General features: G+C 63.1%; 44 protein-coding genes and 4 pseudogenes (1 of these 48 running past the window's edge). 24 read left to right on the forward strand and 24 right to left on the reverse strand.

What is annotated here, in order from left to right:
- Nucleotides 1–283 precede the first annotated feature (283 nt).
- Nucleotides 284–772 (forward strand): NUDIX domain-containing protein, encoded by a 489-nt coding sequence (locus AC5RUO_RS16400; RefSeq protein WP_494011156.1) that lies wholly within the window; start codon nt 284–286, stop codon nt 770–772.
- 557 nt (nt 773–1329) lie between these two features.
- Nucleotides 1330–3983, forward strand: a pseudogene (locus AC5RUO_RS16405) (trehalase-like domain-containing protein).
- Nucleotides 3984–4551: 568 nt separating this feature from the next.
- Here the strand turns inward: AC5RUO_RS16405 and AC5RUO_RS16410 are convergent.
- From AC5RUO_RS16410 to AC5RUO_RS16425, 4 genes are all read right to left on the reverse strand, one after another.
- Complete coding sequence (locus AC5RUO_RS16410) at nt 4552–4701, reverse strand: hypothetical protein (protein ID WP_494011154.1); 150 nt, start codon at nt 4699–4701, stop codon at nt 4552–4554.
- A gap of 25 nt (nt 4702–4726) precedes the next feature.
- A complete protein-coding gene (locus tag AC5RUO_RS16415; protein ID WP_494011153.1) occupies nt 4727–5239 on the reverse strand; it encodes a hypothetical protein in 513 nt (170 codons plus the stop codon).
- Nucleotides 5240–5247: 8 nt separating this feature from the next.
- Nucleotides 5248–6756, reverse strand: a complete 1509-nt coding sequence (locus tag AC5RUO_RS16420) for a 4-hydroxyphenylacetate 3-hydroxylase N-terminal domain-containing protein (RefSeq protein WP_494011152.1) — start codon at nt 6754–6756, stop codon at nt 5248–5250.
- A 417-nt stretch (nt 6757–7173) separates the two neighbouring features.
- The gene (locus AC5RUO_RS16425) at nt 7174–8766 is read right to left on the reverse strand and encodes an FAD-binding oxidoreductase (protein ID WP_494011151.1); all 1593 of its coding nucleotides are present in this window, start codon (nt 8764–8766) and stop codon (nt 7174–7176) included.
- Between the two features lie 147 nt (nt 8767–8913).
- Here AC5RUO_RS16425 and AC5RUO_RS16430 point away from each other — a divergent pair, with 147 nt between their 5' ends.
- Entirely contained in the window at nt 8914–9849 is a 936-nt protein-coding gene (locus AC5RUO_RS16430; RefSeq protein ID WP_494053208.1) for a LysR family transcriptional regulator, read from the forward strand.
- A gap of 23 nt (nt 9850–9872) precedes the next feature.
- On the opposite strand, the gene AC5RUO_RS16435 is transcribed toward AC5RUO_RS16430, so the two are convergent.
- The 3 genes from AC5RUO_RS16435 to AC5RUO_RS16445 all read right to left on the reverse strand — a co-directional run bounded on the left by AC5RUO_RS16435 (nt 9873) and on the right by AC5RUO_RS16445 (nt 13777).
- Complete coding sequence (locus AC5RUO_RS16435) at nt 9873–11180, reverse strand: NtaA/DmoA family FMN-dependent monooxygenase (RefSeq protein ID WP_494011148.1); 1308 nt, start codon at nt 11178–11180, stop codon at nt 9873–9875.
- A 185-nt stretch (nt 11181–11365) separates the two neighbouring features.
- Nucleotides 11366–12727: an MFS transporter gene (locus AC5RUO_RS16440; RefSeq protein WP_494011147.1), complete on the reverse strand. Its 1362-nt coding sequence runs from the start codon at nt 12725–12727 to the stop codon at nt 11366–11368.
- A gap of 180 nt (nt 12728–12907) precedes the next feature.
- On the reverse strand, nt 12908–13777 hold the full coding sequence (locus AC5RUO_RS16445; protein ID WP_494011146.1) for a VOC family protein: 870 nt from the start codon (nt 13775–13777) through the stop codon (nt 12908–12910).
- Between the two features lie 397 nt (nt 13778–14174).
- On the opposite strand from AC5RUO_RS16445, the pseudogene AC5RUO_RS16450 reads away from it, so the two are divergent.
- Both AC5RUO_RS16450 and AC5RUO_RS16455 read left to right on the forward strand, forming a co-directional pair.
- A pseudogene (locus AC5RUO_RS16450) lies at nt 14175–14423 on the forward strand (aldehyde dehydrogenase family protein); the annotation flags it as partial.
- Nucleotides 14424–14624: 201 nt separating this feature from the next.
- Complete coding sequence (locus tag AC5RUO_RS16455; protein ID WP_494104070.1) at nt 14625–15605, forward strand: NAD(P)H-quinone oxidoreductase; 981 nt, start codon at nt 14625–14627, stop codon at nt 15603–15605.
- A 535-nt stretch (nt 15606–16140) separates the two neighbouring features.
- Here AC5RUO_RS16455 and AC5RUO_RS16460 read toward each other — a convergent pair.
- Nucleotides 16141–17544 carry a carboxylesterase family protein gene (locus AC5RUO_RS16460; protein WP_494104071.1) on the reverse strand — a complete coding sequence of 468 codons (1404 nt, stop codon included), beginning with the start codon at nt 17542–17544 and terminating at the stop codon, nt 16141–16143.
- The gene (locus tag AC5RUO_RS16465; protein WP_494011143.1) at nt 17541–19523 is read right to left on the reverse strand and encodes a flavin-containing monooxygenase; all 1983 of its coding nucleotides are present in this window, start codon (nt 19521–19523) and stop codon (nt 17541–17543) included. The genes AC5RUO_RS16460 and AC5RUO_RS16465 overlap by 4 nt, the downstream gene beginning before the upstream one ends.
- A gap of 584 nt (nt 19524–20107) precedes the next feature.
- Between AC5RUO_RS16465 and AC5RUO_RS16470 the strand changes: the two genes are divergently transcribed.
- The 8 genes from AC5RUO_RS16470 to AC5RUO_RS16505 all read left to right on the forward strand — a co-directional run bounded on the left by AC5RUO_RS16470 (nt 20108) and on the right by AC5RUO_RS16505 (nt 30321).
- On the forward strand, nt 20108–21355 hold the full coding sequence (locus AC5RUO_RS16470; protein ID WP_494104072.1) for a flavin reductase: 1248 nt from the start codon (nt 20108–20110) through the stop codon (nt 21353–21355).
- 128 nt (nt 21356–21483) lie between these two features.
- Nucleotides 21484–22944, forward strand: coding sequence for a 4-hydroxyphenylacetate 3-hydroxylase N-terminal domain-containing protein (locus AC5RUO_RS16475; protein ID WP_494011141.1), 1461 nt, complete (start codon nt 21484–21486; stop codon nt 22942–22944).
- A gap of 9 nt (nt 22945–22953) precedes the next feature.
- Nucleotides 22954–24351 (forward strand): MmgE/PrpD family protein, encoded by a 1398-nt coding sequence (locus AC5RUO_RS16480; protein WP_494011140.1) that lies wholly within the window; start codon nt 22954–22956, stop codon nt 24349–24351.
- 167 nt (nt 24352–24518) lie between these two features.
- Complete coding sequence (locus tag AC5RUO_RS16485; protein WP_494104073.1) at nt 24519–25811, forward strand: NtaA/DmoA family FMN-dependent monooxygenase; 1293 nt, start codon at nt 24519–24521, stop codon at nt 25809–25811.
- Between the two features lie 1021 nt (nt 25812–26832).
- Nucleotides 26833–27816 carry an ABC transporter substrate-binding protein gene (locus tag AC5RUO_RS16490; RefSeq protein WP_494011138.1) on the forward strand — a complete coding sequence of 328 codons (984 nt, stop codon included), beginning with the start codon at nt 26833–26835 and terminating at the stop codon, nt 27814–27816.
- Between the two features lie 15 nt (nt 27817–27831).
- Entirely contained in the window at nt 27832–28638 is an 807-nt protein-coding gene (locus tag AC5RUO_RS16495) for an ABC transporter permease (RefSeq protein WP_494104074.1), read from the forward strand.
- 72 nt (nt 28639–28710) lie between these two features.
- Nucleotides 28711–29472 (forward strand): ABC transporter permease, encoded by a 762-nt coding sequence (locus AC5RUO_RS16500; RefSeq protein WP_494011136.1) that lies wholly within the window; start codon nt 28711–28713, stop codon nt 29470–29472.
- A gap of 36 nt (nt 29473–29508) precedes the next feature.
- Nucleotides 29509–30321, forward strand: a complete 813-nt coding sequence (locus AC5RUO_RS16505) for an ABC transporter ATP-binding protein (RefSeq protein ID WP_494053214.1) — start codon at nt 29509–29511, stop codon at nt 30319–30321.
- 504 nt (nt 30322–30825) lie between these two features.
- On the opposite strand, the gene AC5RUO_RS16510 is transcribed toward AC5RUO_RS16505, so the two are convergent.
- A complete protein-coding gene (locus AC5RUO_RS16510) occupies nt 30826–31593 on the reverse strand; it encodes a GntR family transcriptional regulator (protein WP_494011134.1) in 768 nt (255 codons plus the stop codon).
- A gap of 207 nt (nt 31594–31800) precedes the next feature.
- Here AC5RUO_RS16510 and AC5RUO_RS16515 point away from each other — a divergent pair, with 207 nt between their 5' ends.
- On the forward strand, nt 31801–32082 hold the full coding sequence (locus AC5RUO_RS16515; protein ID WP_494104075.1) for a hypothetical protein: 282 nt from the start codon (nt 31801–31803) through the stop codon (nt 32080–32082).
- Nucleotides 32083–32310: 228 nt separating this feature from the next.
- Here AC5RUO_RS16515 and AC5RUO_RS16520 read toward each other — a convergent pair whose 3' ends face one another.
- On the reverse strand, nt 32311–33852 hold the full coding sequence (locus AC5RUO_RS16520; protein ID WP_494104076.1) for an FAD-binding oxidoreductase: 1542 nt from the start codon (nt 33850–33852) through the stop codon (nt 32311–32313).
- 259 nt (nt 33853–34111) lie between these two features.
- On the opposite strand from AC5RUO_RS16520, the pseudogene AC5RUO_RS16525 reads away from it, so the two are divergent.
- From AC5RUO_RS16525 to AC5RUO_RS16565, 9 genes and pseudogenes are all read left to right on the forward strand, one after another.
- Nucleotides 34112–35140 (forward strand): annotated as a pseudogene (locus AC5RUO_RS16525) (FAD-dependent monooxygenase); the annotation flags it as partial.
- A gap of 126 nt (nt 35141–35266) precedes the next feature.
- The gene (locus tag AC5RUO_RS16530) at nt 35267–35719 is read left to right on the forward strand and encodes a hypothetical protein (RefSeq protein ID WP_494104114.1); all 453 of its coding nucleotides are present in this window, start codon (nt 35267–35269) and stop codon (nt 35717–35719) included.
- Nucleotides 35720–35756: 37 nt separating this feature from the next.
- Nucleotides 35757–36683, forward strand: coding sequence for a VOC family protein (locus AC5RUO_RS16535; RefSeq protein ID WP_494011131.1), 927 nt, complete (start codon nt 35757–35759; stop codon nt 36681–36683).
- A gap of 27 nt (nt 36684–36710) precedes the next feature.
- The gene (locus tag AC5RUO_RS16540) at nt 36711–37538 is read left to right on the forward strand and encodes a fumarylacetoacetate hydrolase family protein (RefSeq protein ID WP_494011130.1); all 828 of its coding nucleotides are present in this window, start codon (nt 36711–36713) and stop codon (nt 37536–37538) included.
- Between the two features lie 118 nt (nt 37539–37656).
- The gene (locus tag AC5RUO_RS16545; RefSeq protein WP_494011129.1) at nt 37657–38448 is read left to right on the forward strand and encodes an IclR family transcriptional regulator; all 792 of its coding nucleotides are present in this window, start codon (nt 37657–37659) and stop codon (nt 38446–38448) included.
- 724 nt (nt 38449–39172) lie between these two features.
- Nucleotides 39173–39997: an alpha/beta fold hydrolase gene (locus AC5RUO_RS16550; RefSeq protein WP_494053219.1), complete on the forward strand. Its 825-nt coding sequence runs from the start codon at nt 39173–39175 to the stop codon at nt 39995–39997.
- Nucleotides 39998–40106: 109 nt separating this feature from the next.
- Entirely contained in the window at nt 40107–40370 is a 264-nt protein-coding gene (locus AC5RUO_RS16555) for a hypothetical protein (RefSeq protein ID WP_494011127.1), read from the forward strand.
- A 181-nt stretch (nt 40371–40551) separates the two neighbouring features.
- Nucleotides 40552–41049 (forward strand): HAD domain-containing protein, encoded by a 498-nt coding sequence (locus AC5RUO_RS16560; RefSeq protein ID WP_494104077.1) that lies wholly within the window; start codon nt 40552–40554, stop codon nt 41047–41049.
- A gap of 191 nt (nt 41050–41240) precedes the next feature.
- Nucleotides 41241–41828, forward strand: coding sequence for an RBBP9/YdeN family alpha/beta hydrolase (locus AC5RUO_RS16565; protein WP_494011125.1), 588 nt, complete (start codon nt 41241–41243; stop codon nt 41826–41828).
- 242 nt (nt 41829–42070) lie between these two features.
- Here the strand turns inward: AC5RUO_RS16565 and AC5RUO_RS16570 are convergent, their stop codons facing one another.
- The 12 genes and pseudogenes from AC5RUO_RS16570 to AC5RUO_RS16625 form a co-directional block, all read right to left on the reverse strand.
- Entirely contained in the window at nt 42071–42886 is an 816-nt protein-coding gene (locus AC5RUO_RS16570) for an IclR family transcriptional regulator domain-containing protein (protein ID WP_494011124.1), read from the reverse strand.
- 46 nt (nt 42887–42932) lie between these two features.
- Nucleotides 42933–43619, reverse strand: a complete 687-nt coding sequence (locus AC5RUO_RS16575) for a 3-oxoacid CoA-transferase subunit B (RefSeq protein WP_494104078.1) — start codon at nt 43617–43619, stop codon at nt 42933–42935.
- Nucleotide 43620: 1 nt separating this feature from the next.
- Nucleotides 43621–44313 (reverse strand): 3-oxoacid CoA-transferase subunit A, encoded by a 693-nt coding sequence (locus tag AC5RUO_RS16580; protein ID WP_494011122.1) that lies wholly within the window; start codon nt 44311–44313, stop codon nt 43621–43623.
- Between the two features lie 3 nt (nt 44314–44316).
- Nucleotides 44317–45537 carry a thiolase family protein gene (locus AC5RUO_RS16585; protein WP_494104079.1) on the reverse strand — a complete coding sequence of 407 codons (1221 nt, stop codon included), beginning with the start codon at nt 45535–45537 and terminating at the stop codon, nt 44317–44319.
- Nucleotides 45534–45959: a 4-carboxymuconolactone decarboxylase gene (gene pcaC, locus AC5RUO_RS16590; RefSeq protein ID WP_494104080.1), complete on the reverse strand. Its 426-nt coding sequence runs from the start codon at nt 45957–45959 to the stop codon at nt 45534–45536. Before pcaC ends, AC5RUO_RS16585 begins: the two co-directional genes overlap by 4 nt.
- Nucleotides 45956–46786 (reverse strand): alpha/beta fold hydrolase, encoded by an 831-nt coding sequence (locus AC5RUO_RS16595; RefSeq protein ID WP_494011119.1) that lies wholly within the window; start codon nt 46784–46786, stop codon nt 45956–45958. The genes pcaC and AC5RUO_RS16595 overlap by 4 nt, the downstream gene beginning before the upstream one ends.
- Nucleotides 46779–48275, reverse strand: a complete 1497-nt coding sequence (locus AC5RUO_RS16600) for a lyase family protein (protein WP_494104081.1) — start codon at nt 48273–48275, stop codon at nt 46779–46781. The genes AC5RUO_RS16595 and AC5RUO_RS16600 overlap by 8 nt, the downstream gene beginning before the upstream one ends.
- The gene (gene pcaG, locus AC5RUO_RS16605; protein WP_494104082.1) at nt 48272–48829 is read right to left on the reverse strand and encodes a protocatechuate 3,4-dioxygenase subunit alpha; all 558 of its coding nucleotides are present in this window, start codon (nt 48827–48829) and stop codon (nt 48272–48274) included. Before pcaG ends, AC5RUO_RS16600 begins: the two co-directional genes overlap by 4 nt.
- Before the next feature lie 4 nt (nt 48830–48833).
- A complete protein-coding gene (gene pcaH / locus AC5RUO_RS16610) occupies nt 48834–49700 on the reverse strand; it encodes a protocatechuate 3,4-dioxygenase subunit beta (RefSeq protein WP_494104083.1) in 867 nt (288 codons plus the stop codon).
- 343 nt (nt 49701–50043) lie between these two features.
- Nucleotides 50044–51234, reverse strand: a complete 1191-nt coding sequence (locus AC5RUO_RS16615) for a 4-hydroxybenzoate 3-monooxygenase (protein ID WP_494104084.1) — start codon at nt 51232–51234, stop codon at nt 50044–50046.
- Nucleotides 51235–51346: 112 nt separating this feature from the next.
- Nucleotides 51347–52090: an IclR family transcriptional regulator gene (locus tag AC5RUO_RS16620; RefSeq protein ID WP_494053300.1), complete on the reverse strand. Its 744-nt coding sequence runs from the start codon at nt 52088–52090 to the stop codon at nt 51347–51349.
- Nucleotides 52091–52306: 216 nt separating this feature from the next.
- A pseudogene (locus AC5RUO_RS16625) lies at nt 52307–53314 on the reverse strand (transposase).
- A gap of 681 nt (nt 53315–53995) precedes the next feature.
- Here AC5RUO_RS16625 and AC5RUO_RS16630 point away from each other — a divergent pair.
- Nucleotides 53996–57505, forward strand: a complete 3510-nt coding sequence (locus AC5RUO_RS16630; RefSeq protein ID WP_494104085.1) for a discoidin domain-containing protein — start codon at nt 53996–53998, stop codon at nt 57503–57505.
- A gap of 74 nt (nt 57506–57579) precedes the next feature.
- On the opposite strand, the gene AC5RUO_RS16635 is transcribed toward AC5RUO_RS16630, so the two are convergent.
- Nucleotides 57580–57671 carry the 3' end of a DUF2264 domain-containing protein gene (locus AC5RUO_RS16635; protein ID WP_494104086.1) on the reverse strand. Its footprint extends 1816 nt past the window's final position, so the window shows 92 of its 1908 coding nt (coding positions 1817–1908); its start codon lies off the right edge, out of view — the gene reads right to left on this strand; it ends in the stop codon at nt 57580–57582.

Below are 57671 nucleotides of genomic sequence, written 5' to 3' on the forward strand. Positions count from 1 at the left end.
TGTCTTTAGGCATTATTGCTATAGTTATGGATTGTTAGGCTATCGGCAAGGACTTGGTGACCTCCCTGGTGACCGACTGGGCGCGACTCTCCTAGGAACAACCGAGCAAGCTGGACCGCCGCGTCGTGCAGCGCGCCGGTGCGCGTCTCCGGTTTTCTCGAAAATTTCTATCTCCTAGCTGACACGGCGCCGGCAGTAGTCCACAGCTGAGGAGGCGGGATCGATCAAGAATTGTGCACTATAAGTGCCAGCCCCTCGAGAGCACGTAGTAAAGGAGAGGAACATGGGCCCCAGCAATACGGTCCTTGGCACCAAGGTTCCCTCTGGCGCTGCATCTGACATTCCCCTGAATCACATTGTCATCGCCGCCGTCATCCAATGGCGGGGCAGGATTGCCCTGTTTAGAAGAAGCCGCCGCCCTAGCCACGACAGCGGCCTTTGGCACTGCATCACCGGATTTCTGGAACCCGGGGCGACACCGGAACAGCAGGCTCTTGAAGAACTCTTCGAAGAAGCGGGGCTGCGGGCCGAAGACCTCCAGGCGCTCCGTCAAGGACCGGACCTCGTGGTCACCGACCGCTTTGGAACCCCGTGGCTCATTCACACTTTCACCGCCCTAACATCCCGAAGGCGGCTGAAAATCAATTGGGAGCACGACTCCTACCGGTGGACCGATCCTCGCAAGGCGAAGCGCTTTACTAATCGCGTCACCTGGCTAGACAGCGTGCTCGATGCAACCGGTCACGGCGCCCCCGACAGTCCCGGCCCTTAACCGCGGGTTAGCTCCTAAGCTCGAAGCTAGGCCAGCGAGTGAGTCAATGAACGGAACCAGAGTCGGTGGACCCTCCGTGTCAGTTCTTGGCATGCCCGCCGACGCCGGGGCTCGATTCAGCGGCGCCATCCGCCCCTGTACAGGGCCGTTCTGCACATCCACTGTGGCCACAGCGTCCGGTCACCGGTCCGGCTGTTGAACTGGACCCGGAGCTGGTGCTTCTGCTGAGTACCTCCGGATCCACCGGTTGGCTCAACCTTGTACGCCTGTCCGCTGAATCCGATGGAAGGTCATGGTGTTCGCGGCAGCGACTAGTCTTTCTGGCCGTCCTCTTTTCGTCTCGGGAACTCTGCCTTGAAGTTTGCCCGTTTCCTGTGCGGACCCGACCCTGAGCTCCTGAGCCCGAACCCTTGACACCGATGCCTTCAACGAATCACGCTGAGACGATGGTTGGCCGTGAAAGTTTATTACATGATCCCCGTCGGACGCAGGCATAACTCGGTTCTGACCGGCGGCCACTTCAGCTGCCGGGCCGTTGGCTGAGGGCTAGAACCTTCATGACCACGTCTGGTGGCTGGCGGCCGGCCAGTCGGTCCGCGGAATATTCCGGGCTGCTTTCCAACTCCTTGCCGCAGGACTTGCTAAGAGATCTGATCCAGTCTGATCCGGCGGGAAATAAGCTGTCGCCGCAGCTGCTCAATGAGCTGAAGATGCTGGCACGCACTCCGTACCTGCTGGTGGCCTGCAACTATGGCGGGACACTTTCTGCCGACGAGGGGACCTCCAGGTGTCCTTGCAGGTCGGCAATGCCTCGATTGCCCTCCGCGCCCTGGCGTCGCTGCCCAACACGCACGCAGCGGTAATTTCAGGCCGTTCCTTGCGGGATTTGGCGGCGGTGTCTCGGCTGCCGGCCGAAGTCCACCTTGTGGGTTCGCACGGTGCCGAATTTGACATGGATTTTGTCTATGACCAGCCTGCTACCACAACGCCAATCCTGCAAGAAGTCACCGACGCCCTGGCGGAAGTAGTGAGGGCCGAAAAGGATTTCAGGATCGAGAGGATCCATCGGAAACCCGCAGGGGTGTCAGTGCGTCTGATGGGGAAACCATCGGACGTCGCTGCCCGGGTGACCGCAAAAGCGGAACGGATTGCCCGGGACCGCGGGATGTATTTCATTGTGGACGGGTCCGTCCTGGATTTGTCCCTGGTGGAGCCAGCCAAAGGCCGAGCCCTCGAACGCCTGCGATCCCAGCTGGGCATCAGCGCCACGCTCTATGCCGGGGACGGCCCCAGCGACGAGGACGCCCTCACCACACTGCGAGGTCCGGACCTGGGCCTGCGGGTCGGGCCCGGGCCCGGGAACGGACACCGGCTGCCGGATCCGGATGCTTTCGCTATGGTCCTGGCCGTGCTGTTCGAATTGCGCAGGGCCTGGCTTTTCGGCGAGGACGCCGTGGGCCTGGAACGCCATTCGCTACTGGGGAGCGGCTCCTCCACCGCACTGGTAACCCCGGATGCGAAGATCTGTTGGATGACCCATCCGCTGCCGGATTCCGGGTCCGTGTTCGCGCACATTCTTGGCGGCGACGCGGCCGGGCATTTCAGCGTTGAGCCCGTGCAGGCATCGCGGGTGCTCGGGCAACGCTATGTGGACAGCACGATGATCGTCGAGACCCGCTGGGCGGATATAACCGTGACGGACTACCTGGAACCCTCTCCGGAAGGTCTCACCAGCCTGGTGCGGGTGCTTGCCGGCACAGGCGCGGCCAGGATCGTCTTTGCGCCACGACCGGATTACACGAACGCCCCCTTCACGATGGAGGTCCGCGGTACTGACCTGCACGTGCTCGGCACCGCCGATCCAATAATCCTGCACGCCCCTGGAGTCAGTTTCACGGTCAGAACCGATAACCGCCATGCAACCGCCACTGCAGACGTGGACCTACACAACGGGCCGGTCGTCCTGAACCTGCGCTGCGGGGACACCGGAACTTTTGTGCTCGATACCGTCGGCGAGCCAGCGCGCCGGGCCGATGTCGCGGCTAGTTCCCGGGCCTGGGTACGCAAGCTGAAGCTTCCTGCGGTCAAACCCTCGCTGGTTAAGCGTTCCGCGCTGGTGCTCCGAGCCATGGTGCACGAACCGACCGGCGGAGTGTTGGCGGCCCCCACCACCTCCCTGCCCGAGGGAATCGGCGGAATCCGTAATTGGGACTACCGGTACTGCTGGCTGCGTGACGGTTCCATGACCGTTAAAGCACTCGTGGATCTTGGTTCCACCGACGAGGCCGACGGGTTCCTGGGATGGCTAGGCCGAATTTTGGACCAGGCTCCAGGCCCGGAATGGCTACACCCGCTCTACTCCGTAACTGGGAACTCGATGGCCAGCGAGGCAACCATCGAAAGCCTGCCAGGCTATGCCGGGTCGCGCCCGGTACGGATTGGGAATGCTGCAGACCACCAGGTGCAACTGGACGTCTTTGGGCCAATAGCAGAGTTGATCCACAGTCTCAGTGAATACCACGGTCTTTTGACCGATTTCCAATGGCAACTGCTGGAGCAGATGGCCGCGGCGGTCCTGGCTCGCTGGCACGAACCAGACCACGGAATCTGGGAAGCCCGGCGGCCACCGCGCCACCACGTTTACACCAAGGTGATGTGCTGGGTCACCCTGGACCGCGCCGTACGCACCGCCGAGCGTCACGGACGGGTACTTGATCCGCTCTGGCGCACCACCGCTGCCACCATCCGAACCGAAGTCCTCCAACAAGGCTGGAACGAGGAATCCGCGTCGTACACCGTGGCCTACGACAGCCCCGACCTGGACGCGGCCGTCCTGCATATTGGCCTCTCCGGCCTGCTAGATGTAACCGATGAACGGTTCCTGAAAACAGTAGATGCCGTCGAGCGCGTACTGCGAGTAGGACCCACCGTTTTTCGGTACCGCTACGACGATGGGCTGCCCGGGTTGGAAGGCGGCTTCCATATCTGCACGACTTGGCTGATCGAGGCCTATCTCGCGGTAGGCCGCACCGATGACGCCGATGTACTGTTCGGCCAGCTTGTTAATCTCATCGGCCCCACCGGGCTGTTGCCCGAAGAATATGACCCCACAAGCGAAACGCACCTGGGCAACCACCCTCAGGCATACTCCCACCTGGGCCTGATCCGCTGCGCCCAGCTGCTAGACCGGCACCAAAGCAAAGAGAGCTAAACCCCGCTCCGCAAACCCCTGGCACACCGCCACTCAAGGAACAGCGACTAATACGCCCGCCTGCGAGAGGGGAGGGTGGCTGAAATCCATAGACTAGATAGATAACGTCCAGGACCAGTGGTGCCGAATAGATCTGGACATCAGCAGTACTCCGGCAGCGATCGTCGGGCGGACCCGACGGCGGCCCACCTCATTCAGTTTCAAAGTGACCACGTGCTGGCCGGATGCGGCATCACCCAACTAAACGTTCTGGCGCTGCGCACCAGGACCGGACGACTCATGACACCGTCGGAACTGGCCAGTGACCTCATCCTTCCAGTCCTCCGATCCGTTCCGGGCTTCGAGGAGAGCCTCATCACTTTCTTCGCCGGACCGGAACGAGAGGAGCTCAGCGTTGCTTCGCAATTTACTCTTCCACGTGGACGCTAGGTCCCGCAGCCGATCGGATGCTTGAACGTCTTGTGCACCGCTGTGGGCAAGGCGGGCGGGCGAGGCTGGTATGCACCTGGATGAGCGGTGAAGTTGCTCCCGAGGCGACGGCGGGCTTCCGCCGGCGAATTCTCCTCTCTCAGGCCTCGGGCTCTGCTTCATACCAGCCCACCCAGGCGGACGAAATCAATCTGATGGTGGGGGCCGCCAGTTCGGCTTCCCACAGGGCCAGGTCCTGCTTGTAGCTGAGGTGGGACAGCAGTCTCAGCTGATGTGCCAGAAAAATCATGCGGTATTTCCCTTCCAAGCGGAGTTCAGCAGCCGTTCCAGGTCCGCAGCGGTGAAGCTGCGGCGAGGCGTGAGGCGAGGTGGTCCCTCAGAATCAGTGCGGTGAGCAGGTCCCCACCCCCGAGTAGCGCTGCTGCTCGGCGACCGCCAGGGCCACTGGAATAGTGGTCCCGCTGATCTGGGCCGCGGACGGCGTCCGCTCCCCGTACTGCGCACCGATTGGCTCGAGGTCGTAGGACCGCATCATCACCGCGTAAACCACCGCGCGTTGTGCGCTGGCAGGCGGATGCCGTGGACCAGACGCTTGCTTCCTCAGCGCCGCCCCAGCGTCGGGCGAGGTTCAGGGTGGCGTCGTTGCCCTGGGCGTAGTGGCCCGCGGCGATGTTGCCCAGCGAATCGATGATCCGGCTCTTGGCCCCGGCCACGTTGGCGGCGTCGAAGGCCTCGAAGCCGGTGCCAGTGACATGCCCGGCCACGATGCCTGTCGTGTTTTCCAGGCTGCTTCCGGGGCCGGCGGCCTCCTCTGTCTGCGCCGGCATGGCGGAACCTAGACTCTGGCCCCGACGGTGATCCGGTCACCGGCGGACGCGTCAGGTTCGCCTTCGGGCCCAGCGGGGGTATCGTCGATTTCCGCGAACATGGCATGGTAGGCACCGGTCTCCCCCGCTGCCTGGGCCTTGCGGTGGTCCAGGGCGCGGGCGCGGCCGATGCTGCCGAGGTAAAAACGTTCGTAGAGTTCGATCCGGCTGCCCAGTGCCGAGCCGGCGAAGTCCCAGGCGGTGCGCATAATGCGGGCGCGTTCTTGGGCGCTGATGCCGTTGGCACCGGGGAGGTACTTTTCCAGCAGCGGGCCCAGCCGGGGATCGTGGAACGCACCGCCCGTGGGTGTTGCCAGCAGGTTGTGCGAGCCCATGGACTTGATGATGTCGTTGATCCGAATCATCCAGCCCGGCATGATGGCCCGCAGGGAGCTGATGTCGTCGTGGCAGAAGTACGCTCCGCCGCCCCAGTCCGAGGCCCGAAGTTCCGCCGAATGGATGGCCGCCCGGGTGAGCCGCAGGTAGGTGTAGATTTCACCGAGCATCGCGCCGACATCGGGCTTGCCCTCAGTCCCGGTCACCTTGGCAATCTGCGTGCACAGATCGTAGGCGAACTCCAGCTTCACGGCCGCGCGGATGGCCGTCTGCTGCTGCGTGTTGCCGGAAGCGGTGCCTGCGTTGATGGAGTTGTAGACGTCCAGGTTGCCGTCAATAAACACGCGGTCCCAAGGCACCAAGACGTCATCAAAGATGATGACGGCGTCCTGTTCGTCGAAACGTGAGGAGAACGGCTTGTCCTCCAGGGCCGCGTCCACGCCGTAGTGGTCCCGGCAAATGGCGACAACGCCGGGGGTGGCCACGGGGATAGCGAAGGAGATTGCGTATTCCTCGAAGCCTTTTTGGATGGGCACTGCCGGGTAGACGTACAGCTCATCGGCGATGGGGCCGAGGGTGGCGAGCATCTTCGCGCCCTTGACGATGAGGCCCTGCTCAGTCCGTTTCATCACGCGCAGGGTGAGTTCCTCGTTCATGCCCTGCAGTTCGCCGACGCTCTTATCGATCGCGGCGTGCACAATGGTGTGGGTCAGTGCGAGGTCCTTTTCGATGACTTCGCGCTGGTATGCCGCCAGCCGCTGGTGGTACACCGGGTCCCCGGAGCGGTCAAAGATGTCCTTGCGGGCCACGTGCCCGGCCAGGACCACGTTGACGTAGTCCGGCGTGCGGCCGAGCATGCCATTGGAGTACCGGGCCAGGCGGTCGAAGGCGCGGTGGCGGCGCACTATGTCTTCCGCGTTTCTAGGCAGCGAGTGGCTGACGTTCATGGCCTCGCCGGTCTCCGGGTGGGTGCTCAGGCAGTCCGCCGCGTACTTGTGCTGGTAGTCGAAGTAGCCGGCCATGCCTTCAACCGATCCTCTAAAGGCCGGGTGCTCAAGGACGGAGATGCGCTCCGACCCCAGCCATACCTCTCGGCCGTCGTCCAGGCCCCGCTTGTACTCTGCTCCGGTGCGTGCTGTCACTTCGAACTCCTTCTCAGCTGGCGCAAGTAATTGGACGAGATAGCCCAACACTCCCCATGCAAAATGCATTCTGATGGAATATTATATAAAAAGCTGGAATTTGACAATGCCTCATTAATGTCCTTGAGCGGAATCTTCCAGGCGATCAAATCGTCGAGGTACAGGCGGCCGTGCAAGAACAACTCGACGTAGGGGGATTTCCCGGCGGATGCTGTTCGAATCCATGTACAAGCCCTGGACACGCCGCTGCAAGGCAAAAGGAGCACGCGTCCACCTCCAGGAGCGCACCCTGGGGCTACTACTGGCGGTCCTGTAGCGAAAAGGGCCGGACGCTGGTTTGCTTCACCAGCGTCCGGCCCCTTCTCCGTGATGGCTTCCGTCGCCGCAACCTGTCGGAAGCTGCTTTGGACAGGCGTTCTAAAGCGGGACAGCCGATTCGGCGACGCCGTCCGAGGCTTCCGCCCCGACCTCGCGGTACCGCCGGGGCCAGACCCCCTGCTTTCCGGGCGCCAGGATGCCGTTGGGATCCAGCACGTCCTTCAGTGTCTCCTGGAGCCGACGGATGGCGTTGTTGTTGTAGTCGAAGCCGTCAGCGATGACATCCATGTAGTCCACATGGCTGCGGTAGGGCGCGTACCCGTGGCTACGGGCTGCTGCCAGCAACGCTGAGTAGAGAGCCCGTGCGCGCGCCAACTGCTCCTGGTTATCGTTTTCGAAGAAGATCATGGTCACGTGCACCATATGGCGCGGGTAGAGGTGGTAACCGATGTACAGGTCAAAGCCGAACCGGCGGTACAGCTCCTTGGCTTCTCGATAGAACGCCCACACTTCCTCCCCTCGGGCGGGAATGATGGGGGCAGCGTCGATATGCCCGCCGTTTTCCGCCGCCCATGCCACCGTGGACAAGGGCTTCAGGGTGGGCACTCCGGCCATTTGAGTGCGGTCCATGTCAGCAATGTCGTCATAGGCGACCTGTACGCCTTCGGCACCTTCATAGAGCCTGGCTTTGACGGTAAACCCTTCAAGCCCGGCGAAGCGTTCCCGAATGATCTCAAGCCTGCGTTGGGCGAGTCCCTTGTCGCCGTAGATCGCGAACTTGGCGTTCCACTGGCCAATGCCCATTTCCTGGCGCATTTCCTCCAGACGGTCATCCGGAATGGACCCCTCCCCCTGGTACCAGCGTGACCGCGGACCGTTCATGGTGGCCGCCCGAACCACGTTGCCGCACAGGGCGTTGTTCTGAATGACGTCCTCGCGCCGGAGCTGGGTCAGGATGTCCACCAGCTTGGGCATGTCCTCCTCGCGCTCCACCACAACGTCGCCGTTGATGTACACGTCCGGCCAGGGCATCAGCCAAAGGCCGATCTTGGTGACTATGCCGAGATTTGATTGGGTGAAGATACCGTCCAGTGTGGGTCCGAATCCGCCTTTGAAGATGGGGCCGAGTTCCGTTCCGTCCATGGCCCACATTCCTGTACGCACCAGCTCACCGTCCGGCAGTATCACCTCCATACCGCAAATGGATTGCACATGGTCGCCCATCGGGGTCATGCCGTAGCCGCGGTCGAGGGCGTTGCCAAGGATCGATCCCCAGCCGAGGGCGGGAACGGACATCCAAAGCTTCAGCCCGTTTTCCTGAATGTGTTCGAAGAGGTCAAAGAAGCTGACACCGGGCTCGATGACGGCGTAGTTAAGATGGTCATTCACTTCGATGATTTTGTTGAGGCGGCTCAGGTCCAGCGCTACCATGCCGCGGCTGCGCGGTTCCGGTCCCCCGTAACCCAGGTTCTTGCCCTTGGAGAAGGACCACAGCGGAACGCCGGTGTCGTTGGCGAGCCGGACCACGGCTTGGACCTCCTCCACGCTCCCAGGACGCACGCCAGGCCACTTAGCCCGCCCGGGATTGAGGGGATACGGGTCGATGTAGCCGTCTTTGGGCGTGGCACGGACAACGTTGCCGGGGCCGACAATTGCTTCTGCCTGGTCGAGGAAGGTGGCTTGGGCGTCCATTTACGTTACGTCACTTTCGGGAAGGGGTGCTGCCGCTGCTGCGACGGCGGGGACGCCGTCGTCGGCGCCGTTTCTTTTATGATGGCAAGCTGAACTGCTCAAGTAAATCGTCTATTTTCGCTCTTGGTCGTCAGTAATATTGACAATGTGAACATCGCCCTGAACCCCTCAATTACGCTGCGCCAGGTCTTGCACTTTGTCGTGGCGGCCGAAACCGGAACGATGAGCGAGGCAGCACGGCGGCTACACATGGCGCCGTCGGCCATCTCCATGTCCATCGCGGAACTGGAGCGAATTGTCGGGGCCCAGCTGTGCATCAAGCGCAAGTCCAAGGGGCTCACCCTGACATCGACGGGCATCGTGGTGTTCAGGCAGGCGCGCCAACTGCTTGAACTTGCGGATGAGATCGCGTCGCTGTCCAAACGCGCCAGGACTGACATCCGCGGTCCACTGACCGTCGGGTGCTTTATGCCGCTGGGGCCCACCATCATTCCCCCGATGCTGGCCGATTTTGCGGAACAGTGCCCGCACGTGGAGGTCGATTTCATTGAGGGGTACCACGAGGATCTGCAGGAGCGCCTGCTCAACGGTTCCATCGACGCCGCCTTCGTATTCGACATGGACATCTCCCCTGCGCTCAAGACGGCCCCGTTGCTGTCCGTAGAGCCGTACATCCTGCTTCCGGCGGACCATCCCCAGCGCGAAGCGGAGGTGGTTGCACTCAGGGACGTAGCCGACAGTCCGCTCATCTTTTTCGACGCTCCTCCCATCTCCACGCGCATCCTCGAGATGTACCGCGCTGCCGGCCTGACGCCGGACATCCGGCACCGCTCCCGCAGCTACGCCACAGTCCGATCGCTGGTAGCGAGTGGCCGTGGCGTTGCCGTGCTCTTCCAGCAACCCATGCTGGACGCGCCATACGAGGAGCTAAAGGTTGTGCTCAAGCGGGTTGCCGAGCCGCGGATCCATACCCGCGCCCAAGCCACTGTGTCGCTGGCCTGGACGCGGAGCATGCGGTTGAACGCACGCGCACAGGCCTGGGTGGATGTGGCCGTCGAACGCTTCAGATCTGCCGACTCTTAAGCGGCCGGCCCTGCGCCGCCCCTCTACGCTGAGGGGCGTGAAAGCCCAAGGTTCTCACGCAGGGTGTTGCCCTCATACTCGGACCGGAAGTAGCCGCGGTCCTGAAGTTCCGGGACGAGCTTGTCGCAGATAAGTTTGAATCCGCCCGGGTTGAAGGGAGCGTTGAGGTTGAAACCGTCGCACGCTTTCGACTCGAACCAGTCAACCATGCGGTCAGCCACCTGCGAGGGAGTGCCGGCCATCCACTGGTGCCCGGTGGACCGGGCCAGGTCCACGATCAGCTCGCGCAGCGTCATGCCCATGTCCACGCTCTTCTTGCGGTATATCTGGTACCTGCTGCCCAGCCGGGGGTCATCGGAAAACCACTCGGCGGGGATCGACTCATCGAACTCCAACTCGGTCAGGTCCATCTTGAGGTCAGCACCCACCTGCTTGCGGCCGTTACCGAGGTGCACGTAGCTGGCCAGCTCGTTGGCAAGGTCCTGCGCTTCCTTCTCCGTGTCGCCGAGAATGGGCAGGATACCCGGAATGATCTTGACGTCGTCGGGGTTCCGGCCCTTCTCAGCCACCATGTTCTTAAACTTGGTGTAAAACTCGATGGACGGTTCTTTGAACGGCTGGGCGGTGTAAATCCCGTCCGCCACCGAGGAACCCAGGTCCATGCCCGGGCCTGAGGATCCCGCCTGGACCAGCACGGGACGCCCCTGCGGCGACCGCGGCATGTTGATGGGCCCTTCGACTTCAAAAAACTCGCCCTTATGCCGGATGGCCTTGAGCTTGCTCCGGTCCACGTACTCACCAGATTCCCTGTCCACGATGACGGCGTCATCGGACCAGCTGTCCCAGAGACGCTGCACCACGTCCACGAACTCCGTGGCCCGCCGGTAACGCACCGCCGGGTCCGGAACGTCCTCCACGCCATAGTTACTGAAACCGTCAGACGACGTGACGATGTTCCAGCCAGCCCTGCCATTGGACATGTGGTCCAGGCCGCACAGCTGCCGGGCCAGGTTGTACGGCTCGCAGAAGGAAGTGGACATGGTGCCGATCAGGCCGATGTTTTTTGTCCTGGCCGCCAAGGCTGCGAGCACGGTCATGGGTTCGTAGAACCCGTTCATCTTGATGTCGCCCCGCATCACCGTGTTGGCGTGCACGATGTCGCCGAAAAAGACGGCGTCAAGCTTTGCGGCCTCGGCCATCGCGGTTAGGTCTGCCACGAAGTCCAGGTTGCCGAGCTCTTCTGCCCGGCTTCCTTCCTTCCGCCAGCTGTCCTTGTGATAACCCGCCGGCAGCATAAAGGTAGTGAGCACCATGTGATTCTTAGGCTTCATGCGTGGTTCCTTTCGTTAGGCGCCAATCCGAGCGCCTCGCTGTCTCCAGCATGCGGGCAACCGGTACCCTCGTAAAGGCAGAAGTTTCAGCATAATGAGTTCAAAAAAACTGACAATGGAGTCACCTGAGGCGGAAGCACTCGGGGCATCATGTTTCAGCCCTGGAAGCCTTCCCTTGTGCAGGTTTAGACCGCGTCGAGTTTGAGGCGTGAGCCCTCACGGGTGAGGCGCACAGCGGCGAGACCTGCTGCCAAGATGACGATCCAGAACACGGCTACCATCCACACGCTCCCACCGGCTGCGAGAACCAGGCCCGTGGCGATCATGGGGGTGAAACCGGCGCCGATCATTGAGGCGCCCTGATAGGACAGGGACGCCCCGGTATAGCGGACGCCGGTGGGGAACTGCTCGGAGATGTAGGCGCCGATTGGTCCGGCAAGGGCCCCCTGGACCAGCCCATTGCCGACCACGACTGCCACGGCAAAGCCCCACATAGTCCCGTTTGTAAGCAGCAAGATGAGTGGGAATGCCAGGACGATGCCCGCCACGCCCGCGCCCGTAAGGACAGTGCGCCGGCCGATCCGGTCACTGAGGCGTGCGGAGTAAAAGCAGACCGCCACCGTCACCACGGCGGCGACTCCCTTCCAGTTCAGGACGCCGGAGCGGTCAACGCCGCTTCCAACAGCCATGGAGACGCCCCACACCGTTAGCAGCCCCTGGCAGGCATAGAATCCCAACGTAGCCACGAGGGTGACCACGACAACACGCGGATGATGCCGGAGCACCTCCAGCAAAGGCGGGTGCTTGACTTTAGCGGCTTCGGCTTCGAGCTTCTGGAATACGGGCGTCTCTGCCACCCTGAGGCGGATGACCATGCCGATGAGGATCAGGAAGGCACTGAGCAGGAACGGTATCCGCCAGCCCCAGACCAGGAACTGGTCCCCGGTCAACGCGGAAACGGCGGAAACCACCAGTGTGGCCAGCAGCCCGCCCGCCGGTCCGCCGGCGTTGGCGAACGCTGCGGCGAGGCCGCGCTTTTTTGCAGGCGCGTGCTCCAGGGCCATCAAAGTGGCGCCGCCCCACTCTCCGCCAACGGAAATGCCCTGAATGACGCGCAGAAGGACAAGCATGATAGGCGCCGCAACGCCGATTTGCGCCGTGGTGGGCAGGAGCCCGATAAGGACGGTGGCGCCGCCCATCATGAGCATCGACAGCACCAGCATCTTTTTCCGGCCCAGGCGATCGCCGAAGTGGCCAAAGACGATACCACCGAGAGGCCGGGCAACGTATCCGGCCGCAAGGGTCGCAAAGGAGGCAAACAGGGATAGGCCGGGGCCCAAGTTGGCAAAGAAAACCCGGTCAAACACCAGGGAAGCAGCAGTAGCGTAAAGAATGAAGTCGTAGTACTCGATAATGCTGCCAATGAGGCTGGAACCCAGGATGCGGCGCATGTCCTTAGTGTTCAGTGAGTCGACGGCAGGTACTTTCCTGCCTGAGTCAACGTCCACCGGCATCTGGCTTTTCCGGGTGGTTTTCGGGTTCAACATGATCTCTTTTCGAAAGCTGTGAGAGTTCGTTCCGACGGCATTGTTGGTTACGTCCCGAACCTTCATCCCCCGTACGCATGATGCAGATCACAGGGCGAGGCTACTCAAGAAAGCATAACGCTGGCCAAAGTGCTTAAGCGGGCAGGAGGAGGGGCCGGCACAGCCGGAATGACGAAATACTCAGCGGTGGAGGCTGCTGAGGGACCGGCGATCTACGGGTGAGAGGCCGAAATTGCGGAAGTCCAAGGGGCGGTAGGAACTCCACATGTTGTACCAATTTTCGTCCTCGCCCCACACGACCGGAGGGCGGGAGTCGTCGTAGATCTGTTCCAGATCCGTGTAAAGCTCGACGACAGCCCCGGAGGTCTCGACGTAGTATGCGGCGATGTTATGGCCGGCACCGTGTCGTACCGGGCCCCAAATCAGCTCCCGGCCCAGTTTGTTCAGCCGGTCGCCGAGCTTTCCGAGATCGGAAATGCTTTGCGTCTGCCATGCGTGGTGGTGCAGGGTTCCCTCGCCGCGGACCAGGGCAATACCGTGGTGGTCAGGGTTGCAGCGCATGAAATAGGCGAAGTCGTCACCGATGACGTCCGAAAGGCGAAAATCCAGCACCCGCTGCAGGAAACGCATCATGCCGCCGACGTCCCGGGGGTGGAAGTTGAAGTGGCCGTACCGGTCCGGGCCGAAGGACTGCTGGAGGGCGATGTTCTCCTGCATGCCTACGTAAATTTCGAACAGGAAGCCCTCGGGCCCGATGAAAGAAAAACCGTCCTCAATACCAGCCCCGCGGGGCTTGTTGCTGAGGATCGTCAAGTTCTCGTCCTCCACGCGCCGCCGGATCTCCCGCAACGCATCGCCATTGGCCGCGAGCAGGCCGAAACCATCAACGCCGTTGACATCAGACTCGACATAAACCAGTTCATGGTGGACGTTGCCGGCGGCGAGGTACACGGCATCGGAGGTCCGTTCCGTTTCCCGGAGTCCAAGGATCTGGGTCGCGTCAAATACCGAGTTAGCGAGGTCCGTCGTCTGAATGCTTACGTGCCCCATGGCACTTATCAATCCCCAAGACATCCTTGTCTCCTACTCGTTCGCACAGCCCTTACGGATAGCGTGATACCCGCTTCAACATCAATATAAAACACTATCGTAGTCAGAATAGATAATCCAGGAAAAAAACAAAACGTCGAAGAACGGTGCAAGTCCCCGCTTGACTAGGGCCCTAACGTCCTGCAGAGTTTCGTATACGATTCGGACTCGACCTCATCCTCACCGGCACCCCCGCCGGCGCGTCCGTGGTCAAGCCCGGCGATGTGCTCGGGGTGGAAGGTTCCGCCGGGAACCTCACCACGGGCCGACTGGCCACCACCACGTGGAAGGCACGACGCCGTTCGCATGCTTTGGTGCCGGGCCCACAGTTGATGACCTGCAGCGGGAGGACGCGTACAGTTCGATGGAACTTGGCGGCAACGCACCGTTCATCGTCTTCGAAGACGCAGACCTGGACAAAGCCGTGGAAGGAGCCATGGCTGCCAAGATGCGCAACATGGGCGAAGCCTGCACCGCCGCGGAACAGATCGAGTTCGGCATGGTCGGCTTCAACGCCGGCGTCGTCTCCAACGCCGCAGCAGCCTTCGGCGGCGTCAAACAATCCGGCCTCAGCCGCGAAGTCGGCACCGGCCCGCCGCAACGGTAACTGCGGATGCTGGCCCGCAACGGGGAACTGTTTGACCTCATTAAGGCAGCATCAACTAATGTTCGAATAATCTGCGTTGTCGGAGTTGCCGCGGCCTCCATGCAAAAGGCGGCAGCCGGATCAGAATGCGCCCACCATTCGACGTGTTCGAGCCCGTTGGTGATGACTACCGAAGCTTCTTAGGCACTAGGAATACGAATCATGAAAGCTGTTCGATTTAGGTCACCCGGCGGCCCGGAAACCCTCGTTGTGGAGGAGCTCCCGGACCCGGTTCCACAGGACGGAGAGGTTCTCATTCGCGTAGCAGGAGCAGGTTTGAACCGGGCCGACTCACTGCAGCGGCTCGGACGATACAACCTTCCTCCAGGCGCCTCGGAAATTTTTGGAATGGAAGTTTCTGGAACCATTGCAGAAGGGGGCACGGGTATCCACGGCTTCGTCCAAGGCGACCAAGTCATGGCGCTTCTCGCCTCCGGCGGATACGCAGAATACGTCGCCGTGAACGCGGGCCATGTCCTCGCGATCCCGAGGGGTATCGAGTTGATCGAAGCGGCGGGCGTACCAGAGGTTGCAGCCACACTGGTTTCGAATATTTGTGACACAGGCCGTTTCGCTCCCGGTGAGACTGTTCTGATCCACGGAGCCACAGGGGGTATCGGAGTCTTCGGCATCCAACTCATCAAGGCCCTGGGAGGGCGGGTAGCAGTCACCGCATCCAGCGAGGAGAAGCTCGAGGTGGCCCGTCGTCTCGGCGCGGACGTCTTGATTAATTACGAGAAGGAGGACTTTGCCAAAAGGATGCTCGCTGAAGGCGGCGCAGACATCGTCCTCGATACTGTCGGAGGACAGTATCTGCCGAGAAATGTTGAGGCCCTTGCGCCATTCGGACGGATCGTGACCATCGGCATGCAGGGCGGGCCCGAAGGCACTTTGAACTTAGCGGCCCTGATGAAGAAGAAGGCGTCCGTGTCAGGGACCCTGCTGCGGGACCGCTCCCCCGAACAGAAGACAGCCATTATGGCAAGCGTGAAACGTCTTGTCCTCCCGTTCCTGACAGCCGGGGCCATCAGACCGGTAACAGAAAAGGTGTACCCACTTTCTGAAGCAGCCAGGGCGCACGCCCATTTCGAAACCAAGGCCCACATTGGCAAGATTCTGCTGGATTGCCGACAAACCGACTAGAGCAGTGGAGGGTGTCGCATGTATTGGGTATTCGAAGGCGGCACCCGTTGCTTGTCTCTGCCGCCGGCGATCTTTTTCGGCGGCGGAAAGCGACGTGAAGATTCCGACTTCGGCGATGTTGGAGACGTCGAAGACTCTTTCCTTGGCCTCTTGGCGGGATCGGCTGGATCCGGAATTGCCGGAGGAGGTGGAGACGTTGGTGTAGCTGTGGTCCGGATCAGGTCCGAGACTGCGCGGAGGAAGCCTTCTGCGGCGACTCCGCCGCCGTTGACCTCGACGTTGGCGGACCAGATTTTGCGCATGTTTGCCTCGCGGCAAAAGGTCGACGCCTTGTGACCAGGACTTTCTCACTCGCTACCTCGCCCGCGCCTTTACAGGACCCACGACAGCCGCCACCGAACCGGACAGTGCTCTGGCAGACATAGAAAAGTCATAGGGACATCCCCACGGCTCTCCCCTTGGATTGTGGAACAAGAAGCGTGGTCCTGGGCCTTGCCGGGTTTCCGGCTCACGAACCAGGCGGCGGGGCTCTCTTTCAGCGCCGAGCGACCAGCCCCAGCTCGGAGGGAATCTCGTAGTGGGGTCGGCCGCCGTCGAACTCCAGACGGAGGGGGTTGGAGGCAGTGAAGGGATTCCCATATCCGTTGGCCACCTGGATGCGGCCTTCTTGGACGAACCCGGCGAACCAGCCCCTCAAGGCTTCCGAGGTGGTGGCAAATTTCTCCGGGTCCAGCCCCTCCAGCATGGGTGCATCCTTCCATTGCTGGAGACAATCGAACAGGAATGGCATCGGCATGCAGTGGGGACTGCCTGCGCCTGGCAGGGGGCTCTGCACGGAGAACCCAGCCAGATACACGGTGATGCCGGCAACTGCAGCGGCCTTGGCCAGCTCCAGGTGCGCTAGCCGAAACTGGTGTAGGGTCATCAGTTCCACCATCCGGGCCTTGCCGGACGCCCCCGGGACTTTGAGGTCGATCCAGGCGCGCACCGCCTCCGGGTCCTCGAACCGGGTCTGGGTGAAGCCATCGGCGGCTTCATCCGAGAAGGCCGTCTCAGGGGCAGAGAGCAGGAAAGCTGCGGATTCCTCGGACGTCGAGAGAAGCGCCAGGGACTCCACGTGTAGCTTCGGTGCAGTGGTGGCGTAATTATGCAGATCCTCATCCAGTTCGCCGCCGACCGCCGGCATCAATGGCATCCCGCGACCGGCGTAAGCTTGAGCGAGGCTAGCTTGGGCACCAAGGACCGATTCCCACGAGGCCTCAGCGAGTCCGCCGCAGTCGGACAGCGAGCTGGTCGCCAGTGCCCACCTGTCCCGGTACTGTTCGGCTGTCAATGCTGGCTCCCATGGGAGACTGATCAGTGCGGTGCGACGGAACAAGCCCCGGGTCTCCTCGAGAGTGGACAGCGCATACGCATACCATGCGCCGGCAGAGTCGCCGGCGAGAGTGATCTTTTCTGGATCCCCGCCGCACAGGATGATGTTTTTCTTCACCCAACGCAGTGCCACGGTCAGGTCACGCAGCGGCCGCTGGGAGTCAAGCGGGTTTCCATCGATTCCCAGATGTCCCAGGATGCCGATCCGGTAGTTGACGGTTACCAACACGCACCGGTCATTGTGGACCAGGGAAGGGGCAGTGAACCAGCGGGCGTTGCCCGTCCCCGTGGTGAACCCGCCGCCGGGAATAAACACCACCACAGGCAGCCCCTCCGCCATCTCCGGTGCCTGCACGCGCAACTGGAAGGCATCGTGCGACTGTGCGGGCTCGGTGTTTGCTGCCCCCAGCAGGGCGTTCAGGGCGCCTGGCAGTTGCAGGAAGGCCAGAGGCTCGACGGAAGCCTGTAGCCCTTCCGCCGTTACCGGGACAGGCTCGGCCTCGGAGAACCTGTAATCCGGGTCGGAGAGCCGGGCATACTGGACTGTCACATCGAGAGCTGTCATTTCAGGAACTCGTAGTCAGCACTGTTCACATTCTCGGTAATACGCCAGTACTCAGTGGTGTGGAACGGCCACACTTGAGATACCCGATTGAACCTGTTCTTATACCAGGTCTTGACGTACGGCTGACCCCAAGTCATCTTCTCGCTCTCCGCGTCGACCCAGGCCATGTGCTCGTCGAGGGCTTCCTGCTTCAGGTCCAGGGCACGCACGTCGCGTTCCAGGATTTGATGGATGGCCTCGACGGCGTACTCCGCCGCACGTTCGATCATGAAGTGCAGTCCACCGGCGACCACTCCGCCGGTGTTGGGGCCGAGCAGCATGAACAGGTTCGGGAAGTTGGGAACAGTGATGCCCGCGAAGCCCTTGGCGTCTCCGCCCCAGTAGTCATGGATCTCCAAGCCGTTGCGGCCTACGATCTTGATGGGGTCCAAGTAATCGGACGGACGGAACCCGGTCGCGTAGATGACGACATCGACATCGAGCTCTCGTCCGTCGTCGGTGACCACTCCGCTCTCTGTGAAGGATTTTAAACCTTCTGTGATGACCTCCGTTTGCGGCTCGCGCAGGGCTGCGGCCCATACGCCGTTGTCGCGGAGCATGCGCTTGGCCGAGGGTGGGTAATTCGGGATGGCCTTCTCCAGCAAGTCAGGGCGGCCTTCATACTGCTCGCGCATCCGTTCAATGATGGCCTGCCGGAATTCCTCGTTGGCCTTTGAGACGCTCAGTGGCGCACCGTCCCAGCCCTCTTCAGCCGTTGCGATGTGGATGCGCCCTTCAATACCGCCGGCTGTGACGAAGAGGCGGAACAGCTGTCCGTATGCCGGGACCTTCTCGTGCAGCCACTGGGCAGCGTCGGACATTCGCTCGTGGTAGGTCGGTGCCGGCAGCATCCAGGGAGCACTGCGCTGGAACAGGTACATCTTGTCCACGTCCCCGATGACGGCTGGGACGATTTGGTAGGCGGAGGCGCCTGTGCCGATCACGGCCACCTTCTTGCCCTTCAGGTCCACCGAGTGGTCCCACTCCTGGGAGTGCATCTGGACTCCCTTGAAGTCAGCCTGTCCGGGCCATACCGGAATGAAGGGATGGTCCAGCTGCCCCACACCGGTGATGATCGCGTTGTAGCTCTCGGTGGTCTCATGGCCTGCCTTGGTGCGCGTGGTGGCCTTCCAAGTGGCTGATTCCTCATCCCACACGGCGCGCGTCAGGGACGTGTTCAGCTCGATCGCCTCTGTGAAGTCGGCTTTGTCCGCCAGGGACTCCAAGTAATCCAGAACCTCCGCGCCGGTGGCGAACTGGTTTGGCCAGTCGACCCGCTGTGCGAAGGAGAAGCTGTAGCCGTAGGTGGGGGTGTCCAAACGCACACCCGGGTAGTGGTTCTTCCACCAGGTGCCGCCGAACCGGTGGGAAGCCTCGATCCAGCGGTACGGCAGCCCAGCCTCCTGCAGGCGATAGGCGGCGGCGATGCCGGAGATTCCTGCGCCAACGATCAGGGTCGTGAATGGTGCCTCGGCCCGGTGGTCGGGGTAGTCAGCATAGTTCCACTTTGCGGAGCCGTTGCGATCCGCAGCAGGGGCGAATTCATGCTTCATTTGTCCCATCCACGACCGGTCCCGGGCGGCGCGGCCGCCGGTGAACCAGTCCAGGATCGCGGACGCGTCTTCGGCGCTCAGCTGCTGCACGCTGCGGATTCCCTCATCTCTAAGCCGCTTTAGTCCGGTCAGCGCCAGGTCCTGGGCACGTTTGACCTGTTCGGGCGACATTCCTCCGTGGGGCAGCAGCGCCGTGCCCAGCGGGGGAAGCGGCGGGGATAGTTCAGCCGGCACATAGGACAGGTCCTGGAGGGTTGTGGCCAACGCGGCCAGCAGCACGGGAGCTTCAGCCCTTGCGGCGTACTCCTGCAGCGATTTATCTGACTCGGTGATCGCCGGGTACTCCTCGGTCCAGTACAAATCACCGTTGGTGGGCTTGCTTGCCATTAGATCTCCTCGAGATGAAACGTGGTTAGGGTGGTCGAAGCGCGGTCGGACGGCGCTAAGCCGTCGACCGGGGAGCCGTTCGTCGAGGAAGGTGCGTCGTCCCCGGACAGTCTGCTCTTACTCGTCAGAACGCGGCAGGGACATTGCGATCCGGTTGAAGATCCGCCGGGGCGGTGGCTTTAAACGTTGTTGCCCGGATGCCGGCAGAGGTTTGCCGCAGGGGCTCCGTGAGGCGATCGGTCGGGTGCCGATCACGCTCTCATCTCGCTGGACAGCCTGGATGCTGTTCACAGTTCTCCTTGCGTCGAAAATCCGTAGGCGCCACATGGGACGGAACGCCAGCGCGCCCGAGCCCTAGTCCTGCACATCACACCTAGTGAACAGTATGCCACCCAGGATGCATACTGCAAGCAATAATGTATTATCCCAATCTCCATGAACGCGAACCCATATCGAAAAAACTGGTGGTGGACTCCGAGGGGCGAACGGACTATCCTCATGAGTGTCTCAAATATATTCTTGGTCAGATATTGCAAACTGCCCGGGAAGCCGACAACACACGAACACTCTCCCAGGAGCACACCATGAGCATTGCTAGGGTGGACCAGACGCCACAATTCGACCCCCGCGCATTCCGCGATGTCATGGGCCATTACCCGACCGGCGTCGTCGTGGTCTCAGCCATGGTCAACGACGCCCCCGTGGGTATGGTGGTGGGCACTTTCAGCTCAGTCTCCCTGGAGCCGCCGCTGGTTTCGTTCATGCCCATGACCACGTCATCGACCTACCCGAAACTGCGTGGAGCAGACCACGTCTGCATCTCCGTGTTCGCCCACTACCAGATGCAGGCCTGCCGCACTCTGGCTTCCAAGGATCCGGAGAAGTTCGACAAGGTCGGATGGACTCTCTCGCCCTCAGGCGCCCCCATGATCGACGGCGCCGTCGCGCATATCCATGGGCGTATCACCGAGGAGGTGGAGGCCGGTGACCACTACATCACCCTGGTCTCGGTTGACGACATGGCCATCGACCGAGGCGTGACCCCGCTGCTGTTCTTCCAAGGCGGCTACGGCGGCTTCTCGACCACCGGCCTGTCCGCTCACGTGGACGAGTCGCTGATTTCGGCGGTCCGGCTGGCCGAGGCCACTCGCCCGCAGCTCGACGCACTTGCCCAGAGGTTCGGCTGCTCCGCCGCAGCCCTGGTCCAGATCAGTTCCTTGGACCAAACGATCGGTGCCACGTCGTACGGCGGCAACACCGACGCTGACGAACGCATCGGCGTCCGGATTCCTTTGATCCCGCCGTTGGGCGAGGCGGCGGTGGCATGGAGCCCAGACCAGGTCGATGCCTGGCTGGGCCGGATCTTCCCGCAGGACGAGGATGTCATCACCTTTTATCGGCAGGCTCTCACCCGCGTGCGCGAACAGGGATACGCCATCTCCCGCATCGACCAGGATCCGGCCGGCTATGACGCACTCAGTGAGGCCCTGGCCGAGTGGGCCGACGCTGAGCTGACGCCCGCCCGTGATCGCGCGGTCCGCACCACCATCGCACAGAGCCGCCAGTACTTCGGATGCTCGCTGGACGAGGGGGAGACCGATATCGACCTGGCATCCGTGGTCGTACCGGTCTTCGCCCCCGAGGCTGACCAACCTACCAACTCCGGACTTGTTATTCGGCTCGGCAACCTGCCCTCTGGTGTGGATGTAGCCACGGTCCGGGGATGGGCGTCGGCCCTTCAGGAGGCAGCAGCAGAAGTCAGTCGCACCTTGGCGGGTCCGGCTGCCAGGGACTATCGGCGGTACGCCGCAGCCGGCCTGCGCTCGGCCTGAGCCATCGCAAGGCCGGCGGAGCAGCCGGCCGGATGCCGTCAGCAACAGAACAACCACACATGAGAACGATCGGGGGCTCGCTTATGCGATCTGTGTCTCAGCCAACGTCAGAGATAAAGGAGAGCTCAGTGGGAGCACGACGTGGATATGAATACCTAGCGGGACTGAAGGACGGACGCAAGGTCTGGTACGGAAGCGAGCAGATCGATGTCACTGAACATCCGGACTTCGCCGGCTCCCTTGCGGGAATGGCCGAGTACTTCGACTACCAGTGGGAGCATTGGGACGACTGCCTGTTCGAGAGTCCCGACACCGGCGACCTGATCTCTGTATCTCACCTGCGTCCCGCCAACCAAGAGGACATCGAGCGCCGGCACCGTGCCTTTGACCGGTTCGCCCGCTATTCCATGGGCATGCTCGGCCGCACTCCCGACTACGTGAATGTGGTCTTGGCTGGACACGTCTCACGCACAGATCTGTGGGAGAAGGCCGCCTCCGCCACGGTGTACTTCGAGCGTATCAAGGCGTACCAGAAGTACGTGGCCGAGAACGATCTGGCCCTGACGCACACCATCGTCCACGCCAACATCGACAAATCGATCGGTGAGCTGGACGGGGCCAACGCCGACCTCACTCTTCAGGTAGTGGACCGCACCGATGAGGGCGTGATCGTGCGCGGCGCGAAGGTTCTGGCGACCCTTGGCCCGATAGCCGATGAGATCTATGTTTACCCGGCAACTCCCATCAAGCCCGGATACGAGAAGTACGCCCTGTCTTTCGCCATCCCCGTGGAGGCCGAGGGCATCGCAATTATCTGCCGTGATCACTACGGTGTGGATGCCTCCCGCGAGGACCGGCCGTTCTCGTCCCGGTTTGACGAGCAGGACGGGGTGGTCATATTCAACGACGTGCTCATCCCGCATGACCGCATCTTCATTGATGGCGAGCTGGATCTCTACAACTCGGTAAATCAGGGAACCGCTACAGGATGTACACAGCAGCAGACGGCCATCCGTGCCGCGGTGAAGCTGGAGTTTGCCTATGATTTGCTCACCGAGATGGTTCGGGTCACTGGGTCAAATGCGCGTCAGGACGTGATCACTATGCTCGGTGAGGTCCACAGCTTCCTGGTGATGACCCGGGCGATCATCGACTCCGCTGAGCGCCGAGCCCATAACTGGGGCGGTGGTGCCTACTTTGTGCACGATGACATCGGGGTGGTGCGCACGATCATGCCGGAGTGGATGATCCGGGTGAACGACATCATCAAAACTGTCGGGTCGCACAATCTGCTGGCCACCCCCTCCCTAGCGGCGTTCGATAATCCGGAGCTGGCTTCGATGCTCGAGAAGTACCTTCCGGGAGCGGGGGACATCAGCGCCCAGGAACGTTCCCGGATCTTCCGAACTGCCTGGGATTTCGCCGGTTCGGCCCTGGGCTCGCGTATCGAGCTGTATGAGCGGTTCTACCTCGGTTCGGTCGGACGCGCGCGCATGCTTGAGCACATCAAGGGACAGCGCAACGGAGACAAGGGAACCGTGTGGGAGTTCCTCGATCGTCAGAAGCTTCCGACCGCAGGCCAGGCGTGATCCAAAGCCATGGACAAGACACTTACGGCGGTCCTGACCGACCATCTGGCGGCAGCGGACTTTGAATCGCTGCCCTCGGAAGCGGTAGACCGGGCCAAGACGCGCGTCCTGGATGCTCTGGGGCTGATTGCCGCCGGGACTCAGGCTGAGGGCAGCTCCTCATTGATCGACCTGGTCACCGGCTGGGGTGGCCGTCCAGAGGCGACCGTGCTGACCACAGGCGCCAAGGTGCCCGCGATGCATGCCGCACTGTCCAATGCGGCGCTGATGAGGTCATACGATTTCGAGCCGGTCGGGGCTGACCACGCCGAGGGAGTGCAGATCCCCTCGCACATCACCGGCACTACCGTCTCGGTGGCGCTTGCCGTGGCCGAGGCACGCGGACGCGGTGGCCGGGACCTGCTCACCGCGCTGATTTACGGGGACGATCTGGCCGCCAGGCTCGGTCATGCCACCGGCTTCGACGTCTACGGCGGCGGAGACAACACCGGGACGATCAATGCTCTCGGCGGCGTGGCCACGGCCGGACTGCTTATGAAGCAGGACGCTGCCACCTTGCACCACGGACTCGGTCTGGCCATCAACCAGGTCTCCGGGACCATCGACAACATCAATGACAAGACCCTGGCGTTCAAGCTGCCGATCTCCCTGTCCGCTCGCAACGCCGTGTTCTCCGCTGAGCTGGCCGGGACGGGGTTCGGGGGGCCAGAAGACCCAATCGGGGGACGTTTCGGCTTCCTTGCCCAGTGGAGCGCCGCGCCGCAACCCGAGAAGATCACCGATGGTCTGGGTCAGGAGTTCTACGCCGACGCCGTCATTAAGCCGTGGCCGACCTGCCGGGCGAGCCAGGCATCGCTGGATGCCACGGTGCAACTGGTCGAGGCGCATCGACTCACTCCCGACGACGTGGAGAGCATCGAGATCCATGTGAATCCGCAGACCAAGGCCGGGTTCGTCGGGCAGGAGTTTACCGTTGGAAGCTGCCCGGAGGTCTCCGGCGCCTTCAGTATCAGGTTCGCTGTCGCCACGGCGCTGATGTACGGAACCGTTGGACTGCAGCACATGAACGAGGCGCACATGCGCGATCCAGCGCTGCAGAGGACGCTGGACAAGATTGAGATCGTCGGTTCGCTGCCCCGGGAACAGGCTCGAACGGCCGAGGTCGAGGCGCGGCTCGTCTCCGGTGATCGCCACCGAATTCGTGTCGACCAGGTCCTTGGGGACATCCACTTCGCCCCGTTGGGCCGTGAGCGCATCGAGGCGAAGTTCCGTAACAACATCGCGTGGAACGGAACTCTGGAGGACTCCATTGCTGACCGTGTGCTGGAGCTGGTCCACCATTTGGAACAGCTGGAGGACCTGTCCGAGTTGGTCGCGCTGCTGGCGGAGCCGGCCGGACACCGCTGACCACGAACGAACCAGACACACCACGGTGTCCACTGATCTGAGGGTCTGCAGGACCGTTGGCGGCCCAGCCCAAATTGAGCACCTATCCAGGGTGTCCGCTCCTGGCAGACACCACCGACGTCAAGGGAAAGGCCTACCGCACAATGACTGCGAAGCCCACTCGCCGCATGGCGCTGACAACATTCCTCATCCCGGCAGGCCACCACAAAGACTCGTGGCGCCGGGACGGTAGCCGAATCGAGGAGGTCCCAAATCTGGACTTCATCGTCGAGCTTGCACGGATGGCCGAGAAGGCCAAGATTGATGCCGTCTTCTTGGGTGACATCGCCAATGCCAACCCCACACTGCGCGGCGACATCAAGACCAACGGCTACTTCGAGCCGATCTCCACGTTATCCGCCATTGCCGCCCGGACCACCGACATCGGGCTGATTGGCACCATGTCGACTTCCTTCGAAAGCCCGTACACGGTGGCCCGCCAGATCGCAGGCGTCGACCACATGTCCGGGGGACGTGCCGGGTGGAACCTGGTCACCTCCTTCGACGGATTCCAGAACTATGGATTCGACGCGATCCCCGAACCGGCCGAACGCTACCGCCGGGCCCGAGAGTTCGCGGACGTTGTGAAAGCGCTGTGGGACTCCTGGGGTGATGACGCCGTCATCAGCGACCGGGCCTCTGGCAACTTCATCGATCCCACCAACGTACGTCGAATCAATCACAAGGGCGAGTACTTCCAGGTGGAGGGTCCGGCCCCTGGCCCACGATCCCCCCAAGGCCACCCGGTGATCGTCCAGGCGGGATCCTCGGGCCCTGGGTTGGAGCTGGGAAGCTCGGTGGCCGATGCGATCTACACCGCCCAACCAGTCAAGGAACGCTCGGTCGAGTTCTATACCCAGTTCAAGAAGATGCTGGCGGACAAGGGGCGGGATCCTGACCACACCAAAATACTGCCCGGCATCCTTCCGATCATCGGAAACACCATGAAGGAGGCAGAGGAGCTGGCCGAAGAGCTGGGCAGCTACGTCAATCTGGAGTACGGGCGACAGCAGGTCTCCTCCGGCCTCGCCGGACTGGACCTGTCCTTGTTGGACTATGACGACACGATCCCTTCCGAGTGGCTAAGAGATGAGCCGGAACTGGGAAGCCGTTACCACGTGTACCGGCGCAAGGTCATCGACCAGAATATGACCCTGCGCGAACTGATCATTGACATGGCACGTTCAGCCGGTCACCAATGGATCATCGGCACGCCCCAGACGATTGCGGACAACATGGTGGACTGGTTCGAGTCCGGAGCCTGTGACGGCTTCAATCTAAACTCGCCCTACAATCCGGGCGGTATGCGTCAGATGTGCGACCTGCTGATTCCGGAGCTGCAGGACCGCGGCTACGTCCGGACAGAGTACGAGGGAACTACCTTGCGCGAGCATTTCGGCCTACCTCGTCCTGCTGCCTGATCTGCTCTAATCGAAACTGCCGCCGCGCTCCAGCCGCTGGGCTCGGACTTTGTCTGTGCCCGGGTGGGCTTATGGGCAGATAAGCAGTCTCTCCAGCAGCAGATAAGCGCTGCAGCCGTTAGTGCGTGTACCACCAGGGTCGGCCGACTTGAGCCACGCCGGTGCAAGGCCTGCGACCTTCGTTTTCCTCACGGCATCGACGTTATTCATGGCCCCGCAAGCCGTGCCTTAATCAGCGATCAACTCCCGCCGGGCCGGACCCGGTGGCTTGGAGGGCTGGCTCCGAATTCCCCTGCTTTGGGGATGGCGACCGGCGGCCTGCTCGGGTCACACCGACCGCTTGATCAGAAGGCTGCCCAGCCCTGATTCAGGACTGTGACCCATACAGGAATGCCTCGGACTGAACTTCGTCCGGGCGGCGCCGGCCGTACCGCAACCAGGAATATCTACCCGTTTGCGAGGAATGAACCCCGCATCACAATGACCCCTGTGGCCTGTTGTCCCCTTCGTCATCGGCGTGGACGCGCACGCCCTCACCCACACCTATGCTGTGCATGCCGCCGCCGCTGAGCATCTGGGCACGGAGCGGTTCACGGACACGCGCACGGGCAGATCAAGTACAAACGCGGGTAGCTAACCGCACGGAGGAGACGTCGGGGCCTCTCTGGGCCATTAAAGGGGCCGGCAGTTACGGCGCGCTGCTCACCGGAACCGTCATACATCCGACTACCAGGTTGTGGAGGCTCCCAGGGTCCGGGCATCGCCACGGCCCGGTGCGCGGCCGGGACATCTAATCCGCTGGACTTGGTTGCAATCCTGTCGCTATGGGGCAACAACCTCGCCGAAACCGACTGGCCAGCACGCCCTTCTACACGCACTTTTGCTGTCGCTGCTGGACCACTATGACGTGCCTCACGAAAAGTGCTGTGCAGTAGCTCACTTTTACGTTATGGTGTGGGTTATGCATTCTTTCCACGAGAGTGTTATATCTAGTCATATTGGAATCAGGAGAAATAGGCGCATGAAGAAGATGAACCGTATGGTGCCCCGTTGGACTGCTCTTGCCATGGCGTGTGCAGGTGTCATGGCGGTCACGGCCTGTGGAGGCGACGCCGCTGAGTCCGCCGCGGGGAAGACGATCACCGTGTTGCATGCACCCATTAACTACGAGCCGCTGTACATCGCCGAACAAAAAGGGTTCTTCGATGAGGTCGGCTTGGATGTGGAGATCCGCCCTGGCGGCACGGCCCAGGACAACCTGAGCCAGCTTGTAGGAGGATCGGCTGACATCAGCACGGTTTCTTGGGACGCCGCCGTGACCGCTACTGCTCAGGACCTCCCCATCAAGCTGATCTCCGGCGCGGGTCTCATCTCGAAGGTGGTCGACACCTCCGGAGTCGTTGTACGCAAGGACAGCGGCATCACCGACCTGTCCGGATTGGAAGGCAAGACGATCGCCTTCAACTCTCTCGGCTCCGGAGGCAACGTCCCGGTATTGCAGGCTCTGACTGACGCTGGCGTGAACCTGGACAGCGTCAAGCAGGTCGCACTGCCCTATGCCTCGATGCGTACCTCGCTGTCGAGTTCCCAGGTGGATGCCATCTTCCCGTCGGACAGCTTCTACAACCAGGTCATCTCCGATGACTCGTTTCACGTAATTGCCAATCCTTCCCGTGAGTATCGCGCCGGGCTCGGCATCACTTTGTGGGCCGCCACGGACCCATGGCTACAGCAGAATGGAGAGACGGCCAAGAAGTTCAATGAAGCCATGGCCAAGGCCGTTGACTTTTACAACGACGAGGCCAACGTGGACGCCGTCTACGAGGTGCGCAGCGAGGTGACCGGAAACTCCATCGAGGATTCCAAGGGCCCGCTGGTTGAGCAGCAGGTGGCAGTCGATCCCGAGGTGTCACAGAAAACAACTGACGCTTTGGAGGAGTTCGGCATGATCTCCAGCCCCAAGAGCGTTGACGAGATCTTGTGGGAAGGAACTCCCCGCGCCTGAGCGGAGATGTGACCTATGGCTACAACTACAACCACCCCAATGGCGTTCAGCCGCCAGCCGAGCATTGACTGGACGCTGACCCTCCAGCGAATGACTGCCCTGGCAGCGATCCTGCTCATCTGGCAACTGGCCGTGATGAGCGGGATCCTACCCAAGATCACCCCCGGCATCCCCGAGATCCTGACCTCCATCTCTACCGTGGTCACTACGTCGAACTTTTGGGACGGCTTCGGCCACACGCTCTTCGCCGCCTCGGCGGGCTGGCTGCTCTCCTGTGCAATCGGCGTCGTCCTGGGGCTGCTGATCGGGACGATCCGTCCGCTGGACCGCTCAACCGCTTTGATCGTTGAGTTTGGCCGCGCCTTCCCGACCATCGCGCTTATGCCGGTGATGATGCTGGTGCTGGGTGCCACCACGAACATGAAGATCACAATGGTGGTGCTGGCCGCGGTCTGGCCCGTGCTGGTGCAGTCGATCCTCGGATCGCGGAGACTGGATCCGGGCATCGTATCCACCGCGAAGGTCTTTCAGATCCCGAGGGGCCTGTGGTTCCGCAGAGTGTTGTTGCCGGCAGCCATGCCGTTCATCGCTACCGGCGTGCGGATCTCAGCGTCCATCGCGATCCTGGCCGCAGTCGGAGTCGAGGTCCTGACCCAGGTGCCAGGGCTGGGACGACTGATCACACTGGCCCAGGAAGCAGAGCGTTGGGACAACGCGTTCGCCTACTTGTTCTTCGCGGGCATCTTCGGCTGGCTTGTGGCCTCTCTACTGGGCCGGGCCGAGGGCCGGCTGCTCCGATGGAACAGGCAGAGTGATGACTGACCCTTCCACGATCAGCACCTCCCCCTCCGATAACCTCCAGTGCATCAACCCCGAACCGTCCGGGAGCATCCTATGAGAACTTTGACAAACGTGCTGTGGTGGCTCTGGCTGCCCGTCCTACTAATCGTCCTCTGGTGGTTCGCCTCGGCGAACAGCACCAACCTGTTCGTTCCCCCGCTCTCGCGGATCCTCCACGTTATGGTCCGGGACCTTACCAACGGCGTACTGCTCGAGGCCATGAGCGCGAGTCTCTTCAACCTGGCGATAGGTCTGCTGATCGCGAGCGTGGTGGGCGTGGCCCTGGGGCTCATCCTGGGCGAGACAAAACGACTGCGGCTGGTTCTCGACCCCTATATACACTTCGTGCGCTCCGTGCCACAGTCGGCCTTGGTTCCGCTGATCATCGGCATCTTCGGATTGGGCTCGACCTCGAAGATCTACGCCGTGGCCCTCGCCTGCGTCTGGCCGATCCTGCTGAACGCGATCGATGGAAGTCTGGGCGTGGAGGTCGGGGCGCGACGAGTGTCCCGCGTCTTCGGTATCCCGCGGATGCTCTACTACCGTCGTGTGGTGCTGCCCGGGGCCATGCCCCAGATCATCGCCGGCATCCGCGTAGCCCTACCAATCGGCATCGTCGTCATGGTAGTCAGCGAGCTTTTCGCCTCGAACGTCGGATTGGGCTTCTACATCCTGAACTCCTCCAGCACTTTCCAGATCCCGGAGACTTGGAGTGGGGCACTGCTGGTGGGTGTCATCGGCTACATCCTCGTGATCGGCTTCAGTTTTATCGACAGGCAGATCCTGGCCTGGTACTACAAATCCGGCGCCCGCTGATGGGCCACGACACGTCTTTTACAAGGAGTTTGAACCATGTCTAACACCGAAAGCGTCTCCGCCGGTACGCTGACAAGCATCAGCGGAGATGTCCTGCTGCGCGTCACAGACCTCTCGCTGGGCTACGGGGAGGGTGCTGATGAGAAGTGCATCATCGAGGACCTGAGCCTCACTGTCGGCAACGGGGAGTTCGTCTCGATCGTCGGCCCGTCCGGCGTCGGCAAAACGACTCTGCTTAAAGGCCTGTCCGGTCTGCTCAAGCCCAAGGCCGGCCAAGTCATGGTGAGTGGGGGTATCCTCGATGGACCGCACCGTGATGTGGCAGTAGTCTTCCAGGACTACTCACGATCCCTGATGCCGTGGATGACCACCCGCGAGAACATCGCCTTCCCGCTGCAAGGGCGCGGCCAGAAGAAGCCCGTGCGCAACAAGGCCGCAGACGAGGCCCTCGATGCCGTAGGGCTGGGAGGCCAAGGGGACAAGTACCCGTGGGAGATGTCCGGTGGCATGCAGCAGCGTGTGGCCATAGCCCGCGCACTGGCGTACAACGCCAAAGTGTTGCTGATGGACGAGCCGTTCGCCTCCGTCGATGCGCAAACACGCTTCGACCTCGAAGACCTGGTGATCGACCTCCGGGAGAAGCTCGGAGTGACGATTATGCTCGTCACTCACGACGTGGACGAGGCCATCTATCTAGCTGACAGGGTGATCGTCATCGCCGAGAAGCCAGCGACCGTCGTGGACGTGATCGAGACCGGATTCGGCACGCACCGTGATCAAGTTGCCACCAAGGCGGACCCGCGGTTCCAGGACGCCCGCGGGCGCATCCTGACCCGACTCCGCAAGTAGCGCCGGGCGTCCAAACGCTTACGTGGGGGCGTGAGGTCGGCCGTCGGAACAGGTGCGATGTGCGCAGGTGAGGAGGTTGCGACAGTGTTCGCAGCCGTTTCACCTGACCGTGATGGCCTCCTCGACCGGGCCGATGCCATGCGAGCGATACTCACTGAAATCATAGATCGATCCCTTCCTGGCTAATGCCCGGTCGTCGCCCGGCCAGATAGATGGGCAGGGGCTCCTCGTCATAGATCTGCTCCAGGTCCGTGTGGGGACTCCACGAAAGCTCCGGTGCGCTCGACACACTGTGGGCGGCGATGTTGTGCCCTTGCCCTGATGAGTGTGACCCCTTAATGCCTACGTGGCAGGCAGGAAAAATATGAAGATCATCCCCGATGATGTCCGGATCCTGGGGTCCAACGTATCTGCGAAAGAAAACATTGGGCTGCAAGCCCTTCCGCTAATCACGGGTTCGGGGCACGGACGGTACCTCTGGAGCATGGGGATGAGGATGCACAATCAAGCTGGGGTCTGCGCCACATCCAACAGACTTTCAGCCTGGGCGATTCGCTGTGCCTCCGGAAGGAACCCCACCTCGAGGATGTTATTCATGGACTTCGTGTAGTGCTCTCGCAGTAACCGTCCTGCTAACTGGGCGTCTCGATCCACCACTGCCTGCAGAATTTCTCGGTGCTCCTGGTCCATGTCGCGGCTCACAGACTTCTGCGAAGGCGCCGACCAGCGTCGATGCAGGGAGTTCTCATCGGCCAGCACGGAGGTCAGGTCGATCAGTACGGGCAGCCCACACGCCGAGAGCATCTTCTTGTGGAAATTGTCATGGGCCTCGACCCAGTCAGGGTTTAGCTCCAGGCTCCCCTCCAAGAAGCGTGGAATGCGCTCCAGCATATGATGGGCGGCGAAGACTTCAGACTCCCAGTGCAGGTCGCCCCGCTCGATGGCGAGCTGGATGCCGAACTCCTCGGCGCGGCACCTCAGCTCGTTGAAGTCCCGCAGCTCATCGAGCGAGATCTGGGGAACGAAAAAGCCACGATTCGGCTTGAGCTCCACCAGCCGGTCACCAGAGAGTCGGGTTAGGGCTTCCCGCACGACGGTGCTGGAGGTCTCGTAATGCTTGGATAAGGGCATCAGCTGAAGATTCTGCCCCGGGAGCCAGCGCCCCGCCAGGATGTCTTTGCGTATCCGGTCGCGTAAGCCGGTGCTGAGGGTTTCGGAAGTGCCGCTTCGAGCCATGACTGCAATATACTTTAAATTACGCAAAGATGTCACGCTCCCCACTTTTGTGTATTGCAGACCAATCTGTGCATTCTTGTCCGTGGCTGTCCAAATCTGCTAGAACCCCTGTACTCGTGGCTACAGGCGTTACCTTCCTGGTGGCCCAGAACAATCTCCGGCTGGTCTTGTCCCCACATCAATCAGCTCCCCCGGGCCGGCCCCGGTGGCACCCCCGATCACGAAACGGCTGGGGCGCAAACCATGCCGGCCGACGCGGCCAGCAGCTATTCTTGCCGCCGAGCGCCCGGGGTGAAGTTCGTCGGTGATCACCTTCATCCAACCTGTGCAGGGTTTGTCCACCACACCACTGTCATCGACTGTTACTTGAAGAAAACGGGCTGGTCCACCGGCGATCGCATGCCTACCGATCTCATCACCGATGCGCTCAAGAACGCCGCCACGACCCTAATCGAGCCTCTGGCGATATGGCAGTCGGGTCGGCGCAGCGTCTACAACCTCGACCGGAGTTTAGAGCCGTGGTGACCGCCTGGGCATGCGATTGTCAGTGGGCGCACCGTGCGTGCTGGGACAATAGCATGTTGCCGTCTTGGCTGAACCGCCGGTGGCGTTTCCACACCGTCCCCTAGGGCCGAACGCAGGCGGTAGATCGCGCCAGGCGACCCCGGCACCGGTACCGGTGTTGGTATCGGTAGACAAGGCCCTGAAAAGAGCCTGTCCGATAGGCAGCTGCTTTCCTCTCGTGTCGCCGACTTAGCGCTGCTCGCGCAGCCGGGCCGGCCAAACGCCCTGTTTGCCGGGGTTCACGACTCCATTGGGATCCAAGGCATCCTTCAGGGTCTCCTGGAAGCGCAGGACCGCATGATCGTTAAAGGAGAACTCGGCGGCGATGTCGTCCATATTGTCGATGTGGCCCCGGTAGGGGGTGTAGCCGCGGCGAGCCGCGGCCTGCCGGACCTCCTCGTACAGTGCGCGTGCCCGAGCCAGCTGCTCCTCGTTGCCATTCTCGAAGAAGATCATGGTGACGTGCACTAGGTGCCGGGCGTAGATGTGGTAGCCGATGTAGAGATCGAAGCCGTACTTAGTGTAAAGAGCTTTGACCACGTTGTAGAAATCCATTACCGCATCGCCGCGAGCGGGCAGTAGGGGTGCGATGTCGATGTGGCCGCCGTCCTCGGCATACCACCCTAGGGTGTCGTAGGCCTTCAGAGACGGGACTCCGGCCATCGTCGTATGGTCCTTCGGGTCAATGTCGTCGTAGGTGACAGGCTGGCCGTCCTTGCCCTCATATATACGTGCCTGCACTTGAAATCCGGGACCGTCGAAGGCAGCCTCGATGATACGCAGCCGTTCGCGGACCATGCCCGGATCCCCGTAGAGGGCGAAACGCGCGTTCCAGTGCCCGATGCCCATCTTGTCGCGCATCTGTTCCACGACATCGTCGGGGATGGATCCTTTGCCCTCATACCAAGTGGACCGAGGGCCCTGCATAGTCCCGGCACGCACTACGTTGCCGACCAGGCAGTTGTTTTGGAAAACCTCGCGCCGGCGCAGATCAGCGATGGTGTCAATCAGCTGGGGAAGATCCTCCACCCGGTCTACCGTGATGTCACCGGAGGCGAAGACCTCGGGCCAGGGCATCAGCCAGAGGCCGGCGCGCACAACGATCCCGAGGCCGGATTGGGTGAACAGCTGGTCGATGTTGGGTCCGAAACCGCCCTTAAAGACATTGGCCAACGGGCTGTCCTCCAGCGCCCACATACCGGTGCGAAGCAGAGACCCGTCCGGCAGGACTACCTCCAGCCCGCACAGCTGCTGGACGTGGTCTCCATACGGAGACATGCCGTAGCCGCGGTCCAACGCGTTGCCGAGAACGGACCCCCAGCCCAGGGCTGGCACGGAGACGAACAGGGGAAGCTTGTTCTCCTGGATGTGGTCGTAGAGGTTGAAGAAAGTCACGCCGGGCTCGATGACCGCGTAAGCCAACTCCGGGTCTACCTGGTGGATGGCGTCCATCCTGCTCAGGTCCAAGACGACCTGGTTCTGGGTGCGGGGCGCCGACCCCCCATAACCCAAGTTCTTGCCCCGGGAGACCGTCCAAAGCAGCGTACTCGTCTCGTTGGCAAGACGGACAACCTCTTGAACCTCGTCCACGCTTCCGGGGCGCACGCCCGCGACCGCGTCGCGGCCGGTGTGCAGCGGAAATGGGTCAGCGTATGCCCTCTCGCCCCCCGGCCGGACCACATTCTGTTCACCAACGATGGATGCGGCCCTATCAAGGAATGTGGCGGTCATGGTGCTCCTGAGAGTCCGGTCCGGCAGGCATTCTGAACGGTGCCGGATAGGTGTTGGCAGCCGAAGCGGCATGCCGAAGGTATTCCACAATCATCACCGGAATGCATTGTTAAGTAAAATGTCCATTCTGGTGTAACCCCTCAATCTGTGCTCAACTGCAGACTATCGGTCCAAACTTTCCTGATTATCAGGACTGAAGTCCTTGATATTAGGACATGCGGCTCGTAGGCTGCTTTACAGTTCGAGAGAGGACATCCAGATGAACGAACGCAAGGTGGGACGCTGCACGGATGCAGTGGTAGTTGGAGCGGGGCCGGTCGGGATGACGACGGCTGCGCTGCTGGCCGCACGCGGAATCACGGTGATGGTCCTGGAAATGCGCTCCGGCACCAGCGAGGAACCGAAGGCCATCAGCATCGATGACGAGGCCTTGCGGACCTACCAGCAGGCAGGCATCGACCAGGAAATTTCCAGCATCATTGTGCCGGGAACCGGAACCCGTTATTACGACGCCGACAACCGTCCTATGTTCCAGGCCCGCGGCGCGATCCCCTACCGTTTGGGCCACCCCTTCAAAAACCCCTTTGCGCAGCCCGACCTTGAAAGAGTCCTGGCCCAGGGCCTGATCAACCACGATCTGGTGACCTTGGAGTACAACACCAAGGTCACGCACGTAGAGCAGGACGATGCCTTCGCCTACTTGACCACCGAAGGCCCGGCAGGTACGGAAACTATCGCCGCCCGCTACGCCCTCGGCGCAGACGGGGGCCGTTCGATCGTCCGAGAACTGGTAATGGACAACGCGATGTCCGGTCGCAGCTATTCGGACGTCTGGCTGGTGGCCGACACCCTCGAGGATCCGCACATTGAGCGCTACGGGATGCACCACGGCGACCCGAACCGCCCGCACGTGATCGTTCCAGGTTTGAACGGCCGCTGCCGCTACGAATTCCGGCTCTTCGACGGCGAAGGAGAACCGGGCCATGCCCCGGACTTTGAATTGATCAAGAAGCTGGTGGCCCCGTACCGCAGCATCGAACCTCAGCAGGTCGAACGCGCCACCAACTACCGTTTCAACGCTGCCAACGCTGACCGCTACCGCGCAGGCAGGTTCTTCGTGCTGGGCGACGCGGCCCACATGATGCCGCCATTTGCGGGCCAAGGCCTGAACTCGGGAATCCGCGACGCCGCGAACCTGACGTGGAAGGTCGCCGAGGTCATCCAAGGCAAGGCGCCGGACAGCATTCTCGACAGCTACGAGCCCGAGCGCAAGCCCCACGCCGGCGCGATCATCGCGCAGTCCGTCCGCTTGGGCAGCGTCGTGATGAGCACATCCGAGCGGCTGGCCCGCCACCGTGACACGATCATCCGCGAGTCACTCGCCACCGATGATGGCCGGGCCTTCTTCGAGGAAATGCGCTACCGCCCCGTCGCCCAGTTCGACTCGGAGCTGACGGTCACCGAGAACGCCGGACGTGCCATCGGCCAACCGCTGGTGTTCGACACCAGCTCGCGGACCACCGCACGTATGGACCACATCGTCGGCGACGGCTGGGTGCTGTTCGGCGTCGACGTGGTCCCAGGGGACTGGACGGAGGCCAACCAACTGGCACAGCGCTTCGGCGCTTCGCGCTGGTACATCCCATTTGACGACATCCAGCCGCGCAACGCCGACGTCGACGGGCTGCTAATCGACCTGGATGGTTCGCTCTACCGCGAATTCGAAGGCTACCGCGGGTACTTCGTACTCCTCCGCCCGGACCGCTTCACCTCCGCGGTGTTCGCCCCAGCAGAACTGCCCGCCGTCCTGGACAAAACCGCCTCACTGCAGCTGTCCGGCCCGCTACTTCCTACCGCTGCCCGCTAGAACCTACTAAACCCACCGACTGAACGAAGGAAACACCATGGAACGTCCAGCACGCGTCATCCTCGGGGAAAAGGGCGCCGCCGGCGCCCTGGGTGAAACCACGGTCTCCCACATCGGCTTCCGTGTCCCCGACGTCGAGGCGGTCGAGGCCTTCTACGGCCGGGTCCTCGGCCTGGTCCGCCACGCGGAGCTGCCCGACGGCGTCCGCCTCGGCTGGGGCGACGGCCACCACGTCCTCGACCTTATCGAAGGCCCCAAGGGGCTGGCCTATTACGGCTTCGAGGTCCGCGATGCCGACGGTCTGGCGGGCATCCGCGAACGCCTCGAGACCGCAGGGCACGACTTGCGCGAGCTCGACACCTCCTACATAACCGCCCCCCTGGGCAAGCCCGAAGGCATCGCCGTTACCGATCCGGACGGCACCGAGGTCCACTTCCATACCCAGGTCCAGCGCCAGGGAGAGAACACCGCCGACACCGGCCGCCGCCCGATCAAGTTCCAGCACACCACGCTGGGCACCGGCGACGTCGCCCGCCTGGTCTCCTTCTACACCGACGTGATTGGTTTCCGCATCTCCGACCAGCTCCAGGACGGAAAGTTCTGCTGGCTGCGTTCGGACAAAGACCACCACACCCTCGCAGTCGTGTACGTCGGAGCGGGCGGGGACATCGACCACTACTCCTACGACCTTGCGGAGTGGCAGGACTTCAAGGTCTGGTGCGACCGCCTCACCGAACTCAACGTGGACGTTGCCTGGGGCCCGGGCCGCCACGGTCCGGGCAACAATCTCTTCGTCTTCTTCGATGACCCGGCCGGTAACCACATCGAGCTGTCCGCCGAGATGGAGAAGTTCTACGACGACCGCGCCACCTACGTCCCGCGCCGTTGGGAACCGATTGCCAACAGCGTAAACCTCTGGGGTGGCCAACTGCCGAACTGGCGCAAGGTAAGCCAGCCCAACTAATCATCCCAAAGGAAGTAAGGAACTCTCATGGCATACGCAAACTACGAACACGACGGCCGCCTGCGGGTCGGTGAGGTCCAGGGCGACTTCCTGGTTCCACTCAAAGGCATCACGGAGATCGGCCCGAACACGTCCCTGGAGGTCCTGCGCGGGGCGGCCCTGCTGGACGACGAGCAAGTTGCCGTCCAGGCGGTGCGACTGCGGCCGGCCTCCCCCTCGGCCGCACGGATCATCTGCGTGGGGCTGAACTACAAGTCGCATATCGAGGAAACAAACCGGGACCTACCGACCTACCCCGTCATGTTCCCCAAATACGCCTCCAGCTTCATCGGCCCGACCGACGATATCGTGCTGCCGCCTGAGGCGCAGCAGGTCGACTACGAAGGCGAACTCGCCGTCATTATCGGCAAGACCGGCCGCCGCATCAGGGAAGAGGACGCGTTGGAACACGTGTTGGGCTATGCGGTCTGCAACGACGTGACCATGCGCGACTACCAGTACAAGACGCACCAGTGGATGCAGGGCAAGGCTTGGGACAACTCCACCCCGATCGGCCCTTACGTCGTGACGCCGGAGGAGGTGGACCTCACCTCCGCAGGCATCAGCACCACGCTCAATGGCCAAGTCGTACAGAAGTCCGACCTGTCGCACTTGATTTTCAGCATCCCGCGCTTGATAGCAACCGTCTCGGAGTTCACCCGCCTCGAACCCGGCGACGTAATCCTCACCGGCACCCCCTCCGGCGTCGGCTTTCGCCGCGACCCTCAGATATTCCTGCACGACGGCGACACGGTCACCGTCGAGATCGAGGGCATCGGCCGGGTAACCAACAAGGTCGTCGCCGAAGCCCTGTAGAGACCTCCCGCGGCCTGGTGGCTGCACGAACAGCACCAGGCCGCAGGGCCGTGCCCAGCGAAACCAGACGACGTCCAGGCTTCCGATCACGGATCGGCTTATCGATAAGCTAAGGCACATGAGTTCACATGCTTCCACCAGCGGATATCGAGACCGCAACAGCACAGCGGACCGTGCACTCACCATCCTCGAGATGTTCAACGAGGCGAAGTTCTCGGTTTCCGCCGTAGAGGTGGCCGCAGTACTGTCAGTGGCCAGGTCCACGGCCTACAGGTACCTCGAGTCACTGGTTTCGCGCGGCTTCCTCGAAGAGTCGCCCGCCGGAGGCTTCCGACTGGGACTCCGGATCCTTGAATTGGCGCACGTGGCCCGACAAGGCTACGGGCTGTCCGAGGTGGCGCTGCCTCAGATGCGTGCGCTGTGCGATCGGTTCGGACAGGCAGTACTGCTCACGCGACGGGCCGGAACTTCCGTCGTATGCCTCGAGCGTGAAGTACCCCCGGGCCAGCTGCTACGCATCTCCTATGAGCGCGGTAGCCAGCTGCCCCTGACAGCTGGCGCTTCGGCGCTGGTCCTGCTCGCATGGCTGGACGACGCCGAGGCCCGCCAGCTGTTTGACGCCATTCAACGGCCACGATTCACCGAACGCACCTTATCTGAGCCGGAAGACCTCCTGGCCCGGCTGCATGAGATTCGCGCGGCTGGCTACGCGATGACCCACGCAGAGGTCGATCCCGACGCCCTCGGCATCGCCGCCCCCATTTTCGATCCGCGCGGCGAGGTCGCCGCCGGTGTCAGCGTGGTGGCCCTGGGCAGCCGCGTGGACGCTGAAGAACGCCAGGAGATCATCAAGGCCGTCCGGGATTCGGCCGAACAAATCAGCAACACCCTTCGTATCACCGCCGGATAATAAAACAGGCCCCCATCGCTCTTCGCCGCGATCCCCGCCAAATTCTGTCCTTATGTGGTTGCTACATCGAATGCGTCCGACGCGACGAGGTTGGACAAGGCTGAAAACCGGCCCGCGCCGTCGATTTCAGCGATTCAGTTTTCGGTATTCTTGGGCCAGTCCTAGACCCCAAGGTGATGCTGCGTGCCCGGCACGGCACAACGGGAAGTTGTCGCCCCCGGCTAAAAGTTTTGCCAGGGCTGGCTTGCCCGAGACGCCTCTGGCAGCCAATCCAAGCCCGAAGGTGTGGACAATGTGCACAGCCCCCTTTATCCAAGCTAGAGCAACTCCGGAAGCCATCCCGAGGTCGGCCGTCGCAGCTCTTTTAGACGGCGGCACGGCAGGAGTCTTCGGAAACTAACCAAGTACTTCCCCGGCCGCCGCATCCTGGGCCCTCTGCCACAGCTAACAAAAGGTGCGAAATCGTCATTTTCCAAACGGGCGCTTGCTGATTTCACGCAGGCATTCTCCAAGTGCTGACCGAACGTGGGACGCCCGCGACGACCCGTCAACGCTCTGATGGCGAACATGGTCCCTGTCGGAGTAGTCGCGTACGCCGCTTCGCATCCAAGGGCTGGATCGACGGCACCTTGAAGGTCATAGTGGAAGGATCCCTGGGATCCTCAATTTCCCGTGGATAGTATCTGGGACAGGACACCACCGTATCGCGAGGGTCAGTGAGAACGTGATCGAAGCAGCTGCTGCCGTTATTGGCCGGAACAATGTCACCATGTTGGGCCGCGATGATGGGCCGGTGATGATGTTTGCCCATGGTTTTGGCTGTGATCAGGCTATGTGGCAGAAGCTGCTGCCTTATTTCGTTGATGAATACCGTCTTGTGCTTTTTGATCATGTTGGTGCAGGACACTCCGATATCAGCGCCTATGACTGGGAGAAGTACGGGTCCCTGGATGGTTACGCCTCAGACCTGCTGGAGATTTGCGCCGCCCTTGAACTTGAGGACGTCATCCTGGTGGGCCACAGCGTCAGCACGATGATCGCCGTGATCGCCGCAGTGCAGGACCCCAACCGTTTCTCCCACCTGGTCCTGCTTGCTCCTTCACCCCGCCATACGGATGACCCGTACGACGGCTACGTGGGCGGATTTTCGCGAGAAGACATCGAGGGCCTGCTCGCATCTCTGGACAGCAACTATTTCGCCTGGGCCGCAGCCTTGGCGCCCATGGTGATGGGCAACCCCCAGGAGCCGGAACTGGCGGAGGACCTGCGTGTCAGCTTCTGCCGGACAAATCCCGCCATCGCGCGGCACTTCGCCGGGGTAACTTTCTTTTCCGACACCCGCGCTGAACTGAAAAAGGTGCGGACCAGCTGCCTGATTCTGCAGTGCTCCGACGATCGGCTTGCCCCGCCGGAAGTGGGCGCCTACCTGCACAAGAATCTGGAACACAGCACCCTGGTGCAGCTTCAGGCCACCGGCCACTGCCCCCACGTTAGCGCTCCGGAGGAAACGGCCAGGGCGATCATGCACTACCTCGGCACCCGCTTGTGACAGGCGCCGCCTTCCCCAGCGACGACGACTCCCACGTCCTGGCGCAAACCTCCAGTTCCCGCCCATCCGCGACAGGCTCATCGCAGACATCCCCGGCCTGGACGAACCCATGCAACGCACCCTGTTCGCCCGAACCGAAGGCGCACCCGCTTGGTTCCGCATCGAATGGGCGCAACAACTGCTCCTGCACGCCTACACCCGCACCAGCCCCCAACACCAGGCACCCGTCCTCACCGCCATCGGCTACATCAACTGGCGGGAAGGCAAAGGCAGCAAAACACACCAATTCCTCCATGAACAAAACCACCGCCTACAAAACACTGCCCTACGCAATGCCGTAAAGCACGAGAAGGCAGCGGGGATCAGAGCTTGATTCACCCCCCAAGCGCGCACAGAATCCTCAGGCTCCGCAAAAAGATAAATCATCGGCGATCGAAAAGGTTTTGGTGAGTGACCGGCGTCAAACCCCGTAGTGGCGGCAGCCGCCACTGAGAACGGGCAAAGTAGGACCTGGAGACTACCCTCCTGCCTGCGGAGCGGCTATGGTCTCGGTCATGAAACCGATCATCCTCCTAGATATCAACGGCGTGCTCAACCCTAAGCTTCAGCCGGGTGACAAGTCTGATGGGAAGCATGCCCAGCTCTCTGATCTAAAGGTTGCCCTGGTGCGTCGGCTCGCCACCAAGGGGACGCTCGCGTGGGTATCGACGTCAAATGAGGATCTTGTGGACAGCCTCGAAGCGCAGCTACAGCTTGAGGTGAAACCGCTGCGCGTGGAGATCATGCCGGAGCCGGACGATGAGGACCAGCAGACGCCCAAACTGGGGTCAGTATCCAGGTGGTTGAACAAAATGGAGGCCGAAGGCGGCGCTGACTGGGACGCCATAGTATGGATCGACGACGCACTAGAGGCTGACGTGCACGACTGGGCCCACCAGTACCACCAACCCGTCCTGCTGGAGAAGCCTGACCCTGAAGAGGGCCTGACAGAAGCCCACGTCGTGGCAGTGCAAGTTTTCATCAACGACGAGGAACGGAACCATGCACCCTGACAGCAGCCGGATTACGCCCCCACGCCAAGCGCATAACGGTCACGACTGAAGGGGTAACGACGTGTACCGTCAGCGTCGAATGGAGAAGCAGCGCAATCTAAGCTCCGGGGCGCCTACGCGAGGCGGGTGTACGGTGGCGGTATTCGCGCGCATAACTGGGATGCCAGCTGAACCCTCTAGAGTCTTTGCCTATGAACGCCTCAACCAGTAATGTCCCGGTTCGACCCGTCCAGCGCGTCGTCATCGTCCACGGATACCAATCGTCTCCGGATGCAAACTGGTTCCCCTGGCTTCAAAGCGCCCTCGAAGCTGAAGACATAGAAGTCACAGTCGTTCCACTCCCCAACCCGGACAATCCTGACAAAGCAGCCTGGGAGAACGCAGTCAGCACGGCACTCGGAATGCCGGATGCGACAACAGTGGTTGTGGCACATTCCCTCGGCGTGGTCACCGTCCTACGGGTACTCGAGACCCTGCCGGAACCATGGGAGCTGGGCGGTCTCGTGTTGGTCGCCGGGTTCACTGAACCACTGGAAACATTGCCGGAACTCGATGGTTTCCTCGCAACTGACGTTGCCGTAGAGCGGATGGCAACGAGCATTCGGAAACGAACAGTACTTCGCTCTGACACAGATCCTTTCGTGCCGCCGGAAGCATCCGATGATCTCGCCAGACGTCTAAGCGCACGCCTGCAGGTCCACCCGGGAGCACGACACTTCATGGCAGAAGATGGCATCACAAGGCTGCCTGCTCTGCTTGACCTGATTCGCTCCAAGTAGGGGCTTCCGGGCAAAGAAAGCCCTAGACCGCACTGGTGGCCATTATGCGGCGCCGAGGCGGCAGATCTGCCCGGCCGGCAGCTAGCATGAATGTACGGATTGCGCGCCGGGCCGGGTACAGCCTGCCCATACGATGTCACCCGGCTGGAACAGCACGACTGGCGGGACTGGGCAGAGACTACTATGCGACCGTCTCCTTCAACAACGTCCCCGACGGTAATTCGTACCGGGAAGAAGGGGCGCTAACCGCGGGCGGTGAGGTCCGCGGAGATGAGCTTTGCCGTGGCAACGGTCTCCTGCGCCACGAAGTCAAGGTAGGCATCCCGGTCGGCCTTGGCGTCCACCGGCTGGGCTTGCAGGGACACGTTCACCGCAGCGACCACCTTGGGCCCGTCATACACGGGTGCGGCGACCGACATCAGCCCCAGCTCCAGTTCCTGGTCCAGCACGCACCAGCCCTTGGTTCGGACCGTTTCCAGCTCGGCCAGCAGTTCCGGGACGGTTCCCAGGGCCCGCGGCGTAAGGGGCGTGATGTCTGCGGCGGCTAGGTACGCCTTCAGGTCCGCGGGTGGCAGGTGCGCCAGGAGAACGCGGCCCATGGACGTGGCATACGCCGGGAAGCGTGTGCCGACCGTGATGCCGATGGTCATGATCCGGCGCGTGGTCACCCGGGCGATGTAGGCGATATCGGTGCCGTCCAGCACGGCAGCCGAGGTGGACTCCCCCAGCTTCAGGGACAGCTCCTCCAGGTGCGGCTGTGCAAGCTGGGGCAGTGACAATCCCGAAAGGTACGCATAACCCAGCTGCAGGACCTTGGCCGTGAGCGCGAAGGTCTTGCCGTCGGTCCGCACGTAGCCAAGCTCCACCAGGGTGTGCAGGAACCGGCGCGCCGTGGCCCGGGTCAGGCCTGTCCGGGCTGCCACCTCGGTGAGGGTCATCAGCGGGTGATCCGTGTCGAACGCACGGATGACGGCCAGCCCGCGGGCCAGCGACTGGACGTACTGGTCGCCCGCCTGCGGTGCCACCGGGGTGCCGCCGTCGGCTGCTCTTGTGGTCATGGTTCCCAATCCTATGGCGGTGGAGAGCCAGGTTCCCGCCCCGGGCTCAGCCGCCGGCGACGGCGGGTGCGGCCTTGAGCGGAACGGGGACGAGTTCCTGGAGTTCCTCCAGTGTGCAGCCGAAGGTTTCGCGGACGGTGACGCCGTCGGGTCCGGTGAGGAAGACGGCCTTGTCCGTGTACACGCGGGTGACGCAGCCTACGCCGGTAAGCGGGTAGGTGCAGGATTCCACGATTTTGGAGGCGCCCTCGCGGGTCAGCAGGGTCATCATGACGAAGACGTCCTTGGCGCCGGTGGCGAGGTCCATGGCTCCGCCGACGGCGGGAATCGCGCCCGGAGCGCCGGTGTGCCAGTTGGCGAGGTCACCGGTGACGGAGACCTGGAACGCGCCCAGGACGCAGATGTCCAGGTGCCCGCCACGCATCATCGCGAACGAGTCGGCGTGGTGGAAGTACGAGGCGCCGGGGAGTTCGGTGACGGGGATCTTGCCGGCGTTGATCAGGTCCCCGTCGATTTCGTCGCCCTTTGCTTCGGGTCCCATGCCGAGCATCCCGTTCTCCGTGTGGAGGGTGATGTTCTGTTCCGCGGTGAGGTAGTTGGAGACCAGGGTGGGCTGGCCGATGCCGAGGTTCACGAAGGACCCGGCGGCGATGTCCCGGGCCACTAGACGGGCGAGGTCATCCCGGCCGAGGGCTATTTCGGAGGTCTTGATGCTGGTTTCGGTGAGGCTCATGTCAGGCCGCCTTCGGGTTCGTGCCGGCGCCGCTGCCGGCCACTTTGACGATGCTGTTGACGTAGATGCCCGGGGTCACGATGTTCTCCGGGTCCAGAGCGCCGGTGGGCACGACCTCGGACACCTGCACGATGGTATGCCTGGCCGCGGCCGCCATGATGGGCCCGAAGTTGCGGGCGGTCTTGCGGTAGACCAGGTTGCCCTTGCCGTCCGCCTTCAGGGCCTTGACCAGCGCGACGTCGGCGTGGATGGGGGTTTCGAACACGTGGCCGCGGCCGTCGATGATGCGGGTTTCCTTGCCCTCGGCCAGCATGGTGCCGTACCCGGTGGGGGTGAAGAACCCGCCGATGCCCGCCCCGGCGGCGCGGATCCGCTCGGCCAGGTTGCCCTGCGGGACGAGCTCCAGCTCAATCTCGCCGGCCTTGTACTTCGCGTCGAAGTGCCACGAGTCGGACTGCCGCGGGAAGGAGCAGATCATCTTCTTCACCCGGCCTTCCTTGATCAGCAGCGCCAGGCCCTGGTCGCCCTGGCCGGCATTGTTGTTCACCACGGTCAAATCCGTGGCACCGCATTCCAGCAGCGCGTCAATCAGCTCGAACGGCTGCCCGGCATTGCCGAACCCGCCGATCATCACCGTGGAGCCGTCCTTGATCCCGGCCACAGCCTCATCGACCGTATCTACGAAGTTCAGCATGGCTTAGGCCTTTCCCTTGGAGGCAGTGACGTTTTCAAGCACCACGGCCAGGCCCTGCCCGACGCCGATGCAGATCGCAGCAACCCCCCAGCGCTCACCCGACGCCTGCAGGGACCGGGCGAGGGTGCCCAGGATCCGGGTCCCGGAGGCGCCCAGCGGGTGGCCCATGGCGATCGCGCCGCCGTGCCGGTTCACGATGGAGGGGTCGATGCCCCAGGCGTTGATGCAGGCCAGGGACTGGGCGGCGAACGCTTCGTTAAGTTCGACGGCGCCCACCTGGTCCCAGCCGATGCCCGCCTTGGCGAGGGCCTTGTTCGCCGCCTCCACCGGCGCGTAACCGAAGTACTGAGGATCGTTGCCGTGCGCGCCGCGCCCGGCGATGCGGGCCAGCGGGTCCAGGCCGAGCAGCCCGGCGCCGGCCTCGCTGCCCACCCAGGCCGCGGAGGCGCCGTCGGACAACGGCGACGCGTTCCCTGCGGTGACTGTGCCGCCCACCTCCGCGCCCTCGGGCTCCTTCCGGAACACCGTCTTCAGGGCCGCGAGCTTCTCGGGCGTGGAACCGGGGCGGATGCCCTCGTCCCGCACCAGGTCAGTACCCGGCACCGGCGCCACCAGGTTGTCGTAGAAGCCTTCGTCCCAGGCGGCGGCGGAGAGGTTGTGCGAGTCGGCAGCGAACTGGTCCTGCGCTTCGCGGGTCACCTTGTACTTTTCGCGGAGCCGCTCGGTGGCCTCGCCCAGGGAGATGGTCCATTCCTTGGGCATTGCCTTGTTCACCAGGCGCCAGCCGAGCGTGGTGGACGCCAGCGTCATGTCACCCGCGGGGTAGGGCTTCTCCGTCTTAGGCAGCACCCACGGGGCACGGGACATGGACTCCGCACCGCCGACCAGCATCAGGTCCGCGTCCCCGGCGTTGATCTGGCGGGAAGCGATGATCGCCGCGTCCAGGGAGGACCCGCAGAGCCGGTTCACCGTGGTGCCCGGAATCGACACCGGCAGGCCGGCCAGCAGGGTGCCCATCCGGGCGATGTTCCGGTTTTCCTCGCCCGCGCCGTTGGCGTTGCCGAAGACAACCTCGTCGATCCGCTCCGGATCCAGGCCCGGCGCGCGCTTCACGGACTCCCTGATCACATGCGCCGCAAGGTCATCAGGACGCACCGCGGCGAGGCCGGAGCCGAACTTGCCGAACGGGGTGCGCACGGCGTCGTACACAAAAGCCTGGTTCATGGGGTGGTGTCCATTTCTCGAAACACTTGCTGGGCGGTCTTGAAGGCGGTGTTGGCCGACGGGACCCCGCAGTAAATGGCGGTCTGCAGCAGGATTTCCTTGATCTCGTCCCTGCTCAGGCCATTGGTGATCGCCGCGCGGATGTGCATGGCCAGTTCCTCCCAGTGCCCGTGCGCCACCATCGCGGTGAGGGTCACGGCCGAGCGCATCTGCCGGGACAGGCCGGGCCTGGTCCAGATGCCGCCCCACGCGATCCGGGTGATCATGTCCTGGAAATCCTCGGTGAAGCTGTCCATGTTGGCGTTGGCCCGGTCCACGTGCGCGTCCCCCAGGACTTCGCGCCGGACCACCATGCCGGCGTCGTAAATCTCCTTGCTGGTGGCGTCCGGCTGGACCACACCGTGCCTCTTCGTCCCGCTCATCTGCTTCCTCCGGTCTTTTCGGCCTGTGATTCGGCCCAAGCCAGCAGGCTGCGCATCAGCTCGGCGGTGTGCGCGGGGGCCTCCGCGGGAGCCAGGTGCGCCACGCCTTCCAGGGTGACGGCTGTTGCGGTGCCGCCGCCGGCGCTGATCCCGGCGGCCACTTCCTCAGCCATCGACGGCGGCGCGACGCCGTCCAGCGCACCGGCAATGACCTGGGTGGGGACACGGATGCTGCCGAGTTCCGCGCGGACATCAAAAGCGGCCAGGGCCTCGCAGCAGAACGCGTAGCTGAACCGGTCGGTGTCGCGCAGGGCGTGCAGGAGCCGGCTGCTGACCTCCGGTTCACGGTCCATAAAGCCGGGGGCGAACCAGCGCTGCGCCGAACCCTGGATCATCACGGGGGTGCCCTGGGTACGGACCGTTTCGGCGCGTTCCAGCCATCCCCCGGGGGTGCCGAGCTTTGCGCCGCTGTTCTGCACGGACAGGCTCTTGAGGCGTTCAACGTGCTTGATGCCCAGCTGCAGGCCGGTGGCACCACCCAGCGACACACCGGCATAGTGGAAGGCTTCGCCGGGGGCAATGGAGTCGACGAGGTCCACCACGGCCTCTGCCAGATCCGAAACGTCGAAGGTTTCGGTGGCGGCCGGTGAGACGCCGTGGCCGGGCAGGTCCCAGGCCACCACGTCGTAGTCATTGCCCAGCAGGGAGGCGGTACGGTTCCAGAGGATGGAGGAGGTGCCCAGCGAGGACCCCACCACCAGGAGGGGGTGGTCCCCCAAAGGGCGCTGGGATGAAAGCAGTGCGGCTTTGAGGGCGGGTTTAGCCACGGTGTGCTCCGTTCGCGTCGGTAGCTGAAGGGGGGAGGTCCGGGGAGGCAAAGTCCGGGTAGGCGGCCAGGATCCGCCGGGAGATTTCCCGGGACTGGCCAAGGTAGCTGGCCGGATCCAGGAGCTCCTCGAGCCGCAGGTCCGTGACCAACCCGGCGGGAACGGCGTCCCGGACCAGTTTCCGGTAGGCGGACGCCTGTTCGGACGGTTGGGCCTGCAGGGTCTGGTCCACCACGTCCTGCAGCTGCTGCTTGCCGCTCTTACCGTCCAGCTCCGGAAGCAGCGGGCCGACGGCGGCGCTGACGCCCTCCGCCAGGAGCAGCGGGCCGGCCAAGTCGAGATTGCGCCGCATCGCGTCCGGGTGGACCTGCAGGCCTTCCGCAAGCTCCCGGCTATGTCCGGCGGCGCCGAGTGCCAGGGCAAGCAGCTGCTGGAGCGCGGGCCACTCGGTGTGCCACGCGCCGTCGGCGCGCTCATCGTTAAAAGCGGCGGCAGCCAGGTGCAGCTGGGCTGCCAGGCTGGGTGCCTGGAGGGCTGCGCTGCGGACCAGCACAGAGAGGACGGGGTTTTGTTTCTGCGGCATGGCAGAGGAGACACCCCGGCCGGCGGCGCGGGGTTCGGCCACCTCTGCCACCTCTGGGCGGCTGAGGAACAGGACGTCTGCCGCGATCTTGCCGAGGGCGTCCAGTACTGCGGCCACGGCGTTGCCAATGGACGTGATGGGCAGCCGGTTGGTGTGCCAGGGCGCGGCGGCGGGGGCGAGGCCCAGCTGGGTAGCCAGCGCATCAGCGAGGCTGAACGGGGTGGCCGCCGAGCCGGCCGTCAGCACTGTTCCGGCAGCAAGCGTGCCTGCCGCCCCGCCGAACTGGACCGGAAACTCCAGGGCCGCGAGCTGCCGTCCTGCGGCCGCGAGCCCATGGAACCACTGCGCCGCCCGGAGTCCGAACGTGTAGGGCAGGGAATGCTGCGTCAAGCTCCGGCCCACGCACAGCGCGTCCCCATATTCCGCGGCGAGGGCCGCGAGCGCCGTCGTCGTGCCTTTCACGTCGGCAAGCAGCGCCGCCACCGTGTTGCGGGCCAGCAGCATCAGGGCCGTGTCCAGCACGTCCTGGCTGGTCAGCGAGGTGTGCACCGCACGCAGGGCACCAACACCGTCGGCGCCTACGTTCGAGGTATCCAGCACCGTCACGTGCCGGCGGAGGTCCGCCAGCAGCGGGATGACAGGGTTGCCGCCACCCTGGGCGCGCACCGCGATATCGGCGGCGTTATAGCGGCCCGGTTCGGCGGCGGACGCTACGACGGCGGCGGAACCGGCGGGTGCCAGGCCCGCCTGTTCCAACGCCGCGGCCCAGCCGGCCTCGACGGCGAGCATCGCGGCCAGCACCGCCCCGTCACCCGTCAACGCCGCCACCAGGGGTGACGCCGAGGCGGGACGGAGCAGGCCTGCACCTGCGCCCGCAGCCGTATCGGGGGCAGCGGCGTCCGTCACTGGAAGTCCAGGAAGACGGTCTCGCCCTCGCCCTGGAGGCGGATGTCGAAGGTCAGGCCGCCTTCGGGATCGCGCCTGGCGATGAGGGTCTTGCGCCGTTCCGGGTCCAGGGAGGACAGCAGCGGATCGTTGGCCAGGGCCTCTCCGTTCTCCGGCAGGTAGATGCGGGTGAAGAGCCGGTTGGTCAGGCCGCGGGCGAAGACGGCCACCGAGATGAAGGCGGCCGCGCCGGGCCTGGTGGGACCGGGATTGACGGTGGTGAAGGTGTACACGCCGGTGTAGCCCACGGCGCCGCGGCCCCACCCGGTGAAGGTGTAGCCGTCACGGTGGAACGAGCCCGTCTGCTGGACAATGTTGCCTTCCGCGTCAGGCTGCCAGATTTCCAGGATGGCGTCCGGCACCGTCTCGCCGGCGCCGTCGTACACAGTTCCCTGGAGCCGGATGGAACCGGGCGAACCCGGGGCAAGGAGCTCGTTGTCCTTCTCGAACGGCAGCGCGTAGCCGTAGAACGGGCCCACGGTCTGCCCCGGTGTGGGAACCAGTTTGGTGCTCATGTGACTACTCCTCATCACTTTCTGCGCCCAGCGCCTCGTTCTCGGTCCAGGTCCGTTTGGGCCCGGTCAGGACGATGTCCCAGTTGTAGCCGAGCGCCCACTCGGGCTCGGTGAGGTTGTGGTCGTAGCTGGCCACCAGCCGGTCGCGGGCGTCCTGGTCCACGATGGTCTGGTAGATCGGATCCAGCGGGAAGAGCTGGTCGCCGGGGAAGTACATTTGGGTGATGATCCGCTGGGTGAATTCGGTGCCGAACAGCGAGAAGTGGATGTGGGCCGGCCGCCAGGCGTTGAGGTGGTTCTTCCACGGGTAGGCACCGGGTTTGATGGTGGTGAAACGGTAGGAGCCGTCAGGTCCGGTGATGCAGCGGCCGATGCCGGTGAAGTTGGGGTCGATCGGCGCGGGGTGCTGGTCGCGCTTGTGGATGTAGCGGCCGGAGGCGTTGGCCTGCCAGATCTCCACCAGCTGCCCGGCCACCGGGCGGCCGTCGCCGTCCAGGACCCGGCCGGCCACGATGATGCGTTCGCCCTGGGGTTCCCCGTTGTGCTGGATGGTCAAGTCCGATTCCAGGGCGTGGACGTCCTGGTGGCCGAAGGCCGGCGAGAACAGTTCGATGGTTTCCGGGTCCGCGTGGTGCAGGCTCTTGGTGGGGTGCCGGAGGATGCTGCTGCGGTACGGCGGGTAGTCCAGCCGGGGCTGGGTTTCCGCCGGGGCGCCGTCCTTCAGGGCTCGGGCGTAGGCGTCGGCCAGGCCGTTAATCTCTGCGCTGAGCTCCTGCTGGGTTTCCACGGCTGCGTCCAGGGGCGCATGTCCTGCCTTTGGTTCGGCAGCCGGGACAGCCTCGTCCGTGGGGGCGTTTAATTCGTGCGGCACGGCTGGCTCCTTTCGGATGTTTTGGGCATAAGTTTTCAATGGCGTGGAGCACTTTTAAGTTTTGTTGGCCATTACCGCATTTAACGGGAGTGCGTGCTGGCAAGTATCCGCGACGACTAGACAGCCGATGAAAGCTGCCTATGAGGCCACCTGTTGATGCGGTCACGCAGACAGCATGTGTTCAGGGCTGGCTAGCCCAACTTGTGAGCCAGTCTACGCTCTCGTTCATGCAGCGCACAACAGTTCGTCTGGCGAACAGGGGGACGTAATAACAGTTCTTGTACGAAAGTCGATTCTTGTGACGGTTCTTACGGACAGGACATATCGGACTCAGCCTCCCGTCTCATTGCCGTGCGGGCCAGCCGGTGTAGGCCTCCGCGAGGTACGCCATGCCGTGCCGGGATGACACCACCGAGTTAAGCTCGCCCAGCTGGCGGGCGCGGGAGAAATCATCAGCGTCGGCGGGCGTGTGGAGCAGGGTGGTCATCCAGTAGGAGAACTGCTGGGCCTTCCACACCCGCTCCAGGGCGCGGTCGCTATAGGCCTCCAGCAGGAGGTCAGAGCCGGAGTTGTAGTGGCTGTCCAGCCCCTCGAAGAGGACCTTGACGTCGTGGATGGCCAGGTTCAGGCCTTTGGCACCGGTGGGCGGGACCGTATGCGCGGCGTCGCCGGCCAGGAACAGGTTGCCGTGGCGCATGGGGGTGTGGACGAAGCTGCGGAACGGCAGGACCATTTTCTCGATGACCGGCCCCTCTTTCAGTTCGAAGCCGTTGCCGTTCACCCGGCTGCGGAATTCGGCCCAGATCCGGTCGTCGTCCCACTCGGCTACGTTTTCCTTGGGGTCGCACTGGAAGTACATCCGCTGCACCATCTCGGTGCGCTGGCTGATCAGTGCGAAGCCGTTGGCGGAGTTGGCGTAGATCAGTTCGTCTGAGCTGCGCGGGGCCTCGGCCAGGATGCCGAACCAGGCGAACGGGTATTCATGGAAGTACCACTTGCGGTGCGCCTCCGGGATCTGGAAGCGGCAGTGGCTGCGGGAACCGTCAGCGCCAACCAGGAAGTCGGCCTGGATCTCGAACTTCGTGCCGTCGGCGTCGGTGAACCAGATCTTCGGCTTACTTTCCAGGTCATGCACTGCGGTGTCCGTGACGCTGTAGCGGACGTCACCGCCGTCGGCTTCCCGCCGGGCGGCGAGGTCCAGGAACACGTCTGTCTGCGGGTACAGCCACACGGACTCCCCCACCAGGTCCTTGAAGTCCACGCGGTGGCTCTCCCCGTTGAAGCGCAGTTCGATGCCGTCGTGGCGGTCCCCGTCACGCAGGACCCGGTCCGAGACGCCGCTGTCCACGAGCATATTGACCGTTCCGTGTTCGAGGATGCCGGCGCGGACGGTTTCGGAGATCTCGTTATGGCTGCGGACCTCGATAACGGTGGAGTCGATACCGGCCTTGGCCAGCAGGTGGGAGAGCATCAGTCCGGCAGGGCCGGCTCCCATGATGGCCACCTGGGTGGTGATGATTTCTCGTGTTGCCATGGTTTGTCTCGCTTCATTGCGGGGCCCTGCGGGCCGGATTTGCCGTATCTGGCAATCAGTGTGCGGCAGCAGGAGTGACAGCTGTAACAGCAATTCCGTTCAATGGGAAGCGTCAGGGATTACCGAGTGCGCGGGCGATGCCCCGCGCTGCCGTCTGCAGGGCCGGAACCAGGGCCTGCAGGCGCATCTCACGCAAGGGAACCACGACGCCGAGTGAGGCCACCGCACGTTGCCGGCGGTTGAGGACGGGGACCGCAATCCCCCAGGTGTCCGGATCAACCACGCCTTTCAGCTGGGCAAAGCCAAGATGCGCTGTTTCGCTGAGCAGCGCGCGCAGCGCGTCCACAGTGACCTTACCGTCGGGGTCGCTGAACTGGTCAAGGTACTCCGCCTGCAGGGCCTTGTCCTGGTGCGCCATCAGCGCCAGCCCTGCAGACGTGATGTGGACAGGCATCCGCCCTGCCACCTGCGCGCGGTTTGCCACCGACCCGCGCCGCGAGAGCCTTTCGACGAACAATGCCTCCCAGCCATCCAGCACCGCCAGGTTCACGTTCTGGTTCAGGACCTGCTGGATGTCCTCCATGAACGGCATGGCCGCCTCCCGCAGAGCCAGGGTGGGCGAGGTCCGATTGACCAGCTCCCATAACCGCACGCCCGGACGTACCATGCCTCCTGGCGCGGTTTCCAGCAGGTCATGCTCGGCCAACTGTCGCACCAGCCGGTGGGCAGTCGTTAGCGGCAGCCCGGCCCGGGCCGCCAGTTCAGACAACGGGAGGGTACCGACATCCTGCGGAAAAGCCGAGATAATCCGGACAACCCGATCCACTACGGAATCACCAGAGGCTGAATTAGCCACTGCCTAGACCTTCCCTTCCCTAGGGATAGCCCCAGCGTATCCTGCCAGCTACCTCGCCCTCATCAGGACGCGGAGCACGTGCGCTGGCAGCACCGAAGCCCTAGAGCCCTAGTACATTCCATGAGCCGGTAAAAGTATTTGCCCGATGAGTAGTTTGTATGCGCCAAATGACCTATACCAAATACATGAGCTGCCTCACAGACTCTTCTATGGTTGTCAACGTAGCAATGGCTGGGGACTGCTGGCATTGAGTGTGCGGTAGATCCGTCGGGCGAGGTAGCGCTTCACGCACCGACGAATTTCTTTCTTGGTTCGCCCTTCTGCTTGCCGTTTCGCTACGCATTCGACGGTCGCTGGATCGAACGCCATCCTCGTGACAGCAACCATGTGAAGGGCTTTATTCAGGGTCCTGTCGCCGCCGCGGTTGAGCCTATGACTGACGGTATTTCCAGATGAAGCGGGAATGGGGTTGACCCCGGCCAGGGAGGCGAAAGCCGCCTCGGCACGTACCCGGCCCTGATGAGACCAAGCGGTAAGACAAATAGCTGCCGTGACCGGTCCGAAGCCGGATTCCTGCAGCAGCGGCGCCGCTTCGGTTACCTCAACCAGTCCGGCGATCCGGGAGCCGTTTGCTTTGATCTCAGCGTCAAGGTCGCCGATGCGCATAGCCAGTCTGACCTCTTCAGAGCGGGCCACCGATACAGCAAGAGCTTCTTCACGGACCCGCCACCGAGACACCTCCAGTATGTGACTTCCGCTCAACGACTTGCGCGCATCCAAACCCAAATCATTGATCCGGAGCGGCGCGGTCAACGCGGTCACGGTCCTGGTCCGGCCGGTTGTCATCGAATGACGCGCAGTTACAAGGACCCGCAACGCTGCGCGGACCCCTTCGTTCAACCGTGGCCGGCGCAACTTATCCTTTTCCAAGGAAAGGACGGCGGAAGCGATCCGGTGCGCGTCAACCTGGTAGCCGGCAGCTGCGACAGCACCGGCCAACACGGCACCATAACAAGCCGCGCCCTCAATCACCCATAGAGTGGCCATCGGCCTCGGTGCGACGCGCAACCCAAGCAATGACACGGTTGATCCCGGCGCCCGTCGCTGGGAAATCACGGTTATCGATCCGTTCGCCGCTTGCCGCGCAATGATGGCGAAAACGTGCTTCCGGGCGTCGGTGTCGACACCCAGGACAAACGGGCGGGAATACGCAACGCTAGTCATAGCGGTTCTGGCACCTTCCTCATCTCGCGGACATGGTCAGGCCGTTAGGCGCCGGTACCAGTCCGGGTAGAGGTCACTTCGGAACAGCACTGTGACGAGCCACGCCCCCGCGGGGGCGGACAATCTTTTGATCAAGTCACCGATGTGGGCCGGGCAGGTGCCGGCCGCCCACCCAACGGACGGACAAGTCGATAACAGGACACCCGGGCACGGGGCCAAGCGTTTAATGAGTCACGACCGCGGGGTGGAACGGCCTGCACGTACTCTGCCAGCCAATCCCAGACCAGCCACCCCACTTCTCACCGGCGCTCAAGAACGGGCGGAGCCTTGCTCCAGGGCGCCTGATGCCACGACTTCGCGTCCTCAAGGTAACGCGCAGGAATACGGCCGTGAGGCCCGCAACGACAACCGGCATGTGGTGTGCATCCGACCTGGTCTTTCGACACAACAGAAGGCAATTTCTCCTAAAACCCTGCAACTAGCCACCTCAACAACGTGAGCAAAGATGATCGAGCGTGAACGAAAGTGTTTAGGTGCCTTGTAGGGTCTCCCCGGTGCTCATAGTCTCGCTGTGCTTAGGCCTCCTCTCTGCGGCACGAATAGAGGAGGCCCGGCCGCAGACTCGAAACGCAGAGAGGTACAACAATAATGTTTTCCGCCCGACGACAAACACGAAGGCCGGTGGCCGCACTGGCGGCTGCGGTCACGGCGGCAGCAGGTCTGGTCATGCTGCCCGCCGGCACGGCCGGGCCGGCGGCAGCCGCCGATGCTACGCCCGTGACCATCACACCCAACCCAGCCAGCCGCGGGGAGGCCTTCGAGGGTTGGGGCACCAGCTTGGTCTGGTTCGCCAACGCGACGGCAGGCTACTCCCCTGAGCTGCGCGACGAGCTGTACCAGAAGGTGTTTGGCGAGGACGGACTCAACCTCAACATCGCGCGCTATAACGTGGGCGGCGGCAATGCCTCCGACGTGCGAAACTACCTCAACGACGGCAGCGCGGTGGAGGGCTGGTGGAATCCGGTCAGCGAACCACAGGAGGGTAAAGCGGCCTCCAACCTTTACAACCCCGACGGCTCGGTGGACCCGACACAGGCCAACAAAGTCGCCTTTCTGGACCAGTGGAACCCGGACGACCCCGCCTCCTACAACCCGGAAGCCGACCAGAACCAACGCTGGTGGGTGGAAAAACTCGCCGCAGACCAGCAAATCACCCACTGGGAAGCCTTCAGCAACTCCCCGCCCTGGTTCATGACCAAGAGCGGCTACGTCTCCGGCCAAATCAACCCCGCCAGGGGCGAAAACCTGCTGCCGCAAGCGGAAGCCAAGTTCGCCGCCTACATGAAGCACGCCGTCGAACTCCTCGAGGATGGCAGCGGGATCACCGTGGACACCATCGACCCCTTCAATGAGCCGAACTCCGGCTACTGGGGCACGGACATCGACAAGGCCACCGGCAAACCACCCACCAGCTACACCCAAAAGCAGGAGGGCGCCCTGATCTACCCGGCAGCCCAGGACCGCGTCACCAAGCTCCTCGCCCAGGAACTCGCCAAGGAAAGCACCACCACAGACGCCGTCATCTCCGCCATGGACGAGACGGATCCAGCTAAGTTCATGACCAACTGGCACGGCTACAGCCAGCAGGCCAAGGACGCTGTGGCGCAACTCAACGTCCACACGTACGGCACCAACGACCGACGCCGCGTCCGCGACCTCGCCAAGTCCACGGACAAGCCGCTGTGGATGAGCGAGGTGGGCGGCTTCTGGGCCGGCAACCCGGCGCTGGGCGATTCCGCCAGCGGTTGGGACCGCTCGAACATCACCAACGGGCTGGGCATCGCCGGGCGGATGGTCAACGACCTCCGCGAGCTCGAGCCGGACGCCTGGGTGTTCTGGCAGCCCGTGGAGGACACCTACAAGCAGGAAAAGGCCGACAAGGGATGGGGCTCCATCTACATCGACTTCGACTGCAACTATGAGGGCCGCGAAGGCTTCTCCAACCGACGCCTCAACGACGGCGCCAGCCCGGATCAGGCCAAATGCAAGGTGCTGACCAACCAGAAGTACAACACCGCCCGCAACTTCACACACTTCATCCGGCCCGGCGACTTCCTGATCCAGAACGACAACGCCAAGACCGCGAGCGCCTTGGACGCCGACGGCAACGGAGCCACGCTGGTGCACTTCAATGACACTCCGACGGCGGAAAAGGTCACCATCGACCTCAGCCGTTTCGGCGCCATCGCCCCTGGCGCCACGGTCACCCCGGTGGTCACCACCAAGTCGCCGCTGGAGGACATCGAGCGGAACGCGCTCGTCAGGGGCGCGCCGGTCGCCGTGGACGCCGCGGCAAAGTCCGCCACGCTTGAGGTTCCCGCCGCGTCCGTGGTGACGTTCGTCGTCGACGGCGTCAGCGGAGTGTCAGCCGACGCTGCACCAGTGGAGGACGGCCACACCTACCACCTCACCGGCGATGCAAGCGGGAAGTATCTCACGGCCCGTCCCGACGGCACGGCGTCCATCCAGGAACTGGGCGCGACGACGGCGGATGTCACCTCCCAGCTGTGGACCTTCACCGCTGCCGGCGGTGACGAGTTCGCCCACGACCGCCGCTGGGTGGTCAGCAACAAGGACGGCCGCGTGCTGACGGGAACGGGCGGCGTGCCCAACGGCAGCACGTCCGGAGCCGCGGCGCTCACCGCCATGACCATCGAACAGGCGAAGGGCGCGACGGCCGCGCAATGGATCGTGACCACCGAGAACGGCAAGCAGTGGTCCCTGGTGAATGCCTCGGCCGGTATCGCCCTGCAGGTAACCGGAAATCAAACCGCCGCCGGCACCGGCGTCTCCCTTGCCTCCTCCACCGGCGCCACCGCAACCGGCAACACTTCCCAGTCGTGGGGCTTCACGGACCTCGAGGATCTGAAGCTGCTCGGCACCAAACCGGTGGAACTCAGCACGCCCACCGGAGTGGCCCAGTCGCTGCCGGTGACCGTCACGCCGCTCTATGCCAGGGGTGAAGGGCGGCCGGTTCCTGTCCAGTGGCAGTCCGTTGATCCGGCCGTGTGGAACAAAAAGGGCACGGTCACCCTCACCGGAACAGGCGCCGACGTGTACGGCCAGGCCTTCACCGACGCCAAAGTCACCGTGACGGTGGGCAAATATGCGGCCACGGACCCGGTCTCCGCTACGGTCGGAGTCGGGGCAACCGTCGCCGACGTGCAGGCGGCGGCTCCGGCAACAGTCCCCGGCCAGGTGGGCATTTCGGCCGCGCGGAACGACCTCGCTGTTACCTGGGACTGGGGCACCATTGCTCCCGCCGCCCTGCAGACCGCAGGCACCGTCACCGTAACTGGCAAAGCGGACACCGGGGCCGAGAAGGAAAAGCCTTTGGACGCCCTGCTGACTATCCTGGTGGTGGACCGCGTTGCCAGCAGCAACATCTGCAGGGACGACTCTGCCACCGCCGTCACGGCCAGCTACACCGAAGGTTCCTACATCGCCCCGAACACCTGCGACGGCAACACCTCCACCCGCTGGTCCAACTGGGTGAGCGGCGGCCGGGCCGGCGATAGCCTCACCTACAGCTTCGGGCGCAACTACACCGTGGACTCGGTGACGGTAACCTTGGCCGAGAAGGCGGCGCAGGGCCTGAAGGTGCAGTACCTGGACGCTGCGGGAACCTGGCAGGACACCTCCGCCGGGACCGTTACTAGCTTGACTACCGCGGCCCCGGCCAAGGTTGCGTACACGCCGGTCAGCACCCGCGGCATCCGGGTCATTTTCACCACCACCGGCTCCTACACCAAGGTGGCCGAGGTTGCCATCAGCGGCTCGCGGCTGGCTGACGCAGGACTCGTCGATCTGGGCCGGCTGCTCGTGGACCAGAAATCGGTAAACAGCTTCACTGCCGAAACCACCGGCTACACGGTGCTGACCTCATCGGCGGCGGTGCCAACTGTCGCCGCCCACCCGCTGGACACCAATGCCAAGGTCGCAGTGGCCCAAGCGACCGCGGAGAGCCCGACGGCGGCTGTCACCGTGACTGCCCCGAACGGGACCACCAGGCAGTACACGGTGAACTTCGTGACGGGCAAGGATGCGTGCGCCAACGGCGGCTGGGCCACCAATGTGGAGCCCGGGTTCCGGAACGAAGGGGAATGTGTGAGCTTCTTCAGCTCCAAGTAGCCCCTGATCTAAACAAAGTAGCCCTTGGCCGGAATTCCGGCCAAGGGCTACTTTGCGTTTACGCCAACTGTTGCTCACCCCAGTTGCGCCCACACGGCTTCCGGGTCCACCACCGTGCCGTCGGCGAACACAAAGAGGCCGGCCTCGGAGAAGCGCGCGGCGTCGA

Source organism: Arthrobacter sp. Y3221087 (genome assembly GCF_059089905.1).

Bases quoted from the DNA above. Each gene is read 5' to 3' on its own strand.
- AC5RUO_RS16400 (WP_494011156.1), top strand. From the start codon at position 284: ATGGGCCCCAGCAATACGGTCCTTGGCACCAAGGTTCCCTCTGGCGCT.
- AC5RUO_RS16410 (WP_494011154.1), bottom strand. From the start codon at position 4,701: ATGATTTTTCTGGCACATCAGCTGAGACTGCTGTCCCACCTCAGCTAC.
- AC5RUO_RS16415 (WP_494011153.1), bottom strand. From the start codon at position 5,239: ATGCCGGCGCAGACAGAGGAGGCCGCCGGCCCCGGAAGCAGCCTGGAA.
- AC5RUO_RS16425 (WP_494011151.1), bottom strand. From the start codon at position 8,766: ATGGACGCCCAAGCCACCTTCCTCGACCAGGCAGAAGCAATTGTCGGC.
- AC5RUO_RS16435 (WP_494011148.1), bottom strand. From the start codon at position 11,180: ATGAAGCCTAAGAATCACATGGTGCTCACTACCTTTATGCTGCCGGCG.
- AC5RUO_RS16440 (WP_494011147.1), bottom strand. From the start codon at position 12,727: ATGTTGAACCCGAAAACCACCCGGAAAAGCCAGATGCCGGTGGACGTT.
- AC5RUO_RS16445 (WP_494011146.1), bottom strand. From the start codon at position 13,777: ATGGGGCACGTAAGCATTCAGACGACGGACCTCGCTAACTCGGTATTT.
- AC5RUO_RS16455 (WP_494104070.1), top strand. From the start codon at position 14,625: ATGAAAGCTGTTCGATTTAGGTCACCCGGCGGCCCGGAAACCCTCGTT.
- AC5RUO_RS16460 (WP_494104071.1), bottom strand. From the start codon at position 17,544: ATGACAGCTCTCGATGTGACAGTCCAGTATGCCCGGCTCTCCGACCCG.
- AC5RUO_RS16465 (WP_494011143.1), bottom strand. From the start codon at position 19,523: ATGGCAAGCAAGCCCACCAACGGTGATTTGTACTGGACCGAGGAGTAC.
- AC5RUO_RS16470 (WP_494104072.1), top strand. From the start codon at position 20,108: ATGAGCATTGCTAGGGTGGACCAGACGCCACAATTCGACCCCCGCGCA.
- AC5RUO_RS16480 (WP_494011140.1), top strand. From the start codon at position 22,954: ATGGACAAGACACTTACGGCGGTCCTGACCGACCATCTGGCGGCAGCG.
- AC5RUO_RS16485 (WP_494104073.1), top strand. From the start codon at position 24,519: ATGGCGCTGACAACATTCCTCATCCCGGCAGGCCACCACAAAGACTCG.
- AC5RUO_RS16490 (WP_494011138.1), top strand. From the start codon at position 26,833: ATGAAGAAGATGAACCGTATGGTGCCCCGTTGGACTGCTCTTGCCATG.
- AC5RUO_RS16495 (WP_494104074.1), top strand. From the start codon at position 27,832: ATGGCTACAACTACAACCACCCCAATGGCGTTCAGCCGCCAGCCGAGC.
- AC5RUO_RS16500 (WP_494011136.1), top strand. From the start codon at position 28,711: ATGAGAACTTTGACAAACGTGCTGTGGTGGCTCTGGCTGCCCGTCCTA.
- AC5RUO_RS16505 (WP_494053214.1), top strand. From the start codon at position 29,509: ATGTCTAACACCGAAAGCGTCTCCGCCGGTACGCTGACAAGCATCAGC.
- AC5RUO_RS16515 (WP_494104075.1), top strand. From the start codon at position 31,801: ATGCCGGCCGACGCGGCCAGCAGCTATTCTTGCCGCCGAGCGCCCGGG.
- AC5RUO_RS16520 (WP_494104076.1), bottom strand. From the start codon at position 33,852: ATGACCGCCACATTCCTTGATAGGGCCGCATCCATCGTTGGTGAACAG.
- AC5RUO_RS16530 (WP_494104114.1), top strand. From the start codon at position 35,267: ATGCGCTACCGCCCCGTCGCCCAGTTCGACTCGGAGCTGACGGTCACC.
- AC5RUO_RS16535 (WP_494011131.1), top strand. From the start codon at position 35,757: ATGGAACGTCCAGCACGCGTCATCCTCGGGGAAAAGGGCGCCGCCGGC.
- AC5RUO_RS16540 (WP_494011130.1), top strand. From the start codon at position 36,711: ATGGCATACGCAAACTACGAACACGACGGCCGCCTGCGGGTCGGTGAG.
- AC5RUO_RS16545 (WP_494011129.1), top strand. From the start codon at position 37,657: ATGAGTTCACATGCTTCCACCAGCGGATATCGAGACCGCAACAGCACA.
- AC5RUO_RS16555 (WP_494011127.1), top strand. From the start codon at position 40,107: ATGCAACGCACCCTGTTCGCCCGAACCGAAGGCGCACCCGCTTGGTTC.
- AC5RUO_RS16560 (WP_494104077.1), top strand. From the start codon at position 40,552: ATGAAACCGATCATCCTCCTAGATATCAACGGCGTGCTCAACCCTAAG.
- AC5RUO_RS16565 (WP_494011125.1), top strand. From the start codon at position 41,241: ATGAACGCCTCAACCAGTAATGTCCCGGTTCGACCCGTCCAGCGCGTC.
- AC5RUO_RS16570 (WP_494011124.1), bottom strand. From the start codon at position 42,886: ATGACCACAAGAGCAGCCGACGGCGGCACCCCGGTGGCACCGCAGGCG.
- AC5RUO_RS16575 (WP_494104078.1), bottom strand. From the start codon at position 43,619: ATGAGCCTCACCGAAACCAGCATCAAGACCTCCGAAATAGCCCTCGGC.
- AC5RUO_RS16580 (WP_494011122.1), bottom strand. From the start codon at position 44,313: ATGCTGAACTTCGTAGATACGGTCGATGAGGCTGTGGCCGGGATCAAG.
- AC5RUO_RS16585 (WP_494104079.1), bottom strand. From the start codon at position 45,537: ATGAACCAGGCTTTTGTGTACGACGCCGTGCGCACCCCGTTCGGCAAG.
- pcaC (WP_494104080.1), bottom strand. From the start codon at position 45,959: ATGAGCGGGACGAAGAGGCACGGTGTGGTCCAGCCGGACGCCACCAGC.
- pcaG (WP_494104082.1), bottom strand. From the start codon at position 48,829: ATGAGCACCAAACTGGTTCCCACACCGGGGCAGACCGTGGGCCCGTTC.
- AC5RUO_RS16615 (WP_494104084.1), bottom strand. From the start codon at position 51,234: ATGGCAACACGAGAAATCATCACCACCCAGGTGGCCATCATGGGAGCC.